The 57671-nt window shown below is 62.0% G+C and carries 52 protein-coding genes and 1 riboswitch (2 of these 53 only partly in view); of the genes, 23 read left to right on the forward strand and 29 right to left on the reverse strand.

The features are described from left to right. Together NE851_RS30370 and NE851_RS30375 are read right to left on the reverse strand one after the other, a co-directional pair. On the reverse strand, positions 1–273 hold the beginning of the coding sequence (locus tag NE851_RS30370; RefSeq protein WP_047616217.1) for a sugar-binding transcriptional regulator. 681 nt of this gene lie to the left of the window's left edge; only the first 273 of its 954 coding nucleotides appear in the window; it begins with the start codon at positions 271–273; the stop codon falls past the left edge of the window. Positions 274–467: 194 nt separating this feature from the next. Next, positions 468–1037 carry an exopolysaccharide biosynthesis protein gene (locus NE851_RS30375; protein WP_244604804.1) on the reverse strand — a complete coding sequence of 190 codons (570 nt, stop codon included), beginning with the start codon at positions 1035–1037 and terminating at the stop codon, positions 468–470. 345 nt (positions 1038–1382) lie between these two features. On the opposite strand from NE851_RS30375, the gene NE851_RS30380 reads away from it, so the two are divergent. Beyond that, complete coding sequence (locus NE851_RS30380; RefSeq protein ID WP_097543065.1) at positions 1383–2294, forward strand: ROK family protein; 912 nt, start codon at positions 1383–1385, stop codon at positions 2292–2294. A gap of 14 nt (positions 2295–2308) precedes the next feature. Here the strand turns inward: NE851_RS30380 and NE851_RS30385 are convergent, their stop codons facing one another. From NE851_RS30385 to NE851_RS30430, 10 genes are all read right to left on the reverse strand, one after another. Then, a complete protein-coding gene (locus tag NE851_RS30385) occupies positions 2309–4219 on the reverse strand; it encodes a beta-N-acetylhexosaminidase (RefSeq protein WP_127430712.1) in 1911 nt (636 codons plus the stop codon). A 234-nt stretch (positions 4220–4453) separates the two neighbouring features. Then, positions 4454–7600 carry an efflux RND transporter permease subunit gene (locus tag NE851_RS30390; RefSeq protein ID WP_047616212.1) on the reverse strand — a complete coding sequence of 1049 codons (3147 nt, stop codon included), beginning with the start codon at positions 7598–7600 and terminating at the stop codon, positions 4454–4456. Positions 7601–7627: 27 nt separating this feature from the next. Beyond that, positions 7628–8767, reverse strand: coding sequence for an efflux RND transporter periplasmic adaptor subunit (locus NE851_RS30395; RefSeq protein WP_097543062.1), 1140 nt, complete (start codon positions 8765–8767; stop codon positions 7628–7630). Between the two features lie 50 nt (positions 8768–8817). After that, on the reverse strand, positions 8818–9426 hold the full coding sequence (locus tag NE851_RS30400) for a TetR/AcrR family transcriptional regulator (protein ID WP_047616208.1): 609 nt from the start codon (positions 9424–9426) through the stop codon (positions 8818–8820). Positions 9427–9647: 221 nt separating this feature from the next. Continuing rightward, positions 9648–10079 carry an OsmC family protein gene (locus tag NE851_RS30405; protein ID WP_047616206.1) on the reverse strand — a complete coding sequence of 144 codons (432 nt, stop codon included), beginning with the start codon at positions 10077–10079 and terminating at the stop codon, positions 9648–9650. Between the two features lie 151 nt (positions 10080–10230). Then, positions 10231–11010: an SDR family oxidoreductase gene (locus NE851_RS30410; RefSeq protein WP_047616204.1), complete on the reverse strand. Its 780-nt coding sequence runs from the start codon at positions 11008–11010 to the stop codon at positions 10231–10233. Next, the gene (locus NE851_RS30415; protein ID WP_097543060.1) at positions 11011–11901 is read right to left on the reverse strand and encodes an aldose 1-epimerase; all 891 of its coding nucleotides are present in this window, start codon (positions 11899–11901) and stop codon (positions 11011–11013) included. After that, complete coding sequence (gene araH / locus NE851_RS30420; RefSeq protein WP_047616201.1) at positions 11898–12848, reverse strand: L-arabinose ABC transporter permease AraH; 951 nt, start codon at positions 12846–12848, stop codon at positions 11898–11900. The genes NE851_RS30415 and araH overlap by 4 nt, the downstream gene beginning before the upstream one ends. 17 nt (positions 12849–12865) lie before the next feature. Continuing rightward, positions 12866–14371, reverse strand: coding sequence for an L-arabinose ABC transporter ATP-binding protein AraG (gene araG / locus NE851_RS30425; RefSeq protein WP_063475267.1), 1506 nt, complete (start codon positions 14369–14371; stop codon positions 12866–12868). A 69-nt stretch (positions 14372–14440) separates the two neighbouring features. After that, on the reverse strand, positions 14441–15424 hold the full coding sequence (locus tag NE851_RS30430; protein ID WP_063475266.1) for an arabinose ABC transporter substrate-binding protein: 984 nt from the start codon (positions 15422–15424) through the stop codon (positions 14441–14443). Between the two features lie 212 nt (positions 15425–15636). On the opposite strand from NE851_RS30430, the gene NE851_RS30435 reads away from it, so the two are divergent. From NE851_RS30435 to NE851_RS30445, 3 genes are all read left to right on the forward strand, one after another. Beyond that, complete coding sequence (locus tag NE851_RS30435; RefSeq protein WP_127430708.1) at positions 15637–16380, forward strand: FadR/GntR family transcriptional regulator; 744 nt, start codon at positions 15637–15639, stop codon at positions 16378–16380. Positions 16381–16438: 58 nt separating this feature from the next. Next, entirely contained in the window at positions 16439–17587 is a 1149-nt protein-coding gene (gene dgoD, locus NE851_RS30440) for a galactonate dehydratase (RefSeq protein ID WP_127430707.1), read from the forward strand. A gap of 95 nt (positions 17588–17682) precedes the next feature. Next, positions 17683–18084, forward strand: a complete 402-nt coding sequence (locus NE851_RS30445) for a DoxX family protein (RefSeq protein WP_127430706.1) — start codon at positions 17683–17685, stop codon at positions 18082–18084. Positions 18085–18119: 35 nt separating this feature from the next. Here the strand turns inward: NE851_RS30445 and NE851_RS30450 are convergent, their stop codons facing one another. Further along, the gene (locus tag NE851_RS30450) at positions 18120–19337 is read right to left on the reverse strand and encodes an adenylate/guanylate cyclase domain-containing protein (protein WP_127430705.1); all 1218 of its coding nucleotides are present in this window, start codon (positions 19335–19337) and stop codon (positions 18120–18122) included. 70 nt (positions 19338–19407) lie between these two features. Next, on the reverse strand, positions 19408–20433 hold the full coding sequence (locus NE851_RS30455; protein WP_127430704.1) for a LacI family DNA-binding transcriptional regulator: 1026 nt from the start codon (positions 20431–20433) through the stop codon (positions 19408–19410). A gap of 95 nt (positions 20434–20528) precedes the next feature. Between NE851_RS30455 and NE851_RS30460 the strand changes: the two genes are divergently transcribed. From NE851_RS30460 to NE851_RS30470, 3 genes are all read left to right on the forward strand, one after another. Further along, entirely contained in the window at positions 20529–21716 is a 1188-nt protein-coding gene (locus NE851_RS30460; RefSeq protein WP_254959558.1) for a phytanoyl-CoA dioxygenase family protein, read from the forward strand. Between the two features lie 90 nt (positions 21717–21806). Beyond that, positions 21807–22628 (forward strand): SDR family oxidoreductase, encoded by an 822-nt coding sequence (locus tag NE851_RS30465; RefSeq protein ID WP_127430702.1) that lies wholly within the window; start codon positions 21807–21809, stop codon positions 22626–22628. Between the two features lie 95 nt (positions 22629–22723). After that, entirely contained in the window at positions 22724–23635 is a 912-nt protein-coding gene (locus NE851_RS30470; protein WP_127430701.1) for an SMP-30/gluconolactonase/LRE family protein, read from the forward strand. Between the two features lie 9 nt (positions 23636–23644). Here NE851_RS30470 and NE851_RS30475 read toward each other — a convergent pair whose 3' ends face one another. The 5 genes from NE851_RS30475 to NE851_RS30495 form a co-directional block, all read right to left on the reverse strand. Continuing rightward, positions 23645–24385 (reverse strand): ThuA domain-containing protein, encoded by a 741-nt coding sequence (locus tag NE851_RS30475; protein WP_127430700.1) that lies wholly within the window; start codon positions 24383–24385, stop codon positions 23645–23647. Between the two features lie 34 nt (positions 24386–24419). Beyond that, positions 24420–25502, reverse strand: coding sequence for an ABC transporter ATP-binding protein (locus NE851_RS30480; RefSeq protein WP_127430699.1), 1083 nt, complete (start codon positions 25500–25502; stop codon positions 24420–24422). A 19-nt stretch (positions 25503–25521) separates the two neighbouring features. After that, complete coding sequence (locus NE851_RS30485) at positions 25522–26433, reverse strand: carbohydrate ABC transporter permease (RefSeq protein ID WP_132575793.1); 912 nt, start codon at positions 26431–26433, stop codon at positions 25522–25524. Position 26434: 1 nt separating this feature from the next. Further along, positions 26435–27322, reverse strand: a complete 888-nt coding sequence (locus NE851_RS30490) for a carbohydrate ABC transporter permease (RefSeq protein WP_127430697.1) — start codon at positions 27320–27322, stop codon at positions 26435–26437. A 103-nt stretch (positions 27323–27425) separates the two neighbouring features. Beyond that, positions 27426–28718: an ABC transporter substrate-binding protein gene (locus tag NE851_RS30495; RefSeq protein WP_047616172.1), complete on the reverse strand. Its 1293-nt coding sequence runs from the start codon at positions 28716–28718 to the stop codon at positions 27426–27428. A gap of 204 nt (positions 28719–28922) precedes the next feature. Between NE851_RS30495 and NE851_RS30500 the strand changes: the two genes are divergently transcribed. The 3 genes from NE851_RS30500 (at position 28923) to NE851_RS30510 (ending at position 33283) form a co-directional block, all read left to right on the forward strand. Next, entirely contained in the window at positions 28923–29927 is a 1005-nt protein-coding gene (locus tag NE851_RS30500) for a Gfo/Idh/MocA family protein (RefSeq protein ID WP_254959559.1), read from the forward strand. Positions 29928–29939: 12 nt separating this feature from the next. After that, positions 29940–30938, forward strand: coding sequence for a LacI family DNA-binding transcriptional regulator (locus NE851_RS30505; protein ID WP_047616168.1), 999 nt, complete (start codon positions 29940–29942; stop codon positions 30936–30938). Positions 30939–31039: 101 nt separating this feature from the next. Then, positions 31040–33283, forward strand: a complete 2244-nt coding sequence (locus tag NE851_RS30510) for a glycoside hydrolase family 2 protein (protein WP_183906222.1) — start codon at positions 31040–31042, stop codon at positions 33281–33283. Positions 33284–33289: 6 nt separating this feature from the next. Here NE851_RS30510 and NE851_RS30515 read toward each other — a convergent pair whose 3' ends face one another. From NE851_RS30515 to NE851_RS30530, 4 genes are all read right to left on the reverse strand, one after another. Further along, a complete protein-coding gene (locus NE851_RS30515) occupies positions 33290–34405 on the reverse strand; it encodes an ABC transporter ATP-binding protein (RefSeq protein WP_028757118.1) in 1116 nt (371 codons plus the stop codon). 3 nt (positions 34406–34408) lie between these two features. Then, positions 34409–35377, reverse strand: a complete 969-nt coding sequence (locus NE851_RS30520) for a carbohydrate ABC transporter permease (protein ID WP_254959560.1) — start codon at positions 35375–35377, stop codon at positions 34409–34411. Next, a complete protein-coding gene (locus NE851_RS30525; protein WP_028755623.1) occupies positions 35374–36327 on the reverse strand; it encodes a carbohydrate ABC transporter permease in 954 nt (317 codons plus the stop codon). Before NE851_RS30525 ends, NE851_RS30520 begins: the two co-directional genes overlap by 4 nt. A gap of 128 nt (positions 36328–36455) precedes the next feature. Then, positions 36456–37715, reverse strand: coding sequence for an ABC transporter substrate-binding protein (locus tag NE851_RS30530; protein ID WP_028757120.1), 1260 nt, complete (start codon positions 37713–37715; stop codon positions 36456–36458). Between the two features lie 309 nt (positions 37716–38024). Between NE851_RS30530 and NE851_RS30535 the strand changes: the two genes are divergently transcribed. The 4 genes from NE851_RS30535 (at position 38025) to queE (ending at position 40983) form a co-directional block, all read left to right on the forward strand. Continuing rightward, positions 38025–39077, forward strand: a complete 1053-nt coding sequence (locus tag NE851_RS30535) for a LacI family DNA-binding transcriptional regulator (protein WP_028757121.1) — start codon at positions 38025–38027, stop codon at positions 39075–39077. 114 nt (positions 39078–39191) lie between these two features. Continuing rightward, positions 39192–39902, forward strand: a complete 711-nt coding sequence (gene queC / locus NE851_RS30540; protein WP_254959561.1) for a 7-cyano-7-deazaguanine synthase QueC — start codon at positions 39192–39194, stop codon at positions 39900–39902. Continuing rightward, positions 39902–40258 carry a 6-carboxytetrahydropterin synthase QueD gene (gene queD / locus NE851_RS30545; protein ID WP_028755619.1) on the forward strand — a complete coding sequence of 119 codons (357 nt, stop codon included), beginning with the start codon at positions 39902–39904 and terminating at the stop codon, positions 40256–40258. Before queC ends, queD begins: the two co-directional genes overlap by 1 nt. Continuing rightward, positions 40255–40983 carry a 7-carboxy-7-deazaguanine synthase QueE gene (gene queE / locus NE851_RS30550; protein WP_254959562.1) on the forward strand — a complete coding sequence of 243 codons (729 nt, stop codon included), beginning with the start codon at positions 40255–40257 and terminating at the stop codon, positions 40981–40983. Before queD ends, queE begins: the two co-directional genes overlap by 4 nt. A 1-nt stretch (position 40984) precedes the next feature. Here queE and NE851_RS30555 read toward each other — a convergent pair whose 3' ends face one another. The 6 genes from NE851_RS30555 to NE851_RS30580 form a co-directional block, all read right to left on the reverse strand. Beyond that, positions 40985–42211 (reverse strand): adenylate/guanylate cyclase domain-containing protein, encoded by a 1227-nt coding sequence (locus tag NE851_RS30555; RefSeq protein ID WP_028755617.1) that lies wholly within the window; start codon positions 42209–42211, stop codon positions 40985–40987. Positions 42212–42312: 101 nt separating this feature from the next. Further along, the gene (gene nrdF, locus NE851_RS30560) at positions 42313–43287 is read right to left on the reverse strand and encodes a class 1b ribonucleoside-diphosphate reductase subunit beta (protein WP_183906226.1); all 975 of its coding nucleotides are present in this window, start codon (positions 43285–43287) and stop codon (positions 42313–42315) included. A gap of 173 nt (positions 43288–43460) precedes the next feature. Beyond that, entirely contained in the window at positions 43461–45665 is a 2205-nt protein-coding gene (gene nrdE / locus NE851_RS30565) for a class 1b ribonucleoside-diphosphate reductase subunit alpha (RefSeq protein WP_254959563.1), read from the reverse strand. Then, positions 45644–46048 (reverse strand): class Ib ribonucleoside-diphosphate reductase assembly flavoprotein NrdI, encoded by a 405-nt coding sequence (nrdI, locus tag NE851_RS30570; protein ID WP_127431908.1) that lies wholly within the window; start codon positions 46046–46048, stop codon positions 45644–45646. The genes nrdE and nrdI overlap by 22 nt, the downstream gene beginning before the upstream one ends. A gap of 13 nt (positions 46049–46061) precedes the next feature. Beyond that, complete coding sequence (gene nrdH / locus NE851_RS30575; RefSeq protein ID WP_018243700.1) at positions 46062–46283, reverse strand: glutaredoxin-like protein NrdH; 222 nt, start codon at positions 46281–46283, stop codon at positions 46062–46064. Positions 46284–46564: 281 nt separating this feature from the next. After that, positions 46565–46791, reverse strand: a riboswitch (cobalamin riboswitch). A 239-nt stretch (positions 46792–47030) separates the two neighbouring features. After that, positions 47031–49292 (reverse strand): heavy metal translocating P-type ATPase, encoded by a 2262-nt coding sequence (locus tag NE851_RS30580; RefSeq protein WP_127431907.1) that lies wholly within the window; start codon positions 49290–49292, stop codon positions 47031–47033. Positions 49293–49363: 71 nt separating this feature from the next. On the opposite strand from NE851_RS30580, the gene NE851_RS30585 reads away from it, so the two are divergent. The 9 genes from NE851_RS30585 to NE851_RS30625 form a co-directional block, all read left to right on the forward strand. After that, positions 49364–49786, forward strand: a complete 423-nt coding sequence (locus NE851_RS30585; protein ID WP_028755612.1) for a MerR family transcriptional regulator — start codon at positions 49364–49366, stop codon at positions 49784–49786. 69 nt (positions 49787–49855) lie between these two features. After that, positions 49856–51091 carry a TIGR03862 family flavoprotein gene (locus tag NE851_RS30590; RefSeq protein ID WP_097545368.1) on the forward strand — a complete coding sequence of 412 codons (1236 nt, stop codon included), beginning with the start codon at positions 49856–49858 and terminating at the stop codon, positions 51089–51091. Positions 51092–51249: 158 nt separating this feature from the next. Next, a complete protein-coding gene (locus NE851_RS30595) occupies positions 51250–52209 on the forward strand; it encodes a helix-turn-helix domain-containing protein (protein WP_028755610.1) in 960 nt (319 codons plus the stop codon). Between the two features lie 167 nt (positions 52210–52376). Next, positions 52377–53885, forward strand: a complete 1509-nt coding sequence (gene adh / locus NE851_RS30600; RefSeq protein ID WP_127431906.1) for an aldehyde dehydrogenase — start codon at positions 52377–52379, stop codon at positions 53883–53885. 55 nt (positions 53886–53940) lie between these two features. Then, positions 53941–54333 carry a DUF779 domain-containing protein gene (locus tag NE851_RS30605; protein WP_028759017.1) on the forward strand — a complete coding sequence of 131 codons (393 nt, stop codon included), beginning with the start codon at positions 53941–53943 and terminating at the stop codon, positions 54331–54333. Between the two features lie 199 nt (positions 54334–54532). Then, a complete protein-coding gene (locus NE851_RS30610) occupies positions 54533–55129 on the forward strand; it encodes a DJ-1/PfpI family protein (protein ID WP_028759016.1) in 597 nt (198 codons plus the stop codon). A 22-nt stretch (positions 55130–55151) separates the two neighbouring features. Further along, positions 55152–55502: a ribbon-helix-helix domain-containing protein gene (locus tag NE851_RS30615; protein ID WP_028755606.1), complete on the forward strand. Its 351-nt coding sequence runs from the start codon at positions 55152–55154 to the stop codon at positions 55500–55502. 174 nt (positions 55503–55676) lie between these two features. Then, complete coding sequence (locus NE851_RS30620; RefSeq protein WP_047620003.1) at positions 55677–56384, forward strand: SDR family NAD(P)-dependent oxidoreductase; 708 nt, start codon at positions 55677–55679, stop codon at positions 56382–56384. A gap of 212 nt (positions 56385–56596) precedes the next feature. Then, a protein-coding gene (locus NE851_RS30625; RefSeq protein ID WP_127431905.1) for a calcium:cation antiporter crosses the window boundary here: on the forward strand, positions 56597–57671 show its 5' portion. It continues 59 nt past the right edge of the window; the window shows 1075 of its 1134 coding nt (coding positions 1–1075); it begins with the start codon at positions 56597–56599; its stop codon lies off the right edge, out of view.

Genomic DNA, 57671 nt, shown 5'->3' on the forward strand with positions numbered 1-57671 from the left:
CGACGCGGGATCACTCGGCACCACCTCAACATGTTTCAGCCCGAATTTCCGGCGCAACTGACTGCCGAGTTCCAGGCAGGCGGCGATCGGATGATCGAGCCGCACCTTGATCAGGCGCTCGGCGACCGCCAGCGACACCAGCCGCTGCGCCGATTGCCGCGAGATGCCCATCGCAGCGGCGATTTCATCCTGCGTGCGCCCGGCGACGTAATAGAGCCAGCCAGCCCGAGCCGCATCGTCGAGCCGTGCAGGGGTCTCTGATCTTTTTGCCATTTAATGCCTACCGCGCAAAGTGAGCCGGCGTGCCGCCGCCGAACATGATTTGAATTTGTATCGCGCCAGATCAAAACAAAATTCCGGCAAATGTCGAGCCTGTTGCAAAGAGCCCCGCCAAATAACCGCTATCCCCGATGCAAACTCCGCTCATGCAACCCCGCTTAGGCAACCCGCACTTAGCCAAACCTCACTCAGGCGAACCATTGCACGACGAGATAGATCGCCGCCTTCACCAGCCCGTAGATCACCCCGCCGGCGATGACGAGCGACACGGCCGTCATCACGAAGCCGATGAGCGCGAAGAGACCGTCACGGCCCAATATGCCGAAAGCGAAGACCGAGATCGTGATCGCCGGCAGGATGTTGCCGAGCGGGACCGGCAGCAGCAGCACGATCGACAGCAGCAGGCATGCGGCCCCGGCGAGATATTCCGCCGGCGGCTCGGCAAAGATCGCAAGCCTCGGCTTCAGCATGCGCTCGGCCCAGGCGAGCCAGCGGTGAATGCGGCCGACGATATTCTCGAAATCCTCCCGCCGCATCGAACGGTCGGCAATCACCCTCGGCAGCCAGGGTTTCAGCCCGAAGGTCAATTGCGCGGCCAGGAAGACCAATGGCGCGCCGAGCACGGCCGAAGTGCCGGGCGGCGTGGGAAAGGCGTTCGGCAGCGCGAAGATCAGCATCAACGCGCTGATCGCCCTGTCGCCCATCGTGTCGAATAGATCACCGATCGAGATCCGCTCACGGCTCTGGTCGGCGGCCATCTGCCGTAAAATGGATGAGAGGCGGCGGCCTTTGGGACGTGGTCTTCGGATGGTACTGTTTTCTCTCGTATCAATGATCGTGGATCCGGCGGTTGATGAAAGTGTAGGGCCGGATTCTGGCGATGCAATATGCCAATTGAATGACTTGCGGGTTAGAAATTGTAGCTGCGATCGGAGCCGATCCCGGCTATCCAATCGCCCCACCCGTGGGCGAGATATCCGACAGAACAGCGGGGTGCCACACGGCACGCCCCTGAAGCAGCCAACACCGCCGCCGAATGAGCGCTTGAAATTCCCCGCCAACAATGCAAGCAGACGCGGAGACCAGAGAAACGGCAGAGTGCAATGATCATTTCATTCGACATCGGCGGCACCGCCATCAAAGGGGGCATCGCCCGCTCCGAGACAGACATCGTTCCCCTCGGCCGCCGCCCGACGCCGAAGGATGATTTCGCCGCTTTCGTCGAGACCCTGCGCGACATTATCGCTGAAACCGGCGAACGGCCGAGCCGCATCGCGCTTTCCATCGCCGGCGTCGTCGATCCCGATACCCAGCGCCTGATCTGCGCCAACATTCCCTGCATTCACGGCCGCACGCTCGCGGCCGACCTCGAAACCGAGCTCGGCCTGCCGGTGCTGATTGCCAACGACGCCGACTGTTTCGCCATGGCCGAAGCCGGCCTCGGCGCCGGCCGCGGCCACCGCATCGTCTTCGGCGCCATCCTCGGCACCGGCGTCGGCGGCGGCCTGGTTGCCGACGGACGCCTCGTCAATGAGGCCGGCGGTTTTGCCGGCGAATGGGGTCACGGGCCGATCATCGCATCCGCAGCCGGCAATCCACCCGTCGCCATTCCCGCCTATGCCTGCGGCTGCGGCCAGAAGGGCTGCGTCGACACCGTCGGCGGCGCTCGCGGCCTGGAGCGGCTGCATCAGACGCTGCACAATCTCGACCTTTCCAGTGAGGAGATCATCGCCCAGTGGCAGCATGGCGAGGAGAAGGCGACACGCACGATCGACGTCTATGTCGATCTCGTCGCCTCGCCCTTGGCGCTGACGATCAACATCACCGGCGCGACCATCGTCCCGGTCGGCGGCGGGCTTTCCAATGTCGAGCCGCTGCTGGCTGAACTCGACCACGCCGTGCGCGCCCGCATCCTGCGCAAGTTCGAGCGCCCGCTGGTGGTGCGCAGCGAATGCCGCATCGAGCCCGGCCTGATCGGCGCAGCCCTGCTGGGGTTGAAGGCCGAGGCGGCCTAAATCCAGAGGACTCCCTAAAGCACCGGCCACATCCGCACGATCGCTGCGAACCGATCCCAGTCCTTGCGCGCCAAAGGCGTCCAGGCAGCCTCGGCAACGGCCGGAAGGCGCGGAAAAGCCAGCCGGTTGAAATAGGCGCGGGACAGGAAGTTCTCGGTCCAGATGCAGGCCTGGATGCCGCGCATCTTCTGCTGCAGCGCCTCCGGCAGCTCGCCCTCGGCCTCATAAGCATAGGTGTGTTCCGGCGGGCTGAACCCCGCCCAGCCCGCGCCGGGTTCGGCCCAGGCTTCGGCCTGCGCCATGTCGAGATAATAGGCCTGGCCCGGCGTCATCACCACGTCGTAGCCTTCCTGTGCCAGCTCGATGCCGACGGCAGGCTTTTCCCAGGCCATCAGCAGCGTGCCGTCGCGCTCGACGCCGCCGCCATGCGAGACCTCGTTCCAGCCGGCGAGCTTCCTGCCACGCTCCGACAGCATGGCTTTGATACGTTTCAGGAAATAGGATTGCAGCTCGGCGGTGCCGGCAAGTTTCTCCCGCTCCATCAATGCCTTGCAGAGCGGCGAGGAAAGCCAGGAACCCTGCGCCACTTCGTCGCCGCCGATATGAAGATATTCGCTGGGAAACAGCGCCACCATCTCGTCGAACACCTTGCCGAGGAATTCATAAGTGAATTCGACAGCCGGATTGAGGGCATTGTTGGGATAACCCTGCACCGAGCGGTAGCTGTCCGGCGCCTCCTGCCCGTCGACAAGCGCAGGTAGCGACAGCAGCGTCGCGCTGCTGTGGCCGGGAATATCGATTTCCGGCACCACCTCGATGTGCAGAGAGGCCGCATGCGCAACGATCCGCCTGACATCGTCCTGGGTGTAATGGCCGGAGCGCGGTTCCGCCCCGTCGCCGAGCTGGGGCATGAGCACTTCATCCGGCCCGCGCCGCGCGCCGATCTCCGTCAGTGTGGGATAGGCCTTGATCTCCAGCCGCCAGGCTTCGTCGTCGGTCAGATGCCAGTGGAAGATGTTGAGCTTGTTCCAGGCGAGAATATCGATCAGCCTCATGATATCGGCCACCGGATAAAACTGCCTGGACACGTCGAGATGACAACCGCGCCAGTCATAACGCGGCTGGTCGGCGATCGTGCCGAAATTGGGGAATTTGAAGCTCTCACGATCGGCGCGGCCGCCATGCAGCAGCTGCGCCAGGCTGATCAGCCCGTATTGCCGCCCAGCGGCATCGGCACTCGACAGAACGATCTCATGCGCGGTGAAACGCAATTCATAGGCAAAGGCGGCGATCGAGGATTCGGTGACGAAACGAATGGCCCGTCCGCCTTTGACGGCACTGAGGGAGAACGGCACGCTGTCGGCCGGATAGAGCCGCTGGTAGAGTTCCAGAACCAGGGAGAGCGCCTTGACCGCATCGGGCCGCGTCCGCTCGGCCGGATAAAGGACGACAGGCAGCTCTCCCGCCTTCAGCCCGAGAGCCAGCGGCCAGGGCAGCAGCGCATAGGGCTCCTCGGCCCGACCCGGCGGCAGAAGCGGCGGCGCCACGCCGCCTTCCCGGCCTTCGAGCATGAGATCGCCGAAACCGACGGGAACATGGCGCCCGTCGCCAAGTGTCAGATAGGCCGATTTGATACCTGATGTCGCATGTTTCGGCTCTCTGGTCAGGCCCTCGACGGTGAACCGCCAGCGCCCCCCGGGCGCCACGCTCAGGCCGTCGCTCGGTAGGAATTCGTGGAAATGCGCGAGCTGCTGTTTGAGGCTGCCGCCATCGCAGACATGTTTGTCGGCAACGCGCGTTTCCGAGGTGTAGGCCAGCGAGAAGCCGGAGAGCGGCTCGGCCGAAAGATTGAACAGCGTGAAGGTCAAGCGCCCAAAGCTGCCCTCGATCGGGCTCCAGCTTGCTTCCAGATGGTAATCGGCCATGGTCGTGCCCTGCCCCGTCGATGAGTGACCGGGATCGCGACTGGACTCCCGGCGTGCTTTCGCAGCTTAGCTTTTTCGAGGCGGCAATGGAATCGGCGCGCAGGTTCAGGGCGGGCTGCAGCATGAAAACCGTTCAAAGCCTTCCAACCAGGCCCTACGGGTTCAACAGCGGTGCATCTTGGTCGGGATCTGCGGGCCTGCAAGGAAAACGGCGCGGCTTTCGCCGCGCCGTCCTCACTCTGCTGCCAACGCCGGCGGATGTCTGTCATCCGCCTCTTCCTGGATGGCGTCGGCATGCTGGCCTGGCTCGTCCTTCGCCTTCGGCTCCCGGCCGAAGAAAAGGGCGTAACCGGCGGGCAGAACCAGAATGGTGAGCACTGTGGCAACCAGGATGCCGCCCATCATCGCGTAGGCGAGCGGACCCCAGAAGACGCCGCGCGAGATCGGGATCAGCGCCAGCACGGCGGTCAGCGCCGTCAGCATGATCGGCCGGAAACGCCGCACGGCCGCGCCGACGATCGCCTCCTGCCGGTGCATGCCGGCCTTGATATCCTGGTCGATCTGGTCGACCAGGATGATCGAGTTGCGCATGATGATGCCGAGCAGCGCGATGACCCCGAGGATCGCCACGAAGCCGAAGGGCGCGCCGCTGATCAGCAGTGCCGCCGCCGCACCGATAATGCCGAGCGGCCCGGTGGCGAGCACCAGCATCGCCTTGCCGAAATGCTGCAGCTGTATCATCAGCAGCACGATGATGACGGCGAGCATGATCGGCGCCTTGGCGGCGATCGACATCTGGCTTTCCGCCGCATCCTCGGCGCCGCCCTGGATCTCGACTTTATAGCCGGCCGGCAGGCTGTCGCGCAGGTCCTTCATGTCGGCATACATCTTCATCACCACATCGTTCGGCTGCACATCGTCGGGCAGCGTCGCACGCACGGTGATCGTCGGCAGGCGGTCGCGCCGCCATTCGATGCCCTGCTCCATGACCGGCACGACCTTGGCGACCTGCGAGACCGGCACGAAGCCGCCGAAGTCCGTCGGCACATAGACAGAGTTGACCGCCGACAGCAGCGAACGGCTGGCATCCGGCTCGCGGGCGACGATCGAGACCGTCTCCTCGCCGTCGCGGAAATCATCGAGCGCCGCACCCGACATGGCAGTCTGCAACATCTGGCGAACGCGCTGCGAAGTGACGCCGAGTGCCCGGGCGCGATCCTGGTCGATCACCAACTTCATCGCCGGCACCTGCTCCAGCCAATCGTCATGGATGGCGCCGAGCATCGGATTGGCCTGGAAACGCGCCTTCACCTGATCGGCGATCGCCCTGACTTCCCCGCGGTCCGGCCCCATGACGCGCATTTGCACGGGCCAGCCAGTCGGTGGGCCGAGGAAGAGGCGGTCGACCTTGCCGCGAATGTCGGGGAAGTCTTCCGCCAGGATCGTCCGCAGCTTGGTGATCAGCCGCTCGCGCGCCGGTTCGTCATTGGCCATGACGAGCAACTGGGCGAAGTTCGGATTGCGCAGCTGCTGGTCGAGCGGCAGGAAGAAACGCGGCGCGCCTTCGCCGATATAGGTGGCGATGAACTTCTTGTCGGGGTCGTCCATCATCTTGGCTTCGAGCGCCTTTGCCTGCACCTCGACTTCCTTGATGCTGGTGCCCTCGGGCAGCCAGAGATCGACGAGGATTTCCGGCCGCGAGGACTGCGGGAAGAAATTCTGCGGGATGAACTGGAAGGCCCAGAGGCTGGTGACGAAGGTGCCGAGCGTCAGAAGCAGCACGATGACCCGGTGGCGCACCGCCCAGCCGACCGTGCCGCGCAGCCGGCGATAGAAGCCGGTGTCGAAGGCATCGTGATGCTCGCCGGCGTGATGGCGCTGCTTGAGGATCATATAGCCGAGCCACGGCGTGAAGTAGACCGCGACGAACCACGAGGTCACCAGCGCGATACCGACCACATAGAACAGCGACCGCACATATTCGCCGGCCGTCGATGCGGCAAAGCCGACGGGGATGAAGCCGGCCGTGGTGATCAGCGTACCCGTCAGCATCGGGAAGGCGGTCGAGGAATAGGCGAAGCTCGCCGCTTCGATCTTGACGAGCCCCTCCTCCAGCTTTCGCTCCATCATCTCGACGACGATCATCGCATCGTCGACGAGCAGGCCGAGCGCGATGATCAGCGCGCCGAGCGAGATGCGCTGCAGGTCGATGCCGAGTTCGTACATCAGCGCGAAGGTGGCTGCGAGCACCAGAGGAATGGCGATGGCGATGACGAGGCCCGAACGCCAGCCGATCGACAGGAACGAGACAACCAGCACGATGACGAGGGCTTCGCCGAGCGCATGCATGAATTCGCTGATCGCGTCCGTCACCACGTCGGGCTGGTTGGCGATCTGATCGACCGAGACGCCATAAGGCAGCGCCTCCTCGAAGCGCTGATAGGTCGCCTCCACATCCTTGCCGACATCGGTGACGTTGAAGCCCTTGGCCATGACGACGCCGACCTGAACGCTCTCGTGGCCGTTGAAACGGTACTTGCGCTGATAGGGATCTTCGAGCCCGGAACTGACGGTGGCGATATCGCCAAGCCGCGTCACCTGGCCGCCGGCGCGAAGGCGCAACTCGCGAATATCGGTCGCCTTCTTCACGTCGCCTTCGACGGATATGCGCACCGAGCGCAAGCCGGTATCGACGGAGCCGGCCGGATCGACATTGTTCTGGCCCTTGATGGCATTCTGCAGATCGAGGATCGTCAGGCCGCGCTCGGCGAGCGCCTTGGACGAGACGTCGATATAGATCTTCTCAGGCTGGTCGCCGATGATCACGGCCTTCTCGACGCCCGGCGTCGTCAGCAGCATGTCGCGCGCCTGGATCGCGAATTTCTTCAGTTCCGGATAGGAATAGCCGTCGCCGCTGATCGAATGCAGTGTGATGAACGTGTCGCCGAACTCGTCGTTGAAATAGGGGCCGAGCAGGCCCTGCGGCAGCTCGCTGGAGATGTCGCCGACCTTCTTGCGCACCTGGTAGAAAGCGTCCGCCACATCCTTCGAATTCGTATCGCCCTTGACCTGCAGGGTGATGATCGCACTGCCCGCCCGCGTATAGGACTTGACCCAGTCGATATGCGGAGTTTCCTGCAGCTTGCGCTCGATCTTGTTGACGACCTGATCTTCCATCTCCTGTATGGAAGCGCCCGGCCAGATCGCCTGAACGACCATGACGCGGAAGGTGAATTCGGGATCCTCGCGCTGGCCCATGCGCATCAGCCCGAGCACGCCGGTGATGATGATCAGCCCGAAGAGGAAGCGGGCGATGCTCGGATGTCCGATTGCCCAGCGCGACAGGTTGAAGGGCCGCTTCTCGGTGGTGGTGGCGTCCATGGTCTTATTCCCTATCCTATGGCCCGATCAGCGGACGGTCTGGTCCGTGGCGGCCAGGGCCGACTGCTGGTCCGGCACCTTCACCTTCAGGTTTTCGCTCATGAACTGCGTGCCGGCCGCAACGACGAGATCGCCGCTGTCGAGGCCCTCGATCACATGCACGCCGTCGCCGGTGAAATCGGCGACCTTGATGTCGCGGCCATGCACAGTCGACGTATCGCGATCGACGGTCCAGACCATCTTCTTGCCGTCCTTCTCGGCGAGCGCGCTGAGCGGGATCGAGACATAGCTGTTGCCATTGCTGACATTGGCCTCGATCGTCGCCGTCATGCCGAGTAGCACCTGCGGATCGTTCGGCAAGCTCACGCGAACCGCAAAGGTGCGCGATTGCTGGTCGGCGCTACCGGAAACCTCCCGCACCTTGCCGTCGAGCACCAGCCTGTCGTCGGCCCAGAAACTGGCCTTGACTGTCTTGCCCGGCTTGAATTCGGCAATGTCGTTTTCCGGAACCGCGATCTGCACTTCCTTCTCGCCGTCGACGGCAACGGTGACGACGGCGGTGCCGGAGCCGACGACCTGGCCGGTATCGGCATTGATCGCGGTGACGATGCCGTTCTGACCGGCCTTGAGCTCGGTGTAGCTCACCTGGTTTTTCGCCTGGTCGAGCGCCGAAAGGGCGGCATCGCGCTGCGAGATCGCCTGGTCATGGCTGAGTGAGGCCTGTTCAACCTGCGACTTCGGGGCGACACTCTTGTCGAAAAGCTGCTCGGCGCGTTTGTTGACGAGATCGGTGGTTTCGACACCCCTTTCGGCCGCGGCGAGATTGGCTTCGGCCGTCCTGACCGCCAGCTGGTAATCCGTGGCGTCGACGCGGGCAAGAACATCGCCCGGTGTCACCCGGTCGCCGATATCGACGAGGCGTTCGGTGATCTTGCCGGCGACGCGGAAACCGAGGTTCATCTCCGTGCGCGCCTTGACCGAGCCGGAATAATCGAGCTTGCGCGTGTCGCCGGCCTTGGCGATCTCGACGACCTTCACCGGCCGGACGACTTGCTTGACCTCAGCCTTCTCTTCCGAGCACGCGGAAACGCCGATGCCGATCGCGCCGACGAGCGCGAGACTGGTGACGGACGGCATGCGGTAGCTGAGGGTCTTGAGCGAAAACATCTTCCGCACTCCTGGATCGTTTCGGGGGTCTCGACGGCGGCTGCCGTCCATTATTTCTTCAGCGCCCTGATCACGTAGTCGATCAGTTCGTCGACGCTTGCGCGGTTGGTTTTGGCAAGGCATTGGGCCACCATTTGCGGATGGCAGAGATTGATCGTCGCCGCGCCGAAGCAGCGCGAGGCAACGACCGGGTCCTGCTCGACGAACTCGCCGGCGGCAATGCCTTCGGCAATGATTTCGGCAATGAGATCATGGACGCGGTCGATATGTTTTTCGATGACGTGCCAGTCGCGCTCAATCGCGACGATGATCATCTCATGCACCTTCATCTCATCGAGCATCAGATCCAGCGTCAATTGATGCTGGGTCTCGACATAGCGGCGCAACCGCTCACTGGCGCTGATCGGCTGATGGCGGATGTCGTAGGCGATCTGATACGCGGTGGCGAGCATGCGCCCGCAGAGCGCCTGGTGGATTTCCACCTTGGAGGCGAAGAAACGATAGATATTGGCGGGCGACATGCCAAGATCGCGGGCAATGTCGGCCACCGTCGTCTTGCTGTAGCCATAATGCCGAAACAGCCGCTCGGCCGCATCAAGAATGCGGGTGACATTCTCCTGCCGAGTGATGTCGAGCGTGTTTTCCGCAATCTCGTCCATGATTTTCGATGCCTCGAATTACGACTGACGAATTTTGAATTTCGTCAGTCGTAAAATATCAGGCGTCACTTGTCAACATCCCTGAGCGCAGTACAGCTCTCGGCAGGACGGCCATTTGGTCGTGTGAGGGATTTTCTGAAGCAGATGGACGATGGCGATCGGGCGCAATTGAAAAGTGCCGCGACGCGAAACGCGCGCGGCACCTCATCGGCGGCCGGAAATCAGGCGAGCTTGACGTCGAGCGTGATCGGAACGGAGGCGAGCGCCTTGGACACAGGGCAACCGGCCTTGGCCTTGTTGGCAAGCTCGGTGAAGGTCGCCTCATCGGCACCGGGAATACGGCCAGAGAGCGAAAGATGGATGGCGGTGATGGCAAAGCCGCCCTCGACGCTTTCCAGCGTTACCTTGGCGGAGGTTTCCATATGCTCGGCGGTAAAGCCGGCTTCGCCGAGGATCAACGACAGCGCCATGGTGAAGCAACCGGCATGGGCTGCGCCGATCAGTTCTTCCGGGTTGGTGCCGGCAATGCCTTCGAAGCGACTTGCGAAGCCGTAGGGATAGTCCTTCAGGGCGCCGCTCTGCGTCGAGATCAGGCCTTTGCCGTCCTTGAGGCCACCGGTCCAATGGGCCGAAGCCGTACGATTGATCTGCATGCCGTCCTCCTGTTTCGATTGTGCTTTCGAGCAAGCGGCAGGGCGCCGCTCCATGCCCGCGGGAGATCAAATAGCCTTCCCGAAGGGCAATATAATGCTCTATCCGGAGAAGACGACAGGCCTGTAAAAATCAGCGAAAATCGAAGCCCTTTCAGCCGGGATGCTGCAAGACGCTGAGACCACCGTCGATCGTCAGGCAAGTGCCATTCATGAACGGGCATTCGTCCGAAATCATGAACACGGCCGCCATGGCGATCTCCTCCGGTGTCGCGATGCGCCCGCCGGGATGCAGCCTCATCGTTTCGGCCTTTGCCGCTTCCGGATCGGGGAAGCTGTTCCAGTAATCGATCACCTTCTGTGTCGAGACATAGCCCGGCGCCAGTGCGTTGACGCGGATATTGCGGGCCGCATATTCGAGACCCAGGGATTTCGTCATCCCGAGCAGGGCGTGTTTTGCCAGCGGATAGGGAAATGTGTGCGGGATGATGGTGAAAGCGTGCGTCGAGGCAATGTTGAGAATGACGCCGCCGCCCTGTTCGATCAGGCCGGGCAGCACCGCCTTGCAGCAGTTCCAGGCGCCCTTGAGATTGATGTCGAAGCAGCGGTTCCATTCCTCGTCCGTCGTCTCGAGTGGTTCGGCAAAGACATTCACCCCGGCATTGTTGACGAGCGCGTTCAGCTCTCCGATCTCTTCCTTCGCCTGGGCCACCAACGTCGTGATCGTTCCGGCATCGGTAATGTCGGCCGGCAGATAACCAAGCCGGCCGCCACTGCTCTGAAGCGCTTTCGCTGCCTTCGCCAGCCGCGCCGCATCGCGATCGACGAGAAAAACGGCGGCATCCTCCCGCATGAAAGCCTTTGCCATCGCAAGACCGATACCCTGCGCGGCACCCGTGATCAGGATGTTCTTGCCATGCAGGCGGCTGCCCATCTATCTCACCTCCGATTGAACCGGCAGTTCCGACATCAGGATCGTCACCGTGCCGGCAAGAGCCTCCCCCGGCGCAAGCCGCCTGAGCCCACCGAAATCGGGCAGGTGGTGGCCGTTCGGCAAGTGGCTCATCGGCTCGAGGCAGAAGAAGTCGCCGCGGGTGACGGGCATATAGAGCATGAAGCGATCGAGCGCACCATCGGCTTCGAGCGCCGCCTGAATTCCAAGTTCCGGCCAGGTGATAGCAGCCCGTCCGTTCCAACCCTCGAAGGCATTGTTCATCCATTTCTGCGGCAACAGCCTGCCGGACCTGAAATCGAAATCATCGGGCACGGAGCCGGGCATATCGGGAAGATGGTCGGGTCGCTCGTTCCAGTAACGATCGGCCGCAATCATCAGCCTCGTCTTTGGCGTCCGCGCGAAGAAGGGATGCTGACCGAGCCCGAAGGGAAGAGCGGTTTCGCCCCGGTTTTCCACGAAAAGTGTCAGCACCAGCGCATTGCCGGCGAGACGGATCTCCTGCCGGGTGAGATAGGCATAAGGTGAAACACTGTCGGCGCCCCGGGAAAAGCAGAACTGCGCGTGCTCCGGGCTCGAGTCTTCAAGCTGCCAGAGGCTGAGCCAGCCATCGCCATGCCGATAGAGCGAATCGGCAGTATTCGGCTGGAAGGTATAGTCGCGACCGGCAAAGGACATGACATTGCCTTCCACGCGGTTGCCGAACGGCACCATCGCGAAATTCGCCATCGTTTCTTCAGGCCCGCCGGCCGCAACGAGAAAGGGCACGTCCCGATATGTTGCGGCGGTGACGGCGGCACCCCGATGGCTGACCCGGACGACGAGGTCGCCGTGCCGCAATTCGATTTCGTCGCCGGCTCTTCCTTGGTTCATCCGCGTCGCCCCGCAGCTGAAGACCTCAAATTGTCGAGCAGCACCGCGATCAGCAGGATCAGCCCACGTACGACATATTGATAGAATGCCTGGATATTCAAGAGGTTCATGACATTTTCGGCAATGCCCATGATCAGCACGCCGACGATCACACCGCTCATCGCCGCCCTGCCGCCGGCCAGCGAAACACCGCCGAGAACGCAGGCCGAAATCACCGAGAGTTCGAGTCCCGTCGCTGCATTCGGCTGGCCGGAGGTGATGCGCGAGGCAAGCAGGATGCCGGCAACGCCGCAGACGAGACCCTGCAGCGCAAAGATCCAGATGCGCATGTTGACGACGTTGACGCCCGCAAGCCGCGAGGCCTCGGGATTGCCGCCGATCGCCAGGGTGTTCTTGCCGAAGACGGTGCGGTTGAGAACGAAACCGAAGAGGATGAAAAGGATCAGCATGATCCAGATCGGCGTCGGCACGGTCAGGAAACGCGACAGGGCAAGCTGGTAGAAGGCAGGATCGTTGATGCCGACGGCGCGACCATCCGAGGCGATCAGCGCCAGCCCGCGCACGATCTGCATGGTCGCCAGCGTGGTGATCAGCGCATTGATGCGAAAGCGGGCGATGACGATGCCGTTGACGAAGCCGACGAGGGCGCCGCACAGCAAGGCGGCGAGCAGCCCGAGGGGAATGGAGCCCGTCGCATTCGAGACCATCACCGCGATCATGCCGGAGAAGGCGACGATCGATCCGACTGAAAGGTCGAAATCGCGAGACGCCAGGCAGAACATCATCGTACAGGCGACGATGCCGATCGTGACGACCGACTGAAGCAGCCCCAGCATGTTTCGCTCGGTCAGAAAGTTCGGCACGAAGAGCGAGACGATCACGAAGGCAGCAGTGAAGATCACCACCAGTCCCTGTTCGCCGAGAAGGATTTTTTTCACCGAATGCATCGTCCGTGTTCCCAGTCTTAAATGGTGCCTGCGGCATTCTTGTCGGGGAGCGCCGCCGTCAGGATGCTGCGCTCGTCGAAATCTTGGCGGGCGACATTGGCCGCCACCCTGCCCTGGCACATCACCATGATGCGATCGGAGATGCCCATGACTTCGGGCAACTCGCTTGAAATCACCACGATCGCCATACCGCCGGCGGCAAGCTCGTAGAGGATTTCGTAGATTTCCGATTTCGCCCCGACGTCGATGCCGCGCGTCGGCTCGTCGATGACGAGAACCTGGATGCCCTGCTCGGACAGCCAGCGGCCGAGAATGACTTTCTGCTGGTTGCCGCCGGAGAGATTGATGATGTCCTGCTTGCGCGACGGCGTTCGCACCCGAAGCTTGGCGATGAACTGGTCGGCGAGCGCCGCCTCTTGTCTCAGGCTCAGAATGCCGAAGGGCGAAAAATGCCGGCGCGACGAGATCGCGATATTCTCTTCGATCGATCGGCCCTGGACGATGCCGTCGAACTTGCGGTCCTCGGGGCACAGCACCATGCCGGCATTGATCGCCGCTTTCGGATTGTTCGGCGAAACGGCGACGCCGTCGATCGTCACTTGGCCCTGATGCCGGGCATCGGCGCCGTAAAGCAGCCGCGCCATCTCGCTGCGGCCGGCGCCGATCAGACCGAAGAAGCCGAGAATCTCGCCCTGGCGGACCGAAAAGCTGATCGGGTGGCGCAGCCTCGGCCCCGACAGGCCCTTGACCTCTAGCCGAACGGCGCCGAGCGGACGTTCGCGCCATCCCCAGACATTGCTGATCTCGCGTCCGACCATTTCCGAGATGATCTGTTCGCGCGTCGTTTCGCCGATTTGAGGATGGTGGGCGGCAAGCTTGCCGTCGCGCAGCACCGTCAGGCTGTCGCAAAGCCTGAAAATTTCGTCGAGACGATGCGAGACATAGAGGATGACAGTTCCCTTCGCCTTCAGTGTCTCGATGAGAGAAAACAGGATCTCGCTTTCGCGCGAGGAAAGCGAGGAGGTCGGCTCGTCGAGCGCGATTACCCGTGCATCGAGCATGACGGCCTTGGCGATCTCGACCATCTGCCGCGCGCCGATCGAAAGTGAGGCAACCTTGGCCGCGGGATCAACTTCGATGCCGATCTCTTCCAGCTTCGTGCGCACCGTCTCGATCAACGTCTTCGAATGGATGACGCCGCCCTTGGCCGGAAAGCGCCCAAGCCAGAGATTTTCGGCGACCGTCAACTCCGGAACGAGCTGTAGTTCCTGATGGATGACGATGACGCCGGCATGGAAGGCGTCGCGGACGGAGCCGTATTTCTGCTCCTCGCCGTCGATGAGGATGGTGCCGCTATCGGCGGCCTGGTCGCCTGACAGCACCCGGATCAGCGTCGATTTACCGGCGCCGTTTTCGCCCATCAGGCCGTGGACGGCGCCCTTCTCGACAGGGAAGGAAACATCCGCCAGCGCCTGCACGCCGGGATAACCCTTGGAAATATTGTTGAATTCGAGGAAAGCCATCGTCGCTCCGTCGAGAAAGACCCGGCGGCGCTGAGCGGCCGCCGGGCATACATCATCCTCAAAGGACGATCACTCGATGCCAAGATCCTTGCGAACCTTGTCGTAATCGCCGCGCAGCGCCAGGGAACCGGCGGTCAGCGTCAGTTTTGCCGGCTCCTTGCCGTTGGCGATCCAGTCATACATGTTGAGCGCCGTCTCATAGCCGTGACGCTTCGGTGAGATGATGACGGTGCCGAAGAAGCCCGTCGCAGCCGGCTTCTTGAATTCGTTGATCGCCGATTCCGCGCCGCCGATGCCGACACCGATGACGTTGGCCGCCGGAATGCCGACCGACTCGGAGGCACGGACGGCGCCGAGAACGGCTTCGTCGTTGAGGCCGAAGGCGACCCAATATTTCACATCAGCATGTTTGTTGAGAACGGTGGTTGCCGCATTGAGCGCCGCTTCCGTGTCGGTCTTTGCCTGCGGCGCGTCATAGATGTTCTCGGCCGGGAAGCCGGCGGACTTCAGCACCGAGATCGCCCCTTCGACGCGGTCGACGGCAGTCGGTAGCTGGTCGTAGGAGACCCGCACCGCACCGACATTTTTCATATCCCAGCCGCGCTTCTTGATTTCGTCGACGATGGCCTGGCCGACGGTCTCGCCGATCTTGGTGGCAGAAATGCCCATATGCGGTACGTCTTCCAACGGCTTGCCATCGGCGCTGACGAGGCGGTCGTCGACCGTCATCAGCTTCAGTTGGTTGGCTTCAGCCTTGGCGACAATGCCGGGGCCGAGTTTGACGTCGGGCGTGCAGATGATGAAGCCCTGCGCACCCTGGGCGCCGAGATTGTCGATTGCCGACTGCACCTTCTCGCCGTCTTCGGCGCCGATCTTGACGACGGTGAAGCCTTTTTCCTTGGCGGCCTGGTCGGCGAATTTCCATTCGTCCTGGAACCACGGCTCCTCGGGCTGCTTGACGATGAACCCAATCTTGACGTCTGCGGAAAATGCCGAGCCGGCCGCCAGAATGGCGAAGGTGCCAGCCAGGATGGCTGCTTTGAACAAGCGCATGTCTCTCTCCCTGAACTCTAAAAACCGAGCAGCTGCCTCCCCGGCAGCGCCCTATGAATTATGATAAATCATCATACCAGTCAATTGCCAATGTATGATGATTGGAATAATAGGATTATTGACGAGAGGCCGGGAGGAAGCGTCGCAAAGCGGATCGAATTCGGATAATGAGGTTCGATTGCTTCGCGCCGGAGATAGAGCGGAGAGGTGAGTTGGAAACAATCGAGCGACAGGACGCGGCCGAAAAGCGCCGACCGCGCGTAGGCCGCAACGTCACGGCGGCGATCGCTCAGGATATCTGCGCGGACCGCTATCCCTCAGGCACGCCGCTGCCGCGCGAGAACGACCTGTGCGAGCTCTACGGCGTCAGCCGCACCGTCATTCGCGAATCGCTGAAGGTGCTGGAATCAAAGGGCCTCGTCCGCGGCAAACCGCGGGTCGGAACCACCGTCTGCGACCGGGACGACTGGAATATACTCGATGCCGACGTGCTCGAGTGGATCGGCCCTTACATCAAGGATTTCGACCTGCTCGGCTGCATTCTCGAAGCCCGCCGCACCATCGAGCCGGCAGCTGCGGAATATGCCGCCGAGCGGGCCAGCGCCCAGGAGATCGCCGATCTCGACAAGGCCTGGCGGCAGATGCGCGACAGTGCCCGCGACCCGGAAAGCTTCACCGAGGCCGATGTCATGTTCCATACGGTGCTGCTCACCGCCAGCCACAACCAGGTCTTCCGCCGCCTGTCGAGCGCCATCCATGCGGCGCTGAAATATGCGCTGCATGCCTCCAACATCGCCGTCGAGAATCGCGAGGATGCGGTGCTCGTTCACGGCCAGTTGGTCGAGGCCCTGCGCATGCGCGACAAGGCGGGCGCCCGCGAATGCGCCAACCGCATGCTCGATCTTGCGGTGCGCGACCTTGCCGCCGCCGAAAAGGCGATCGGCAGAACGAAATGATGGATCACCACCTGCGGACATGCCGATCGCAAACCCGGGAAGAGACTGAAAGACAGCGATGAAGATCACCAAACTCACCACTTATATCGTGCCGCCGCGCTGGCTGTTTTTGAAGGTCGAGACCGACGAGGGCATCGTCGGCTGGGGCGAACCGGTCGTCGAGGGCCGGGCGCTGACTGTTCAGGCGGCCGTCCACGAACTGGAAGACTATCTGATCGGCAAGGATCCCTTCCTGATCGAGGACCACTGGACCGTGATGTATCGCGGCGGCTTCTATCGCGGCGGCGCCGTTCATATGAGCGCGATGTCGGGCATCGACCAGGCGCTCTGGGACATCAAGGGCAAGGCGCTCGGCCAGCCGATCCATTCGCTCCTCGGCGGCCAGCTCCGTGATCGTATCAAGGTCTATTCCTGGATCGGCGGCGACCGTCCCTCGGATGTCGCCAACAATGCCAGGGAGGTGGTTGCCCGCGGTTTCAAGGCGATCAAACTCAATGGCTGCGAGGAGATGCAGATCGTCGACACCAACGAGAAGGTGGAGAAGGCAGTCGAAACCATCGCCGCCATCCGCGAAGCGATCGGCCCGCATATCGGCATCGGCGTCGATTTCCACGGCCGTGTGCACAAACCGATGGCGAAGGTTCTCGCTAAGGAGCTCGATCCCTACAAGCTGATGTTTATCGAGGAGCCGGTGCTTTCGGAAAACAAGGAAGCGCTGCGCGATATCGTCAACCATACCTCGACGCCGATCGCGCTCGGCGAACGGCTGTTTTCGCGCTGGGACTTCAAGCAGGTTCTGTCCGACGGCTATGTCGACATCATCCAGCCGGATCTCTCCCATGCCGGCGGCATTACCGAATGCCGCAAGATCGCGGCGATGGCCGAAGCCTATGACGTGGCGCTGGCGCCGCATTGCCCGCTCGGCCCGATCGCGCTCGCCGCCTGCCTGCAGGTCGATGCCGTCAGCTACAACGCCTTCATCCAGGAACAGAGCCTCGGCATCCACTACAACAAGGGCAACGACATCCTCGACTACATCTCCAACAAGGAGGTGTTCCACTATGCCGATGGTTTCGTTTCGATCCCGCAGGGTCCCGGCCTCGGCATCGAGGTCGACGAGGCTTATGTCATCGAACGCGCCAAGGAGGGCCATCGCTGGCGCAACCCGATCTGGCGGCACGCCGACGGCAGCTTCGCCGAGTGGTAAGAGATAAGGGTCGCGCAAGCGGCCCTTTTTCATTCATGGTGTCGGACATCGAGCCTCTCATCCGTCATAGTAGAAGCTCAAGAGGAGGTTTCCATATGGCCAGAGCGATCGCAATCATCGTCGCCCGCATCATCTTCAGTTTTATCTTCTTCATGGCGGCCGGCTTCAAGTTCGCCGATATCGGTGCGACGGCGGACTACGTCGCCGCCGCCGGTTTTCCGATCGCGACATTCCTGGCCTGGATCGCCGCCTTCTTCGAGATCGCGCTGGCGCTCGCCTTCATAACAGGTGCCTTCTTCACGGAGGCCAGCCTGCTCGCCGGCATCTATGTGATCTTCCTCGCCTTCGCCTTCCACGGCCCATCGCATTGGCAGCAGAACCAGGCCGAGTTCGGCTTCTTCGTCGATCACTTCACCTTCCTCGCCGGCCTGCTCTTTGCCGCCGTCCACGGGCCGGAGAAGTGGGCATTGAGGCAGAGCCTCCTCGGAAAGCTCTGACGACCCGCTCTACCTCCTTGCCGATGCTGCTGCGATCAGCCGTTCAGCCGGGCGCTATCGAGCGTATAGAGCTCCTGCGCACGCTGTACGCCGCGCAATGCGTAGCGGCCGATGCAGGCGAGTGTCGCGCGCTCCTCCTCCGGGATCGCCGAGGCGAAATCGGAGGACATCAAGAGGTTGAGATCGACCGAGCGGCAGATCGAGGCGATGCGGCTGACCTCGTTGACGGCAGGCCCGATGACGGTAAAGTCCAGCCGGTCCTGGCTGCCGATATTGCCGTAGAAGACGTCGCCGATATGCAGGCCGATATAGACGTCGGTCGCGGCCCGGCCGGCCCTTCGGCGTTCATCATTCAACGTGCCGAGCTTTTCGCGCAGAAGGGATTCGGCGCGTAGGGCCGCGGAACAAGCCTCCGCCGGAACCTCGCCCTTGAAGATCGCCAGCACGCCGTCGCCGATCAGCTTCAGCACGTTGCCGCCGGATGCGTGGATCGCCGTGATCACAGCCTCGCTGTAGTCGTTGAGCAGCGGGATGATCTCCTCCGGCGGTACGCTGTCGGAGATCTTGGTGTAGTTCAGCAGATCGGAAAACCAGAGTGCTGCGGAAATCCGCTCCGATTTGCCGCGGCTGATCTTGCCTTCCATGACCTGGCGCGCGGCGTCCTCGCCGAGATAGACCTCCGCGATGGTGCGGGCGATGCGCCCAAGCGCGATGCATTTGATCGCCAGCCCCAACACCGGCACCAGCTTGCGCAGGATGGCAAGGTCGTGATCGGAAAAGCCCTCAGGATGTTTCGTCGCGAAATGCGAGAAGAAGCAATCCATCTCGCCGATCGTGCCAGCCTCGGAAAAACGATGCATCATCGCCACGAAATCCGTGTGGCCGGCTTCAGCGATCGTATCGAGCAGGCTGAAATCGATCGGATCGCCGAAACCGAGACGCCGGCGGATCTCCCGCTCGTTGCGAGACCAAAGATGATAGAAAGCCGAACGCTGCCAGTTCGACGCCGCTTCCCCCGAGCTCGTCGGACCATATTCGAACTCTGTCTGGATCTCCTCGACGCTGTCCCAGCGGAAAGCACGGCCCTCATGCACCGGATGCAACGTATCCATCAGCGCCAGACCGCGGTCGAGCGGCAGGCCGGCATTACGACAGGCCGCGCAGAAACCGGTCATGAGCTCGGCTTCGGAAACACCCTTCAGTCCCTGCTCGGTCACCCAGGCTGCAATCGTGCTGACGTCGCTGTAATCCATGGCGCTCACCTTCACTCGTGCTTGGTCTGAGCTGTAGCCCGAATTCGGCACGGAAGGAAAGTCAATTGGCTCAATCGCCCGCAGGCATATTGTAGGGCGTGATGATTTCGACCGTTGAAAGCGAGGGCGAAACCGCCCGCCCCGACGCTTGTGCCCGGCTCATGATCGCCCTAAAGGCCGAGCGCGCATCGGTTCTGAGATCGTGATGCAGCACGAAGCCGATCCGACGCGCGGCAAGCAGGGCGCGATTATCGGCATCGAGATCATGGGCGACGAAGACGCGGACGGGACGTTGGGCCGCATCGAAGGCCGAAAGCACCGCCCGGTTGCCACCGCCGATCGAATAGACGGCGTTGATGGCGGGATCGGCGGCAAGCGCTGCCGCCGCAAGCGTTCCCGTGGCGGCATCGGTGCCGTGCCCCTCGCTGATTTCGGTAATGCCGATGTCGGGATAATGGGCGCGGATGCTGCGGCGAAAGCCGATTTCGCGCTCCTCCTCGCCGCGGAACCGCCCGCTCGACAGAGTCACCAGCACCTTGCCGCCATGGTCTCCAAGGAATTCGCCGATCAGATAGGCGGCGGTCTCTCCCGCCGCCCGGTTGTCGGCGCCGGCATAGGCGATGCGGGCCGAATTCGGCAGGTCGGTCACCAGCGTCACCACGGGAATGCCGGCCACATCCGCCCGGGCAACCGCGGCAGCCACCTCGGCAACGTCAGGCGCCTTGAGCACGATCCCGTGCGTGCCACGCAGCCGGATGCGATCGAGAAGCTGCACCAGTTCGGCCGGCTTCATCACCTCGGCGAAATGGAACCGGCAGCGGAAGACGCCCGGCAGGAAGGCCGCCATCTCCGCTTCGAAGGCAGTGCGCACCGCATCGCTGAAACGCTGGGGCGTCTCCATGACGATATCGATCGCCAGCACACGCCCGCTGCCCATCGCCCCCGCCTGCTGCTTCTCCAGCTCGGCGATCGCCGCCTTCACCCGCATCTCCGTCTGCCGGCGCACGCCCGGCCTGCCGTTCAGCACCCGGTCGACAGTTGCGGTGCTGAGCCCCGCCTGGAAGGCGATGTCCTTGACGAGAAAGAGATGCGCCATCGGTCCGGCCTGATGGTTTTTTGATGGATTTCTGATCTATATCACCTGGCATCGCGGCGTATAGTGCCTCCATCGGAAAGAGGGAGGAGCCCGCCATGAAAACCGACAACCCGCAGACACTGCGCGCCGACCGCGTTTGGCTGAGCGAAGAAGCCTGCGATCTCGACGATTTCCGCAGCCTTGCGGAAAAAACGACGGTGCTTGCCGATTATCCCTTGGCGTCCGCGGTCGAAAAAAACGTGCTGATCTATGACAGCCGAAAGGTGATGGCCGAAGTCGCAGCGCCGGGAGGCCGGCGCGCCGTGTTGGCCGAAATCTGCGAAGCCTTCGGCGAAGGCCCTGGGGTCGTCGTGTTCAAGCGCGCTTACGAAGACACCGGCATCATCGACCGCGCCAGCACGATCTTCGACGCGATCATCGAGGAACAGCACCGCACTGCGACCGGCGGCGGCGATCATTTCGCCAAGCCCGGCGCCAACGACCGCATCTGGAATTCGCTGGAAATACATTGCCTCGCCGATCCGGCAAATTTCGCCGAATATTACGGCAATCCCATCATCGCGCTGGCAAGCGAAGCCTGGCTCGGCCCGAGCTACCAGATGACGGCGCAGGTCAATCGCGTCAATCCGGGCGGCGCGGCGCAGTCGGCGCATCGCGATTACCATCTCGGGTTTCAGTCGTCTGCGGTGATCGAGCAGTTTCCGGCGCATGTGCACCGGCTCTCGCCGGTACTGACACTGCAGGGCGCGGTCGCCCATTGCGACATGCCGCTCGAAAGCGGCCCGACGCTCTTTCTGCCGCACAGCCAAACCTATGTGCCCGGTTATCTCGCGCTGAAACGGCAGGAGTTCCGCGATTATTTCGAAACCCATCATGTCCAGATGCCGCTCGAAAAAGGCGACGTCGTCTTCTTCAATCCCGCCCTTTTCCATGCCGCCGGCACCAACCGCTCGGCCGACATCAAGCGTGTCGCCAACCTCCTGCAAGTCTCCTCCGCCTTCGGCCGGGCGATGGAAACCGTCAACCGCGAGAAGATGAGCGCCAGGCTGTTTCCCGCCTTGAAGAGCTTGCAGGAAAAGCTCTCGCCTGATGAAATCGCCAACGCCGTCGCCGCCTGCGCCGAAGGTTATTCCTTCCCGACCAATCTCGACCGCGACCCGCCGCTCGGCGGACTGGCGCCGAAGACACAGGCGCAACTGATGCACGAGGCGCTGAAGGAAGGCTGGAGCGACGAGGCCTTTACCGCAGCACTTGCGGCGCAGGCGCAGAAGAAGCTGAGCTGATTGGAAGCGTAAGTCTCTTGTATCCGTACTGACACAAGCCTCCCGCATCCGCGGGAGGCCATTCGCACATCATCACAACGGAGGAACCACATGAGCACAGACCACGGCCGTCTCGACGGCAAGATCGCCATCATTACGGGCGGCACGCAAGGCTTGGGCGCCACCATCGCCCGCCTCTTCGCCGAGCGCGGCGCAAAGGGCATCGTCATCTGCGGCCGCAACGAAGCCAAAGGTAATGCGAAGGCCGCGGAGATTTCGGACGTGACCGGCGCCAGGGTCGTTTATATGAAGGCCGACCTCGGCAAGGTCGAGGAGGCGCAGAATGTCGTGCGCGCCTGCGATGAGGCCTTCGGCCGTGTCGACGCGCTGGTCAATGCCGCCGCCATTACCGATCGCGGCACCATTCTCGATACCAGCCCGGAGCTCTTCGACGCCATGTTCGCCGTCAATGTGCGCGCGCCGTTTTTCCTGATGCAGGAAGCGATAAAGGTCATGCGCCGCGAAAAGATCGAAGGCACCATCGTCAACATCGGCTCGATGTCGGCCAAAGCCGGCCAGCCCTTCATCGCCGCCTATTGCGCCTCCAAGGGCGCGCTGGAAACGCTGACGAAGAACACCGCCTACGCGCTGCTGCGCAACCGCATCCGCGTCAATGGTCTGAACATCGGTTGGATGGCCTCCGAAGGCGAGGACCGGATCCAGCGCGAATATCACGAGGCACCGGCCGACTGGTTGGAGAAGGCGGAGGCAAGCCAGCCCTTCGGCCGTCTCGTCGATCCGCACGAGGTGGCGCGCGCCTGCGCTTACCTGTCGTCTTCCGAATCCGGCCTGATGACCGGCTCGGTCATCTGCTTCGATCAGTCGATCTGGGGCGCCTACGACGGCTCGCCGCATCCGGTCGCAGCCCTCTGAGAAAGGCAGAGCCCGGCAATTCCGTCGCCGGGCTCTGGCACCTCCAGGTTTTTGCCGCTAGGAAAAGAACGGCAGCATTCAGGGAGGAAACCGGCATGGGCGACAATCCGATTTATGAGATCCGCGACGAACGCTTCGGTGCAATGATCATCGGCAGCGCCACCCTCGAGGAGCTTTATTCCGGCTGCCGCTGGACGGAAGGCCCGGTCTGGTTTTCCGACCTGAACTGCCTTCTCTGGAGCGATATCCCGAATGAACGGATGATGCGATGGACACCGGATGGAACGGTCTCCGTCTTCCGTTCACCATCCAACTACGTCAACGGCAATACCCGCGACCGGCAGGGCCGGCTCATCTCCTGTGAACATGGCGGCCGCCGCGTCACCCGTACCGAGACGGACGGCACCATCACCGTTCTCGCCGACAGCTATGAGGGCAAGCGGCTGAATTCGCCGAACGACGTCGTCGTGCACTCCGACGGCGGGGTCTGGTTCACCGATCCGACTTACGGCATCCTGTCCGATTACGAGGGCCACAAGGCCGAGCCCGAGCAGCCGACCCGCAACGTCTACCGGATCGACCCCGTAAGCGGCGAGATCGATGCCGTCGTCGAGGATTTCATCCAACCGAACGGCCTTGCCTTCTCGCCCGATGAGACGAAGCTTTATATTGCCGATTCCGGCTCGGCAAAACATGACGTGCCGCGCCATATCCGCGTTTTCGACGTCATCGACGGCAGGAGGCTTGCGAATAGCCGTTACTTCTGCAGCCTCGACGTCGGCAATCCCGACGGCTTCCGCTTCGATGTCCAAGGCAATCTCTGGACGAGCGCCTCCGACGGCGTCCACTGCTTTTCGCCCGAGGGAACGCTGCTCGGCAAGATCAGGGTGCCGCAGACGGTGTCCAACCTCACCTTCGGCGGCCCCAAGAAAAACCGGCTCTTCATCACCGCGACGCGTTCGGTCTATTCGATTTATATCAAGACGACCGGCGCACAATATCCATAGATCAGGCCTTCAGCTGTCGGGACGCCCATGCAGCGGCTCGGCCCGATGCCAGTTTTCCAGGATGCGGCCATCTGTGTGTTTCTGCTGCGCCCAGCGGATGCCGTTCGAGATCACCTTATGCACGATCTTGTCGTGATAGATCGGGTAGGTCTCGTGGCCGGGGCTGAAGAAGAAAATGCGCCCGCGCCCGCGCTGGAAGGTGCAGCCGCTGCGGAACACCTCGCCACCGGAATACCAGGAGATGAACACAAGCTCGTCCGGCTGCGGAATATCGAAGGGCTCGCCGTACATTTCCGAGGCATTGACCTCGAAATAGGGCGGCAGTCCCTCGGCGATCGGATGCGAGGGATTGACCACCCAGACGCGTTCGAGGTCGCCATCCGGCGTCTCGCGCCAGGAAAGGTTGGCGTTGGTGCCCATCAGCCGGCGGAAGAGCTTGGAATGATGGCCGGAATGCAGGACCAGCAGGCCCATGCCCTTCAGCACACGCTGCTGCACGCGGTCGATCAGCCCGTCGCTGACCTCGTCATGCGCCATATGCCCCCACCAGAGCAGCACGTCGGTATCATCGAGCACGCTGTCCGGCAGGCCTTCATCGGGATCATCCAACGTGCCGCGGCGGATTTCGAAATCCGGATGGGCAATACCGGCGGCGATCGCGCCGTCGATACGGTCGGGGTAGATCTCCTGGACCTCCCTGTGGAGCTGTTCGTGGCGTCCTTCGTTCCAGATGGTGATCTTGATTGTCATGGCATTCCTCGATGTTTGGGCGATGGTTCAGGTGTCAGGCAGTTGCCGGACGGATCACTCGGCCGGCGGAATCGAACAGATGGCAGGCAGCCGGATCGGCCATCAGCGGCACGCGGTCGCCCGGCCGCACCGCGATATCGCCTTCGGCGCGCACCACGATCGGTTGCTGCGGCGAGCCGACGGTCATGTAGGTCTCGACGCCGAGGCGCTCGACGATGACCACCTCGGCGGTGAAATTTCCCCGCCCCTCCGGCGCGATCTTCAAATGCTCCGGCCGGATGCCGAGCTTGGCCTCGCCCTGCGGCACGACCCCGTTCGCATCGGCAAGATCGAGCGAAAGCCCGATCGGGCTGTCGAGATGCAGCCTGCCCGCTGAGGCCTGCGTCGCGGTGACCGGGATGACATTCATCTTCGGCGAGCCGATGAAGGTCGCGACAAATTCATTCTCCGGCTGATGGTAGAGCGCCATCGGCGCCCCCGCCTGTGCCACCAGGCCCTTGTTCAGCACGACGATGCGGTCGGCCATCGTCATCGCCTCCACCTGGTCGTGGGTGACGTAGACGACAGTTGCCTTCAGCTCGCGGTGCAGACGCTGCAGCTCGGCGCGCATCTGCACGCGTAGCGCCGAATCGAGGTTCGACAGCGGCTCGTCGAACAGGATCAGCGCCGGTTTCTTGATGATGGCCCGGCCGATCGCCACACGCTGGCGCTGGCCGCCGGAAAGGGCGGCAGGGCGGCGGTCGAGATAGTCGGTCAGCTGCAGGATCTCGGCGACGGCTTCGACCTGCCGGCGGATTTCCGCCTCCGGCACCTTCTTCAGGCTGAGGGAGAAGCCGATATTTTCGGCAACACTCATATGCGGATAGAGCGCATAGGACTGGAACACCATGGCGATGCCGCGCTTGTCGGGCGGCACGTCGTTGATACGCTTGCCGTTGAGGATGAGGTCTCCGTCGTCGATGCCTTCGAGGCCGGCGATCATCCGCAGCAGCGTCGACTTGCCGCAGCCGGACGGGCCGACGAAGACGGCGAATTCGCCGTCTTCCACTGTGATGTCGACGCCTTTGATGACCTCGAGCGCGCCGTAGAATTTGCGAACGTTTCTGAGATTGATCATCTGTTTCTCTTTCTTGATCTCAGCCCTTCACGCCGCCCGAGAATGTCTGGACGAGGAAGCGCCGCGCAAAACCGAAGGCGACGACGGCAGGCAGCAGGTAGATGAAGGCCAAAGCCGTCAGAAGGCCGTAATCGATCTCGTTGATGCGCAGGAAGGCCCGGAAGAGACCGAGCGGCAGCGTCTGCAGTTCCGGTGACGACAGGAAGATCAGCGGCAGAAGGAAGTCACCCCAGGCCGACATGAAGGCGAACAGCCCGGCGGCCGCAAGCCCCGGCAGCGCCAGCGGGATCAGCACCCGGCGGATGCGCTGGATCAGTGTCGCTCCATCCATCAGCGCCGCCTCTTCGTAATCCCTCGGCAGCCCGTCGAAGAAGGTCTTCATGATCCAGAGCGCCAGCGGCAATTGCATGGTCGCCAGCACCAGGATCAGCCCGAGATAACCGTCGATAAAGCCGGTCCAGCGCATGATGTCGCGGGCATAGCTGCCGAAGATCGGCCTGAGCACTGCCGCTTCCGCATTGTTCAGCGTCAGCAGGAACTTGTAGAGCGGCACGACCAGCGCCGTCGGCGGCAGCACCCGGATGAGCAGGATCGCGTAGAGGAAGGGCAGCTTCCACCAGGCCCTGGTGCGTGACAGCGCATAACCGCCGAGCCCGGCAAGCACCATGACCAGCAGCGTCGCACCGCCGACCACGAAGAGCGAGTTGAACAGCCACTTCGCCCCGTCCTCCTTGGTGAAGACCTTGATATAGTTGGCGAAGGTCCACTGCTCCGGCCAGTGCAGGAAAAGCTGCGCATTGCCGTCGAGAGAGGCGAGCAGCACCCAGAAGAAGGGAACCGCGCAGAAGATCGAGATCAGCGACAGCGTCGCATAGGCGATGAGGTCGGAGCGGCCTTTGTTTGCGGTCTCGCTCGGGGAAACGACGGCCATGTCAGACCTCCACCTTCATGGCCCGGACATAGGCGATGCCCAATATCAGCGAGATGACGAGCGCGACGACCGCGACCGCCGCCCCATATCCCAGCTGGAAGGCCGTGAAGGACTGGTTATAGATATAGATGCTGACGACCTCGGTCGCCCCGCCCGGCCCGCCGCGCGTCAGCGCATAGACGAGGCCGAAGACGGCAATGGTGGAGACGGCCGAGATCAGCATGTAGAGCAGGATCGTCGGCATCATCAGCGGCAGGGTGATGCGGCGAAACATCTGCGACGGTGTGGCGCCATCCATGCGGGCCGCCTCGTAAATCTCCCCCGGTATGGTGCTGAGGCCCGCGGTCAGGAGGATCATCGCCGTGGCGATGCCGCGCCAAGTGTTGACGACGATAATCATCGACAGCGGGAAGACCTGCAGCCAGTCGGCCGGCGCGACACCGAAAAAGCTGACGATGCGGCTGAGCGTGGCATTGTCGCCGCCGGCCAGCATCGAGATCCACATGAAGCCGGCGACGACCTCAGGGGCGGCATTCGGCAACAGGATGATCGACGAGAACAGCCGCCGGAAGCGGATCGGCCGGCGCAGCGCCATTGCCGAGATCAGCCCAAGCACGAACTGGCCGATCACTGCCGAACCGATGACGAAGACGAAGGTGACGAACAGCGCGTTCCAGAACTTCGCGTCGTTGAGGAGCCGCGTATAATTCCTGAGACCGACGAAGCGGGGCCGCAGCGCCGCCGCCCCGGTCAGCGCCTCATTGGTAAAACTCAGATAGATGGAATAGAGGGCCGGATAGATGACGAAGGCCAGAAGCAGCACCAGCGAGGGCAGCAGGATCAGCAGCCACTGCCGCTCGGCGCGCTTTTCATGAGAGTTTCGGGCCATGGAAGCTCACAACCTTGTCGAATGAAGCCGGCTTATCGAATGAAAAGGGGAAGACGCGGGCGATGTCGCCGCGTCCCCGTTCGCTGGGAAAGAAAGCGGAGGCTTACTTGACCATGTCGTCGCCGAGCGTTTCCTTGACGTAGTCGACAAGGATCTTCTGGGCGCCGGCGGCGTCGGTTTCCTTGCGCAGCAGCGCTTCGGTGGCCCGCGCCACACCTTCGGAGACCGTGCCGAAGCCGGAGGCCTGCTTCAGGAACACGCCGTTCCCGGCCGCCGCATGGATCGGAACCAGTTCCGTCAGCTTCTGGAACTCGGCATTGTCGGCCGCGTCCTTGCTGGCGGGAATATTGCCGATGCGGGCGGCGTAGGAAACCTGTGTCTCGATCGAGCCGATCTCCATCAGCGCCTTGATCGCCAATTCGGTGTTGGCCGACTTGGAATTGACCGCCCACGGCGCGGCGAGATTGGCAAGCACATACTGGCCGCTGCTCTGGCCCGGTACTGTCCAGGTGCCGACCACCTTCGTCACGTCGGGAATCGGATTTTTGCTCTCGCGGCCCCAGTCGAAAATATAGCACCAGGAGCCGCAGGTGGTGGCGGCAAGCTTGCCTTCCGGGAACATCTGGTACTTCGGCACGACCCAGGGCTCGGGTCCGAGCAGCGGCTGCGTCGGCATCAGATCCTTGTCGATCAGTTCCTTGTAGACGTTGAAGACATCCTTGATGCCTTCGCCATTCAGATCGAGCTTGCCGTCGGCATCGACGAGCTGCGGCGTCTTCGAACCGACGAGCAGGTGCTGGAAGCCTTCGTCGAAGGCACCGCTTCCCCAGGAAACGCCGGCCGGGAACAGCAGGCCATAGGCGCCGGTTTTCTGCTTGATTTCGGCGGCACGATCGAGAAGCTCCTGCCAGGTCTTCGGCTGTTCGGTCGAGATGCCGGCCTTTTCGAGTACGTCCTTGCGATAATAGATTTCCTGGATGCCGAGCATGAACGGCATCACATAAGTCTCTCCATCCGGGCTGACGGCAAGCTCCTTGGCGACATCATAGAGTTTGGCGTAGCCATCCCAGGCCTTGAACTCCTTGGTCACCGGCGCGAGGTAGCCGGCTTCCACCATGTCGGCGACGGCGGCCGTCGTCGGGATGGAGAACAGGTCGGGGGCGTTGCCGGCGCCAAGCTCCGTCAGGAGTTTCGTCAGGTAATCCTTGTCCGGCGCCGGATATTCGATCACCTCGACGGTGACGCCATATTTCTTTTCGATCCGCTCGACCGTCGACTTCATCGCGTCGATGCCGGCCTGACCGTGATTTGCAATTCGGATTGTTTCAGCCTGCGCCAGCGTCGAAACCGCGCTCAGCAGAACGGCGCACAGGCCGCCAAGAACCATCTTCTTCAACGGAAGTCCTCCCTTTTTTAGAGACACGGCGCCCTCCAGCACCGACCGCGAAAATGTACACGCATTCCCAATGCTGACAAGACGGTTTTTAAAAAGATTCGTTATTGGGTATTAATACACTGATATTACTTATTTAATTAGATATTGCCATCACCGTAACGTTTGTGTAATCGTGTGCACAAATGCAATCAGGGAGGAAATTTCATGACTGAGAAATTGCGCCTCGGCGTCATCGGTGCCGGCCTGAAGGCGGCGGAATATGCCACGAGCTGGGTCAAGATGCCGGAGATCGAATTTGCTGCACTCGCCGACACCACGGCGGCTTCGCGCCAGCGCCTGCTCGACGTCTGCCTCGCCGCTGGCGCCCCCGAACCGAAGAGCTTCGAGGACTATCGTCAGATGCTCGGCCAGTGCCGGGACGAACTCGACATCGTCTACATCTCCACCCCGCATGCCTTCCATGCCGAGCAGGCAACTGCCGTTGCCGAGGCCGGCCTCGACCTCTTCCTCGAAAAGCCGATGGTGACGACAGTCACCGAGGCCGAGAGGCTGATCGCCGCGCAGAAGAAGAGCGGCGTCACCATCGTCACTGCCTTCCAGGGCGGCCTCTCGCCGCTGGTGCTCGACACGCGCCGGCGGGCGCTCGCCGGCGAATTCGGCGAACTGATCGCCATATCGGGCATGATCTGGGAAAGCTGGTCGTCGAACTATCATGGTCATTGGAAGCAGCAGCCTGAAATTTCAGGCGGCGGCTTCATGTTCGATACCGGCGCCCATATGATGAACACCGTCTGCCTGCTCGCCAATTCCGATTTCGACAGCGTTTCGGCCTACATGAACAACCACGGCAGGCAGGTCGACATCGCCACCGCCGTCTCCGCCCGGCTGAAAAACGGCGCGCTGACGACATTGACAGCCGCCGGCGAAGGCCCTCCGGGCTGCGCTTCCTACATCACCTTCTTCTATTCGAAGGCGATCGTGCGCATCGATGCCTGGGGCGGCTGGCGCGAGATCAGCGTCGGGCGGAGCGCCGAGCCGCGCGAGGAGGCCGAGATTCTCGGCAATCCGATGAAAAATTTCCTCGCCATTCGCGCGGGAAAGATGGAAAACTCCGGCTCCGTTGAAATGGGCCTCAGATTCGCTAGGCTATGGGATGCAATCAAGGAATCGGCAGCGGCCGACGGCGCTTCCGTCAGGATCGTCGCCTGATAGGCGCTGAAGATGAGCGGAATGAACAGACGGCGGATCACTTCGAAGGAACTGGCGAAACTCGCCGGCGTCTCCTCCGCCACCATTTCCCGCGCCTTCTCCCCGGATTCACGCATCGGCAGCGCCACCCGCGATCGCATCCTCGCCGTCGCCCGTGAACATGGCTACCAGCCGAATGCGATCGCCCGCTCGCTGAACAACCAGCGCTCGCGCCTCGTCGCATTGGTCGTCAATGCGATCGGCAACCCCTGCGAAGCCGAGGAACAGCAGCTTCTCGTCCACCGCCTGCAGGCAAGACAATTGCTGCCGATCATCCTCTGCTGCGCCGATCATTCCGACCGGCTGCAGCTGATGCGCCTCGCCTCCACCTATCAGGTCGATCACGTCGTCGTCTTTTCCGACATGGTGTCGATGCAGGATGCCGTCGACATCTTTCACACGACGAAGCCGATCATCGTCTCCTTCGAGCCGCTCGACAACGAAAACGTCTCCAGCATCCGCATCGACGGCTCTGGGGCCGCCGACGAGATCATCGACAAGATCGTCCGCGACGGCAAGAAGCGTTTCGCCTACCTCTCCGGCACCAATTCAAGCTGGATCGACAAGCTCAGGCGCAAATGGTTCGCCGATGCGCTCGCCAAGCGCGGCCTCTCTTTCGAGGCGCAGGCCTTCGGCGACTATTCCTATGATTCCGGCTTCAAGGAAGCCGTGCTGCTGCTGCACCGCGACAAGGTCGATGCCATCATCTGCGGCAACGACGTCATGGCGATCGGCGCACGCGATGCCGCCCGCCGGGTGATCGGCAAGAACACGCCTGACGATATCGCCATCGTCGGCCAGGACGGCATCGCCATGGCCGCCTGGGATTGCAACGACCTCACCACGCTGAGCCTCGACCACGTCGCCTTCATCGATGCCGTCGTCGAACTGATCGAACGCCATGACGCCGAGATCGAAGGCCCGCACAGCATCACACTCACCTGCACCGCCCGCTGGGGCTCGACCGCATAGCGGCACACATCCATTGCATCGAGGAGGAATACCGATGACCAGATTTTCACGCGCCGAAAGGCGCCGCAATGTCCCTGATGCCGTAAGCTGGAGAGCCTGAAATGCGTTCCGTCGTCTCCTTCAATGAAGGCTGGAGTTTCCATGAGGGCTTCGGCCAGCGTTTGCTCGAAACTTTCGATGCCGCCAAATCGGTCAGCCTGCCGCACACCGCCGTCGAACTGCCCTTCAACTATTTCGATGAGACCAGCTACCAGCGCGCCTTCACCTATCAGAAGGTGCTGCGCTGGCTGCCGGAGTTCGAGGGGCGCGAGGTCTCGCTCGTCTTCGATGCCGCCATGGCCGACAGCGTCGTCTATCTGAACGGCGAGGAAATCGTCGCCCATAAGGACGGCTACACGCCCTTCGAGGCCCGCCTCACCGGCAGGCTCGCCAGGGGAGAGAACCTCGTCACCGTCAAGATCGACGGCAGCGAGAACCCGGCCATTCCGCCTTTCGGCGGCCGCATCGATTATCTCACCTATGCCGGCATCTACCGCGACGTCTGGCTGAAGGTCACCGACCCGGTTTCGATCCGCAATCTCAAGATCGAAACCACGGACGTTCTTCGCCCGGAGAAATCGGCAACCGTGCGCGTCGATATCGCCAATCCCGAGAGCCGCAGCTTCTCGGCGACCGTCACCGCCACGCTGAAGCAGGCCGACGGCACGGTGGTCGCCACCGCCGCCACCGAAACGATCGGCAGCCGCACCACGCTCTCCTTCGGCGGCCTCACCGGCATCACCCTCTGGGACATCACCGATCCCACACTCTATGACGTCACCGTCGAACTCAGGACCGAGCACGGCTCCGACCGTGTCTCGACGCGGTTCGGCTTCCGCACCGCCGAATTCACGCCGGAAGGTTTTCTCCTGAACGGCAAGCCGCTGAAGCTGCGCGGCCTCAACCGTCACCAGGCCTTCCCCTATGTCGGTTATGCCGCCGGCCGCTCCGCCCAGGAGCGCGACGCCGACATCATGAAGACGGTGCTGAAGTGCAATATCGTCCGCACCTCGCATTATCCGCAGTCGAAATGGTTCCTCGACCGCTGCGACACGATCGGCCTGCTGGTTTTCGAGGAAATCCCCGGCTGGCAGCATATCGGCGATGCCGATTGGCAGCAGGAATCGATCGAGAACGTCCGCCGCATGATCGAGCGCGACTGGAATCACCCCTCGATCATCATCTGGGGCGTGCGCATCAATGAATCGCAGGACAATCACGATTTCTACGCCGAGACCAACCGGCTCGCCCGCGAGCTCGACAGCACCCGCCAGACCGGCGGCGTGCGTTATATCACCGAGAGCGAACTGCTCGAGGACGTCTACACGATGAACGACTTCATCCTCGGCAACGAGGAACTGCCGGGCGCCAACCGCCCTCGCACGACGCTGCGCGGCCAGCAGGAAAATACCGGACTGTCCCACAAGGTGCCGTACCTCATCACCGAGTTCAACGGCCACATGCACCCGACGAAGATTTACGATCAGGAGCAGCGCCAGGCCGAGCATGTACGCCGGCACCTGGACGTGCTGAACGCCGCCTACGGCGATGCCGATATATCCGGCGCCATCGGCTGGTGCATGTTCGACTACAACACGCACAAGGATTTCGGCTCCGGCGACCGCATCTGCTATCACGGCGTCATGGACATGTTCCGCGAGCCGAAATTCGCGGCCTATGCCTATATCAGCCAGTGCGATCCATCAGACGAGATCGTCATGAAGCCGGCAACCTTCTGGGCGCGTGGCGAACGCAATATCGGCGGCGTGCTGCCGCTGATCATCCTGACCAACTGCGACGAGGTGGAGCTGCAATATGGCGCGCTTTCCAAACGCATCGGCCCGGACCGCGAAAACTACCCGCATCTGCCGCATCCGCCCGTCGTGCTCGACCATCGCCACTTCACCGCCGATGAGCTCGGCACCTGGGGTCTCGAATGGATCGACGGCACCTTCACCGGCTATATCGACGGCAAACCGGTGGCCAGCCTGACGCTGGCGGCCGATCCGTTGCCGACGACACTTGAGGTCGTTGCCGACAGTTCGACGCTCAGAGCCCGCGAACGCGACAGCACACGCGTCATCATCCGCGCCCTCGACCAGAGCGGCCAGCGCCTGCCCTTCATGAATGACAGCATTTCGCTGAAGGTGCACGGCCCGGCAAGGATCGTCGGCCCGGCCACTGTGCCATTGCAGGGCGGCACATCAGGCTTCTGGCTGGAGGCGACGGGCTTCACCGGCGAGATCACCGTCGAAGTCGTTTCTACGCGTTTCGCACCGGTGACAACAAGCGTGACGGCCGCCTGACGGCCATCACCCGATCCTCGCCTGGCTTTCTGGATCGAAGAAGACGGCCTTATCGAGATTGAAGGCCAGTCGGGTTGTCTGGCCAGGTGCAATGCCGGCATCGGCGCGCAGGCGGGCGACGACGGACTTGCCGCCGAGCTTGGTGACGGCGAAGGTGTCGGAGCCGGCCGGTTCGACGACTTCGATCAGGCAGTCGCCCTCGCTCAGCATGCGCGCCTTGCGGTCGGCGCCATCCGGATCGGTCAAGGCCTCGGGGCGGATGCCGAAGATCACCTGTCTGCCGGTATAGGTGGTCAGGCCATTGTTGCCAGCCATGACCGGCAGCTTGAGCGGGGCGGCATTCGGCCGCTCCAGCGAGACTTCGAGCCCGCCGGCGCCGTTTTCGACGGTGGCGGTCAAGAGGTTCATCGCCGGCGATCCCATGAAGTCGGCGACGAAGATGTTGGAGGGGCTGTTATAGATCTCGGCCGGCGTGCCGAACTGCTGCAGCACGCCGTCCTTCAGCACGGCGATCTTGGTCGCCAGCGTCATCGCCTCGATCTGGTCATGGGTGACATAGACGAAGGTGGTGCCCATGCGCTGATGTAGCCGCTTGATCTCGGTGCGCATGTCGACGCGCAGCTTGGCATCGAGATTGGAGAGCGGCTCATCGAACAGGAAGACCTGCGGGTTGCGCACCAAGGCTCTCCCCATGGCGACGCGCTGGCGCTGGCCGCCCGACAGCTGGCTCGGCTTGCGGTCGAGCAGATGGCCGATCTGCAGCATGTCGGAGACCTGTTTGATCGCCTTGGCACGTTCGTCCTTCGGCACGCCGCGGATCTCCATGCCGAAGGCGATGTTGCCCGCCACCGTCATGTTCGGATAGAGCGCATAGGACTGGAACACCATGGCGATGTCGCGCTTGGAGGGATGCAGGCCGCTGATGTCGCGCCCGTCGATCCTGATATCGCCCGAGGTGATCGTCTCCAGCCCGGCAATGGTGTTGAGCAGGGTGGACTTGCCGCAGCCGGACGGGCCGACCAGCACGAGAAAGCCGCCCTTGTCGAGTTCGAGGTCGATGCCCTTGAGAATGTCGACGGCGCCGAAGCGCTTTTTAAGACCGGAGATTTCGAGGAAGGCCATGGATTACCCTTTGACAGCGCCCGCCATCAGACCGCGCACGAAGTAGCGGCCGGCGAGGATATAGACGATGAGCGTCGGCACGGCGGCGATCATCGCCGCCGCCATGTTGACATTGTATTCGACCACCCCGGTCGAGGTGTTGACGACATTGTTCAGCGCCACCGTCATCGGCATGGAATCGCCGGTGCCGGCATAGGCCGAGGCAAACAGGAAGTCGTTCCAGATATTGGTGAACTGGTAGATGACGGTGACGACGATGATCGGCAGCGAGTTGGGCAGCATGATGCGCCGGAAGATCTGGAAGAAGCTGGCGCCATCGACCTGGGCGGCCCGCACCAGCTCGGTCGGAAAGGCCTCGTAGAAATTGCGGAAGAACAGCGTCGTGAAGCCGAGGCCATAGACGACATGGACGAAGACCAGATTGACGGTCGGATTGCCGAAGCCGAAGGCAAAGCCGGTGGCGTTCTGCAGCGTCATGCCGAAGCGGCCGAGCGAACCGAGGATCGTTGCCATCGGCAACAGCACCGATTGGAACGGAATGAAGCAGGCAAACAGCATCAGCCCGAACACCAGCGTATGGCCGGGAAAGCGCCATTTTGTCAGCACATAACCGTTCAGCGCCCCCATGATGGTGGAGATGGCGACGGCCGGCACCACCATCTTGATCGAGTTCCAGAAGTAGCCCTTGATGCCGGCGCAGGTCAGACCCACACAGGTCTCGCCCCAGGCCTTGATCCAGGGATCGAAGGTCGGGGATTGCGGCAGCGCCAGCATGTTGCCGTTCTGGATCTCGTCCATGGTCTTGAACGAGGTGGTCAGCATGACGAAGAGCGGCATCAGGTAGAGGATGGCGAAGATCACGAGCAGGCCGTAGATGACGGTGCGGCCGATCCAGCGGCTGTTGCTGCTGTTGTTGTTGCTGTTGTCGCTGGCCTGCGGGGTTGCGATTGCCGGAGAGGTCACGCTGCTCATCGCGCCTTCTCCTTCAGTTCGGAATAGAGATAGGGCACGATGATCGCCGAGATGGTCATCAGCATGATGATGGCGCTGGCCGAGCCGACGGCCATCTCGTTGCGCTTGAAGGTGTATTCATACATGAAGTTGGACGGCAGCCAGGCCGAGCCGCCCGGCCCGCCCGAGGTCAGCGCCACCACCAGGTCATAAGACTTGATCGCCATATGGGCGAGCACGATGAAGGCCGACAGAAAGATCGGCCGCAGCAATGGAATGACGATGCGGCGGTAGAGCTGGAAGGGCGAGGCGCCGTCGATCTGGGCCGCCTTCATGATCTCGCCGTCGATGCCGCGCAGGCCCGCCAGGAACATCGCCATGACGAAGCCCGACGCCTGCCACACACCGGCGATGACGACGGTGTAGATGACGAAGTCCTTGTTCTTGATCCAGTCGAAGTGGAAGCTCGTCCAGCCGAAGTGGTGCAGCGTCTGTTCCAGGCCGAGGCCGGGGTCGAGGAACCATTTCCAGGCAACGCCGGTGACGATGAAGGAGAGCGCCATCGGATAGAGGAAGATCGGCCGGAGCAGCCCCTCGCCGCGGATCTTCTGGTCGAGCAGGATGGCGAGGAAGAGACCGAGCGCCAGGCAGATGCCGACATAGAGGAAGCCGAAGATCGCCATGTTGGTGATCGAGGTATACCAGGAGGACGGCGGATCGCTCTCGAAGGTCCAGCGCCACAGCCGCTGATAGGCGCGTGCGCCGGTCAGCGCATAGGAGGGAAAGGTCTTGGAATTGGTGAAGGACAGATAGGCCGTCCAGATGATGAAGCCGTAGACGAAGATGATGGTGATGACGAAGCTCGGCGCCAGCACGATCTTCGGCAGCGCATCCTGCAGCCGGCCGCGCAACGAGATACCCGTCGATTGCCGCGGCGTCAGAACCGGATCGGTAGTCGCAACTGTGCTCATGGAATGTCATCTCCTCCCCGCATGATGGCTCCTCGATATCGTCCGGGCATGATCATCCTGCATGATCGGCGCGGAGCCTGAAGCTTCCCCGCGGGTCACGCGGGGAAGCATTGTCATCACAAGTGATCTCAGCGGGCGTCGTCGATCGCCTGGACCAGCTGGGTCACGGCCTCGTCGGAGGTCTTGATCTGGCCGTGGACGAACTTCGAGACGACGTCCTTGTAGGCATTGGCAATCGCCGGCGGTGCGCCATAGCCTTGCGCCAGCGAGCCGAACAGCGTGCCGCCTTCATTGGCAGCCTTCAGGTCGGCGATACCCTTCTTGCCGCAGGCGTCGAAGTCGGTATCGGGAACGTCGGTACGAGCCGGCACCGAACCCTTGACGACGTTGAAGGCCGACTGGAAGCTCTTCGACAGCGTTGCGGTTGCCAGCGCCACCTGCGCCGCCTTGCGGTCGTCGGGGACGTTGAACATGCCGAACATGTCGGAGTTGTAGATCACGCTGCCGTCGGTGCCGGGGAAGCGGTAGCACAGGAAGTCGGTATCCGGCGTCTTCTTGGCGGCGACGAATTCGCCCTTGGCCCAGTCGCCCATCACCTGCACCAGCGCGTCACCCTTGATGACCATGGCGGTGGCGAGGTTCCAGTCGCGGCCGGAGAAGTTCGGATCGACATATTTGACGATCGTCGCCAGATTGTCGAAGGACTTCTTCATCGTGTCGGACTTCAGCGACTCTTCATCGAGGTCGTTGAAGGCCTTCTTGTAGAACTCCGGACCGCCGGTCGACAGCACGATGGAATCGAACATCGTCGCTTCCTGCCAGTTCTGGCCGCCAAGGGCGAGCGGGATGACGCCGGCGGCCTTGGCCTTGTCAAGCAGGGCGATCAGATCGTCAAAGGTCTTCGGCTGGGTGCCGCCGATCTTGTCCATCACCGCCTTGTTGATCCACAGCCAGTTGACCGAGTGGACGTTAACAGGGGCTGCGACCCACTTGCCGTCATAGACCGAGAACTTCTGCAGCGCCGCCGGCACCGACTTGTCCCAGCCTTCCTTCTTCGCCGTCTCCGTCAGGTCGCCCATGACACCGGCCTGGGCATAATCGAGCACGGTATACCCCAGCATCTGCGAGGCTGTCGGATAGGTGCCGGCCGCCACCATCGCCTTCAGCGCCGTCATCGCCGCGTCACCGCCACCGCCGGCCACCGGAACATCCTTCCAGGCAAAACCTTCCTTCGACAGGTCCTGCTTCAGAACGTTCAGCGCCGCTGCCTCACCGCCCGACGTCCACCAGTGCAGCATCTGCACTTCCTTCACGTCGGCAGCCTGCGCTGCGCTCAGGCCGGCCATCATCACGACAGCAATCGCTGCCGAGCTCAAAAACTTGCGCATGAATTTCCTCCCATTTGCAAATCGGCGGCGGGACCCTCCCTGCCGCCCGATGTTTTCCACCCATTGTGGCGGTCGACATACGACCGCGCTCCTCCGCGCGGTTGCTAATTTAAAACGTTATAACTCTTTGATCGTCAAGTCCTTTCTCGACTGTCGAGAAAAATATGGTTATTTCGCCATGGCATTGAAACTAATAGATATTTTCTGTAAGATTAACAAAACGTAGAAATTTAAAACGTTTTCATTCGTTGATTGCGTGCCGGATTCATCGTGTTATTGTGTCGGCAAATCCACCATGGAAAGCTCAGGGTGACCGAACCGTCCCGGCCGCAACGCGGCGAAAATTTCGATATCGCACACAGGCGCGGCAAGCCGACCTTGCGAACGATCGCCACGATCGCCGGTCTTGCCGTGACGACGGTGTCACGGGCGCTTTCCGACGCGCCGCAGATTTCGCTGGAGACCCGTCAACGCGTGCACCGTATCGCCCGCGAGATCGGCTATCTCCCCGACCGGGCCGCGCAGCGTCTGAAGACCGGCCGCACCAACGTCATCGCCATTCTGCTCGATTCGCACGAGGAGGTGGTCGGCTTCAGCACCTCGATCATGTACGGCATCGCCAAGGCGCTGAAAGAGACCGCCTACCATCTAGTCGTCGCACCGAACTTCCTGTCGACGACCGACGTCGAGGCCGCCGAATACATTATCCGCAACCACCTCGCCGACGGGCTGATCTTCACACGCACCGAACCGCTCGATGCCCGTGTCCGCCTGCTGCTCGAAACCGGCTTTCCCTTCATCTGTCACGGCCGCACCGAATTTTCGACGCCGCACCCCTATGTCGACTATGACAATTTCACCTTTGCCTATGAGGCGACGCGCCGGCTGATCGCCAAGGGCCGCAGAAAGGTGGCGGTGATCCTGCCGCCGAAACGGCTGACCTTCTGCCAGCATATTCTGCATGGTTTCATGACGGCGGTGCGCGAAGCAGGCATCGCCTATGAGATCCCCGAAGCCATCGATCTCGATACACCGGCGGGTGTGCTGCGCGACTTCATTCGCAGCCGCGCTGATGCCCCGGATGCTCCTGACGGTTTCATCTGTCCCGGCGAAGTTTCGGCGCTCGCCGTCATCAGCGGCATGAGCGATGCCGGCCGTTTACTGGCCATCGATTACGATATCGTCGCCAAGGAGACATCCCGCCTTCTCAGCCAGTTGCAGCCGAAGGTCGACACGATCCACGAGGACCTGACGGCCGCCGGCGAGGATCTCGGCCGCATGCTGCTGCAGCGCATCAACAATCCGGACGCCGAAGATCTGCAGCTTCTGCTGCCGCCGCAGATCAACTTTCCGGTCGGTTAACCGCTCGGCTGTGACGGCCGACCTCTTAAAACTGTTTGCATGACGCGTGATTTGTCCTAGAAGCACCGCGTAATCCGGTCGCAGCCCACCCGGTCAAAACAAGGGATCCAAAATATGAAAACCATCGTCGTCTGCTCCGGCGGACTGGACTCCGTTTCGCTTGCCCACAGGATAGCCGCGGAAAAACAGCTTATCGGCCTAATTTCCTTCGACTACGGCCAACGGCATCGCAAGGAACTCGAATTCGCCGCGAAGTGTGCCGCACGTCTTTCCGTTCGCCATCATATTATCGACATTGCCAGCATCGGCGGCCATCTCAGCGGATCGGCCCTGACCGACAATGTCGAGGTTCCCGACGGCCACTATGCCGAGGAGACCATGAAAGCCACGGTCGTCCCGAACCGCAACGCCATCATGCTGGCCATCGCCTTCGGTCTGGCGGCAGCGCAAAAGGCAGATGCCGTTGCCGTCGCCGTGCATGGTGGCGACCACTTCATTTACCCCGACTGTCGGCCGGGCTTCATCGACGCCTTCCAGCGCATGCAGAACGAAGCGCTGGAGGGTTATGCCAGCGTGAAATTGCTTGCACCCTATGTCGATGTTCCCAAAGCGGCGATCGTGGTTGACGGCGCAAAACACGGCACGCCGTTTTCGGAAACATGGTCCTGCTACAAGGGCGGCAGGCTCCACTGCGGGCGCTGCGGAACCTGCGTCGAACGCCGCGAGGCCTTCCATCTGGCCGGCGTTCCCGATCCGACGGAGTACGAAGACCGGGACTTCTGGAAAGCGGCCGTGTCGCAATATTCGGCGACGAAGGTGCATTGATGTACCGCATCACCAAGGAGTTTCACCTCTCCGCCTCCCATCAACTGGATCACCTGCCCGCCGACCATCAATGCGCGCGGCTCCACGGCCACAACTACATTGTGGTCATCGAGCTCTCCGCCGAAAGCCTGAATGATGACGGCTTCGTTCGTGACTACCACGACCTCTCGTCGCTCAAGCGCTATATCGACGAAACCTTCGATCATCGGCACCTGAACGACGTCTTCGGCCATTCGAAAGTCACCTCCGAGTTCCTGGCAAGGCACTTTTACGACTGGTGCAAGCAGCGCTTCCCGGAGACATCGTCCGTTCGCGTCAGCGAGACGCCGAAAACCTGGGCGGAGTACAGGCCGTGAGTGGCGGAACCATTCGCGTCAGCGAGATCTTTGGCCCGACCATCCAGGGTGAAGGCGCCTTGATCGGGCTGCCGACGGTGTTCGTCAGAACAGGCGGCTGTGATTATCGATGTTCCTGGTGCGACAGCCTGCACGCGGTCGACAGCGCGTTCCGCGATCAATGGATTCCGATGTCCCCCGAGGCGATCTGGCATAAGGTCACCGAACTCTCCGGGGCAAAGCCACTGACGGTTTCCCTTTCCGGAGGCAATCCGGCGATACAACCCTTAAGGCCGCTGATCGAACTTGGCCATTCCCAAGGATACCGCTTTGCACTGGAAACGCAGGGAAGCATAGCCCAGGCCTGGTTTCGCGATCTCGACGTCCTGGTCATCAGCCCCAAACCGCCATCCAGCGGAATGCTGACGGATTGGGACCAGGTGGACAACTGTCTTCGACTGGCCACCGGTGGTCCTGAGATCGCCTTGAAGATCGTCGTCTTCGACGATGCCGACTACGAATTTGCCCGACGGGCAGGTGAGCGCTATCCGCAAATTTCCCTGTTCCTCCAACCCGGCAACCACACCCCGCCGCCGCCCGACGATGACGACGCCCGCATTGATATCGACGGTGTGATGGATCGGATGCACTGGCTTGTCGACAAGGTGACGGCGGACCAATGGTTTGCAGCCCGCGTGCTGCCTCAACTGCACGTGCTGCTTTGGGGAAACAAGCGAGGGGTCTGAGCTACCTGCCCTCTGGAAAGGCGAAGACATCGACCGGTTCGCCGAGCCCGCGCAGCGGGAAGGTGCCGAGACTGTCCATCTCCTCCGCGCAGCCCGCCATTTCGACGAAGGCCCGCGATAGCAGCACCGGACGCTTGACCTCCTTGGTCAGGCTTTCCAGCCGCGAGGCGACATTGACCGCCGGCCCGATGACGGTGAAATCCAGCCGCCGGCGCGAGCCGATATTGCCGTACATGACATCGCCGACATGCACGCCGACGCCGTAGCGCAGCGGTTCGCGCCCATTGCTCGCATGCTGCTGGTTCAATTGCGCCATCAACTCCTGGCCCTCACGGATCGCCTGCAGCAGATCATGACAGGCCGTTTCCTTACTCAGCGGGAAGATCGCCAGCAAGCCGTCGCCCATGAACTTCAGGATCTCTCCGCCATAGCGCTCGATCGGGTCGGACATAGCGTCGAAATAATCGTTGAGCAGATGGATGACGTCGTCGCGCGGCCAGAGATCCGAAATCGCCGTAAAGTCGCGCAGATCGCAGATCATGATCGCCGCGCCGACGGTCGCGCCGCTGCCACGCGTCGTAACACCCGACAGGATCTGCTCGCTCGCATGCGGTCCCACATAGGTCTGCAGCAGCGTGCGCGCCATGATGTTCTTCAGCCGGATTTCGCTGACGAGGGTCAGGGCCGGCAGCAGGTCGCGCAGGGAATCGATATGATCATTCGTAAAACCGCCCGGCCGGCTGGTGGAAAATGTCGCGACGTGCCGTTTGCCGAACGTATGCTCGACCGGCCAGGCGATATACTCCGTGAGACCGTCGTCGCGCAGTTCCTGGTAGAATGAATCCTCGTCGCCGTCGGCTGTGTCTTCCAGCTGTTTGCGCACCTCCTCCGCACCCTGATGGATCGCATTGACGGGACTTTTCAGGAACTCCGGGGTATTTTCGACACCATAGGCGAAAGTGTTGATCTTCGCCTCCGTCAGACCCTCCTTCCAGAGGATGCGGGCGCCAATCCATTGCGGATGGTTCGTCCTGAAATGCAATGTCGCGCGCGCCACCGGCACCCCTGATGCCAATAGCTTCTCGCACATCTCCACCAGGATGTTGTCGATGAACCGCTCGCCGCGCGTCTCGTTCACCAGCCAGTCGAGGATCCGTCTCCTGCGGATCGGCCAGACGCCATCATCCGCTTCGACGGTAGTCCCGGCCTTGTCCAAAAGAGACGACATCAAAAACTCCTGCTGCGCCATATCGGCGAGTACTGAATTTAGTTTCAGCTGAATGTGGGCGATAGGGAAGCAAATGATAAGGGGGAGACGGCGATCAAACCTCAGAAATCCCAGTCCTCGTCCTCGGTCGCCACTGCCTTGCCGATGACATAGGAGGAGCCGGAGCCGGAGAAGAAGTCGTGGTTCTCGTCGGCATTCGGCGAAAGTGCCGACAGGATCGCCGCGTTGACCTTGCAGGCATCAGCCGGGAAAAGCGCCTCATAGCCGAGGTTCATCAGCGCCTTGTTGGCATTGTAGTGCAGGAACTTCTTGACGTCCTCGGTCAGCCCGACGCCGTCATAGAGCGCTTCGGTATATCTGGCCTCGTTATCGTAGAGTTCGAGCAGCAGCTCGAAGGCGAAATCCTTGATCTCCTGCCTTCTCTCATCACCGAGCCGCTCCAGCCCGCGCTGGAACTTGTAGCCGATATAATAGCCGTGCACCGCCTCGTCGCGGATGATCAGGCGGATCATGTCGGCCGTGTTGGTGAGCTTGGCGCGGCTCGACCAGTACATCGGCAGGTAGAAGCCGGAATAGAACAGGAAGCTTTCGAGGAAGACGCTCGCGACCTTCTTCTTCAGCGGATCGCCGGAGCCGTACTGCTCCATGATCAGCGCCGATTTCCGCTGCAGGAATTCATTCTCCTCCGACCAGCGATAGGCATCGTCGACATCGGGCGTCGAGCACAGCGTCGAGAAGATCGAGGAATAGGAGCGCGCATGCACAGCCTCCATGAAGGAGACGTTGGAAAGCACCGCCTCCTCATGCGGCGTTGCCGCATCTTCCATCAGCCTTATGGAACCGACGCCATTCTGGATCGTGTCGAGCAGCGTCAACCCGGTGAAGACGCGGATGGTCAGTTGTTGCTCGACCGGCGTCAGCGTCGCCCAGGAAGGAATGTCGTTCGAAAGCGGCACCTTTTCCGGCAGCCAGAAATTGCCGGTGAGCCGGTTCCAGACTTCGAGATCCTTATCGTCCTCGATACGGTTCCAGTTGACGGCGCGCACGCGGCTGATCGGCTTTACGGCGATGTTCATGGTGATTATGTCCTCAATAGATCTGATGGCGCTCGGAGCCCCCTCACCCTGCCCTCTCCCCCAGGGGAGAGGGGATGTCGCGCCTGCCGCAAATGTCTTCTCCCCATCGGGGAGAAGGTGCCGGCAGGCGGATGAGGGGGCCATTTGCTTAAAGGCTCGCGGCCGAAATCAACTCACAGCGTACAAGACACACAGCCCTGCACCTCAGTGCCGGACAGCGCCATTTGGCGAAGGCGGATGTAGTAGATCGTCTTGATGCCCTTCTTCCAGGCATGGATCTGCGCCCTGTTGATATCGCGCGTCGTCGCCGTGTCGCGAAAGAACAAGGTCAGCGACAGCCCCTGGTCGACATGCTGGGTCGCCGCCGCATAGGTGTCGATGATCTTCTCCGGTCCGATCTCGTAGGCATCCTGATAATAATCGAGATTGTCGTTGGTCATGAACGGTGCCGGATAATAGACGCGGCCGATCTTGCCTTCCTTGCGAATTTCGATCTTCGAGACGATCGGGTGGATCGAGGAGGTCGAGTGGTTGATGTAGGAGATCGAGCCTGTCGGCGGCACCGCCTGCAGGTTCTGGTTATAGAGGCCGGAGGCCATGACCGCCTTCTTCAGCGCGGCCCAGTCTTCCCTTGTCGGAATATGGATGCCCGCCGTCTCGAACAGCGCCATGACCTTCTCCGTCGCCGGCTCCCAGAGCTGGTCGGTATATTTGTCGAAATAGTCGCCGGAAGCATATTTCGAATTCTCGAAGCCCTTGAAGCTCGTGCCGCGTTCGACCGCCAAGAGGTTCGAGGCGCGGATCGCGTGATAGGTGACCGTATAGAAATAGATGTTGGTGAAATCGACGCCTTCCTCCGAGCCATAGAAGATGCGTTCGCGGGCGAGATAGCCGTGCAGGTTCATCTGGCCAAGGCCGATCGCATGGCTCTCGTCATTGCCCTTCTCGATCGAGGGAACCGAGGAAATGTGGCTCATGTCGGAAACGGCCGTCAGCGCCCGGATCGACGTCTCGATCGTCTTGCCGAAATCGGCCGAATCCATGGCCGCGGCGATGTTCAGCGAGCCGAGATTGCAGGAAATATCCTTGCCAAGATATTTGTAGGAGAGGTCGTCATTATAGTCGCTCGCCTCGCTCACCTGCAGGATCTCCGAGCAGAGATTGCTCATCGAGATGCGCCCGGCGATCGGGTTCGCCCGATTCACCGTGTCCTCGAACATGATATAGGGGTAGCCGCTCTCGAACTGGATTTCGGCAAGCACCTGGAAGAATTCGCGCGCCTTGATCTTCTTCTTTGAAATGCGGGCATCCGCCACCATCTCGCGGTACTTTTCCGTCACCGAAATCTCGGTGAAAGGCGCGCCATAGACGCGTTCCACGTCATAGGGCGAGAACAGGTACATGTCCTCGTTGTTCTTGGCGAGCTCGAAGGTGATGTCGGGCACGACGACGCCGAGCGACAGCGTCTTGATGCGGATTTTCTCGTCGGCATTTTCACGCTTGGTATCGAGGAAGCGCATGATATCGGGGTGATGGGCGTTGAGATAGACCGCACCCGCGCCCTGCCGCGCCCCGAGCTGGTTGGCATAGGAGAAGCTGTCTTCGAGCAGCTTCATCACCGGGATGATGCCCGACGACTGGTTCTCGATCTGCTTGATCGGCGCGCCGGCCTCGCGGATATTGGTCAGCGACAGCGCCACGCCGCCGCCGCGCTTCGACAATTGCAGCGCCGAATTGATCGACCGGCCGATCGATTCCATATTGTCCTCGACGCGCAGCAGGAAGCAGGAAACCAGCTCGCCGCGCTGCTTCTTGCCGGCATTGAGGAAGGTCGGCGTCGCCGGCTGGAAACGGCCGGAAATGATCTCGTCCACCATGTCGCGGGCAAGGCCCTCATCGCCGCGTGCCAAGGCCAGCGCCACCATGCAGATGCGGTCCTCGTAGCGCTCGAGATAGCGCTTTCCGTCGAAGGTCTTCAGCGTATAGCTGGTGTAATATTTGAAGGCGCCGAGGAAGGTCGGGAAACGGAATTTCCTGGCATAGGCCTGGTCAAACAGGTCGCGCACGAAATTGAAGGAATACTGGTCGAGAACCTCCTGCTCGTAATAGCCCTCGGTCACGAGGTAATCGAGCTTTTCCCGCAGATTGTGAAAGAACACCGTGTTCTGGTTCACATGCTGCAGGAAATACTGCTTCGCCGCCAAACGATCCTTGTCGAGCTGGATCCGCCCATCCTCGTCATAGAGGTTCAGCATGGCGTTCAGCGCGTGATAGTCGAGCGTTTCGGCCGCTTTCAAAGGGCGTTCGCCAGCGGGATGAGCAAAAGTGTTATGCGGTTTTGCGCCCGCATCCCGCGTCAGAGTTGTTCCCGTGTCCAAAATCGTTCCATCCCGTGTTTGACCTTGGCGACGTCGTCTTCCGTACCCATGAGCTCGAACCTGTAAAGGTAAGGCACCTGGCATTTCCGCGAGACCACGTCGCCGGCGAGCCCGTATGTCTCGCCGAAATTGCTGTTGCCCGCGGCAATCACGCCGCGGATGTGTCCTCGGTTTTCCGCATCGTTCAAGAAACGGATCACCTGCTTGGGAACGGCGCCCTTGCCGCCGTCGCCGCTATAGGTCGGCACAACAAGCACGAAGGGTTCGCGGATATGGAACGCGTCAACGCCACCGGTCGGAATGCGCGCCGCGCGCAGTCCGAGCTTGGCGACGAACCGATGGGTATTTTCGGATCGGCTGGAATAATAGACGATCAACCCCACCGCTTGTCCTCACTCAGGAGAGCGCGCTGATCATGTCGGGGCGGAAGCCCGCCCAGTGCTGCTCGCCGGCGATGACGACAGGCGCCTGCATGTAGCCGAGGCTGCGGACCCGATCGAGCGCTTCGGCATCCTGCGAGATATCGACGATGTCATAATCGACACCCAGACGGTCGAGGGCGCGGTAGGTGGCAGTGCACTGGACGCAGGCAGGCTTGCTGTAGACGGTAATGGTCATAGTATTCCTCGTGACGACGCGATTGGGACGCAGGACATCGATCGGAAATCTCTCGATATCCGTCGAAAAGGCTCTGTATTTTGCAGCGATGCGGCTCGTTCAGCCGCCGGGCGCGACGTGCCCTTTATATTGCGCGGGTGGCGGCCTGAATTGAGATACTGACATGACTTCACCCCGAAGTGGCTCAATGCGAAGGTTTCAGGGGCGGAGGTTCGGGCCTGCGAAACGCGATGCGGAGATCCCCGCAGCCATGCAAACGCGACCTTCCGGACACCCCGCCCGTGGACGTTTTGTTCGAGGCAGGTCTCCTGGCTCACGGGTCAAAGCACCCTGCCCCAGCCTTCCCAAGGCCTCATGCCTCAGTGACCTGAAATCGGACAGTTGCTCTCCGCTCACAGTTGCGGGGGCAGCTCCGGCGTTGTTGCGCCGTCATGGCGAAACGCACCGTATTCCCGTCTTAGCCCGCGATTCCTGACGAATCGAAGGAACCTCGAACACTAGATATAGTACGCCAATCCAAATTCGCGTCAACGGATGGTTTGTGCATTGCGTTACGACAGGTTTGAAATCGCTACATTCCTGTGAAGAACATGGATAACCAAAGCTTAAAGACAGCAGGCTGTGGAGAAGCCCCACGAGGGGAGCCGACCTATGACCGGTCCAAAGATTTCGGTTCGAGATCAGGCCCGAATCGTCGATGGGACATCCCGCCGGTGACGGGCGCCGGAGGATGAAGTCGGGGAATGCTTATATCTTTATCCGAAGCAGCCGCAGCGCGTTGATCGTCACCAGCACGGTGGCGCCGGTATCGGCGAGGATCGCCGGCCAGAGCCCGGTAATGCCCATGATCGTCGTCACCAGGAACACCGCCTTCAGCCCCAGCGCGATGCTGATGTTCTGCAGGATGTTGCCCATCGTGCGTTTGGAAAGTTCGATCATCCGCGCCACGTCGCCGACGCGTCCGTGCAGCACGGCGGCATCCGCGGTCTCCAGTGCCACATCGGTGCCGCCGCCCATGGCGATGCCGATATCGGCAGCCGCCAGCGCCGGAGCATCGTTGATGCCGTCGCCGACCTTGGCGACGATCAAGCCCTGGCGCTTCAATTCGCCGACGACACGCTGCTTGTCCTCAGGCATCATCTCCCCGAGCCAGTCGATGCCGAGCATGCCGGCCACGGCTGCCGCCGTCCGCTTGTTGTCGCCCGTCAGCATCATCGCCTTGACGCCTGCCGATTTGAGGCTAGCGAGCCCGGCCTCGGCATCCTCGCGCGGCTCGTCGCGCATGGCGATCAGGCCGGCCGCGATACCGTTGACAAGCAGCACCGATACGCTCTTGCCCTCGTCGTTGAGCGCCGTGATGCATGCATCCTGCTCCGCGCTGAGCGCCCCGAGCGCACGGGCAGCCGGCGGCGACAACAGGTCCAGCGTCTCGCCGCCGACCTTGCCGCTGACACCCTTGCCCGGCAGCGCTTCCAGCTCAAAGGCTGGCGGCACGGGAACGCCGTCCGCCTTGGCGCGGTTGAGGATAGCCAGGGCCAAGGGATGGCTGGATCCCTGCTCCAGCACCGCCGCGCGCGACAACACCTGCGCCTCCTTCAATCCGAAGGAAATGATGTCGGTCACCTGTGGCCTGCCCTCGGTCAGCGTGCCTGTCTTGTCGAAGGCGACCATCGTCACCTTGCCGAGCGTTTCCAGCACCGCGCCGCCCTTCATCAGCAGCCCGCGCCGCGCCCCCGCCGAAAGCGCAGCGGCGATTGCCGCCGGCGTCGAGATGACAAGCGCGCAGGGGCAGCCGATCAGCAGGATGGCGAGACCCTTATAGATCCATTCGCCCCACGACCCGCCGAACAGCAGCGGCGGAACGATGGCAACCAATGCTGCGACCACGACCACGCCGGGCGTGTAATAGCGCGAGAAGCGGTCGATGAAACGCTCGGTCGGCGCCTTCGATTCCTGCGCCTCCTCCACCAGCTTGACGACTCGGGCGATGGTATTGTCGGCCGCCGCCGCCGTGACGCGAACCCGGAGCAGCACATCGCCATTCACCGTGCCGGCAAAAACAACGGCATCGACACCCTTGCGCACCGGCGTGCTCTCACCCGTCACCGGCGCCTCGTCGATCGCACTCTCGCCGGAAACAATGATGCCGTCCGCCGAGATCCGGTCCCCCGGACGCACCATGATGATGGCGCCGACGGCAAGGCTTTCCGCCGGCACTTCCCGCGTCTGGCCATTGTCTTCGAGCAGCGCATTCTTCGGCACCAGGGCCGCCAGCGACTGGATGCTTTGGCGCGCCTTGCCCGCCGCCACCCCTTCCAGCAGCTCGCCGACGAGGAACAGCAACACGACGGTTGCCGCCTCCTCGCCGGCATTGATGATGACGGCGCCAACGGCGGCGATCGTCATCAGCATCTCGATCGAAAACGGTGTTCCCGAGAAAGCGGCCATGACGGCGCGCCGCGCAATCGGCACCAGGCCGACCAGCACGGCGACGATGAAGGCGTAAGAACCAATCGCCGGCACCAGATGGCCGACGGCATAGGCGGCAACGAGTGCGACACCCGAAAGGATGGTCAGCCGGCCCTTCCGGCTCTGCCACCAGGGACCGGCCATCGGCGCATGGTCGTGCCCGTGCAGGCCCTCGATTTCCTTCGCGCCATGATCGTGCGAGTGGTCATGACTTACATGATCATGGCCGTCATGGTCATGGTCATGGCCCGCGTGATCACCATGGTCATGCTGATGGTCGTGACGATGCTGCGCACCGTTTTCCTGCGCGGGTGCCGCGCTTCCGGCAAGCGGCGCGACGGAATAGCCGAGCCCTGTCACCTTCTTCTCGATCGCCTTGAGATCGCTGCTGCCGTCATGCCGGACGGTCATCGTGCCCGCCATCACCGAAACGGAAACATCGGCGACACCCGCCACGCGTCTGACCGCGGTATCGATCTTGGTTGCGCAGGCGGCGCAATCCATGCCGCCGACCCGGTATCGTGTCTCGCTCTCAGCCATGATCCGCTTCCTTGTCAAATAGAAGCATCTCTCCTACATCCTCTAGCGACTAGAGGTGCAAGAGGAAAATCATGAAAAAGATCACGATCGGCGAAGCCGCGCGCCAAAGCGGCGTCAAGGTGCCGACAGTGCGCTATTATGAAAGCATTGGCCTGCTCGCCGCCCCGAGCCGCAGCGAGGGCAACCAGCGCTCCTTCGAACCGGCCGATGTCAGCCGCCTCGCCTTCATCCGCCACGCCCGCGAACTCGGCTTCGAGATCGAGGCGATCCGCACGCTGCTCACCCTGCAAGATGATCCGCACCAGTCCTGCGCCTCGGCCGACGCCATCGCCAAGGCCCGCCTCATCGAGGTCGAGCAGCGCATCCGCAGCCTGAAGGCGCTGAAGGCCGAGCTGGAAACCATGGTGGAAGGCTGCGGCCACGGCCGCGTCGATCAATGCCGCGTCATCGAGGTTCTCGCCGACCACGGCCAGTGCACGCATCCGCACCACTGATCTCAGCCCTTGCAGGCGATCCGCGCCCGCGCCAAAACTCAATGCAGACAGAATCGGGCGAAGACCTCTATGAACCAGAAGCGGATTGCCATCATCGGCGGCGGCCCGGCGGGTCTCGCGGCTGCCGAACTGCTTTCCCGTTCCGGTCATGCGGTGACGGTCTACGACGCCATGCCGACCTTCGCCCGCAAGTTCCTGCTGGCCGGCAAATCCGGTCTCAACATCACCCATTCCGAGGATTATGCCCGTTTCGCCACGCGTTTCGGTCCCGCCTCCGTCCATCTACGCGCCGCCCTTGATGCCTTTACCCCAGATGATATCAGGGATTGGGCCGCAGGCCTCGGGACCGAGACCTTCGTCGGCTCATCCGGCCGGGTTTTCCCGAAGGTGATGAAGGCCTCGCCTTTGCTGCGCGCCTGGCTCAGGCGGCTGGAAGCACAGGGCGTCACGCTGCGCACGCGCCATCGCTGGATCGGTTTTGCTGAAGACGGCTATGTCTTCGAAACGCCCGAAGGGCGCAGCATCATCCGTTGTGACGCAGCCCTGCTGGCGCTCGGTGGCGCAAGCTGGCCGCGCCTCGGCTCCGATGCAAGCTGGCTACCCTTGTTATCGGCAAGGGGCGTTGAGATCGAGGCTTTCAAACCCGCCAATTGCGGCTTCGTCGTCGACTGGAGCAAAAACTTCGGCGAGCGTTTCGCCGGCGAGCCGGTGAAATCGGTCACCGCAACCTCCGAGGCCGGCACCTTTCCCGGCGAATTCGTCATCACCGGAAGCGGCATCGAGGGCAGCCTGATCTATGCCCATACCGCCAGCCTCCGCGACCAACTGCTGAACCATGGCAGCGCCGTCCTGACGCTCGACCTCGCACCCGGCCGCACCATCGAAAGGCTGCGCCGCGACCTTGCGCGGCAGGACGCCAAATCCAGCTTTTCAAACCGCCTGCGCAAGAGCGCCGGCCTCGACGGCGTCAAGGCCGCGCTCCTGCGCGAACTCGCGCCCGAACGCGACCGGACCGATCCCGAACGCCTGGCCGGCCTGATCAAGGCCCTGCCGGTGCCGGTGATCGAAACCCGCCCGATCGCCGAAGCGATCTCCTCGGCCGGCGGCATCTGTTGGAGCGGCATCGACGAAGGCTACATGTTGAAGGCGCTGCCGGGCACCTTCGTCGCCGGCGAAATGCTCGACTGGGAAGCGCCGACAGGCGGTTATCTTCTCACCGCCTGCCTGGCGACCGGCCGGGCGGCAGCGCGCGGCATCGAGGCCTGGCTGTTGCGGTCGATGCCGATGATCTCGAACCGGATCTAGATCAATGAAATGACGGATGATGCCGTGCAAAGATCGCTGACGCTTTCCAGCATTGTGCCCTGATTGCCGGGGCGAAGGGGAGGATGGCCGTCGACACTTGCAATTGCAAACCGGCCGCTTTTCCATCAGACTATGCTGAACTTCGGTGGGAGGAGCCGATGCACGAACACTCAGCGCACGCCGAGCACGTCTACACGTCTGCCCAGCGCGATTCCGCCGCAGCCAGTTCTCCGGTCGTCGCCTCATGGCGTCGATGCATGACCATGCACCAGCTCGCGCCCGAGGACGAACGGGCACCGCTGCGCCTTACCGATCAGGAATTCCGCAATGCACGCGAGCAATCCGAACAGCTGATCGCCAGCGCGACGGGAGAGCTCGATCGTCTCTTTACCACCGTCGGCAAAGCCGGCTGCTGCCTGCTTCTGACCGACAAGAACGGCATCGCGCTGGAGCGCCGGGGAGCTGCCGGCGACGACAAGGAATTCCGCGAACTCGGCCTCTGGACCGGCTCGATCTGGACAGAGGCGAGCATCGGCACCAACGGCATCGGCACCGCACTTGCCGACGAGCGTGCCGTCGCCATATTCCGCGATCAGCATTTTTTCTGCTCGAACACCAGCCTCAGCTGCACGACGGCGCCGATCCGCGATCATCGTGGCCGGCTAGCCGCGGCGCTTGATATCTCCACCTGCCGCGAAGACGTCAACGAGATGACGCTGGCGATCCTGACGCAAACCGTGCGCGATGCGGCGATGCGCATCGAGCTCAACCTCTTCCGTTCGGCCTTTACAGGCGCCCGTTTCCTCATGGTCCCGGCCGGCGCCAATTCCGCCGCCGCTCTGCTTGCCGTCGACAGGCACGATCTGGTGCTCGGCGCGACACGCGCCGCCCGCATCGCGTTGCAGCTGGACGACAGACGCATCGCCGCCGGCATTCCGGCCGCCGATGCCCTGCATGAGGCTGGCGTCTCGCAGCAGGATGAGATCATCGAGGCGGAGAAGGCAGCGCTGCTTCGGGCGCTGTCGCGCGCCGGCGGCAACGTCTCACGGGCGGCGACCGCGCTCGGCATCAGCCGCGCTACGCTGCACAGGAAGATGAAGAAGCTCGATCTCCACTGATCAGCCTCAAGGGTTCCGCCGCTGCGGCACTCGCGACCCGATGCTGTCGCAGCTCTGCGACACTGTGCACTGCGGTATGGAAGACCCACCCTAGTCCCTGCGCCAAAACATATTCATTTTCCTCCCACTGGTTCGCTTGGGAACCTGGATCATCAAGGGAGGATGACATGCTTCATCAGAAAATCGTCGAGTCGCCGTTCAAACTGAAATACGGCAATTATATCGGCGGCGAATGGCGCGAGCCGGTCGAAGGCAAATACTTCGAAAACGTCACGCCCGTCACCGGCGGCAAGCTCTGCGACATTCCCCGCTCAAATGAAAAAGACATCAATCTTGCGCTCGACGCTGCCCATGCGGCCAAGGAAAAATGGGCCCGCACCTCCGCCGCCGAGCGCTCCAATATCCTCATGAAGATTGCCCAACGCATGGAAGACAAGCTGGAACTGCTTGCCCAAGCCGAGACCTGGGACAATGGCAAGCCGATCCGCGAAACCATGGCGGCCGACATTCCGCTGGCGATCGACCACTTCCGCTATTTCGCTTCCTGCATCCGCGCCCAGGAAGGTTCGATCGGCGAGATCGACCATGATACGATCGCCTATCACTTCCACGAACCGCTCGGCGTCGTCGGCCAGATCATTCCCTGGAATTTCCCGATCCTGATGGCCACATGGAAACTTGCTCCGGCGCTTGCCGCCGGCAACTGCGTCGTCCTGAAGCCCGCCGAGCAGACGCCCGCCTCGATCCTGCTCTGGGCCGAACTCGTCGGCGATCTCCTGCCGCCCGGCGTGCTCAACATCGTCAATGGCTTCGGCCTCGAAGCCGGCAAGCCGCTGGCGACCAGCCCTCGCATCGCCAAGATCGCCTTCACCGGCGAGACGACGACTGGCCGGCTGATCATGCAATATGCCAGCCAGAACCTCATTCCGGTGACGCTGGAGCTCGGCGGCAAATCGCCGAACATCTTTTTCGCCGATGTGATGGCTGATGACGACGACTTCCTCGACAAGGCGCTCGAAGGCTTTGCGATGTTTGCCCTCAACCAGGGCGAAGTCTGCACTTGCCCGAGCCGCGCCCTCGTCCAGGAATCGATCTACGACCGCTTCATGGAAAAGGCCGTCAAACGCGTCGAGGCGATCAAGCAGGGCAACCCGCTCGACAGCGCCACGATGATCGGCGCCCAGGCTTCGTCGGAGCAACTGGAAAAGATCCTCGCCTATCTCGATATCGGCAAGCAGGAAGGTGCGGAGCTTTTGACCGGCGGCTCGCGCAACGATCTCGGCGGCGAACTGGCGAACGGCTATTACGTCAAGCCGACGATCTTCAAAGGCAACAACAAGATGCGCGTGTTCCAAGAGGAGATCTTCGGACCGGTGGTTTCGGTCACGACCTTCAAAAACGAGAAGGAGGCGCTCGAAATCGCCAACGACACGCTCTACGGCCTCGGCGCCGGTGTCTGGAGCCGCGACGCCAATCGCTGCTACCGTTTCGGTCGCGAGATCCAGGCCGGCCGCGTCTGGACCAATTGCTACCACGCTTACCCGGCCCATGCCGCCTTCGGCGGCTACAAGCAATCGGGGATCGGCCGCGAAACCCACAAGATGATGCTCGACCACTACCAGCAGACCAAGAACATGCTGGTGAGCTACAGCCCGAAGGCCCTTGGCTTCTTCTGAGATGCAACATGGCGGGAGGGTCTCAAACCCCTCCCGAAACTTCGGAGGAAGAACAATGGAAACGACCGTCAACGGCGAACCGCGTGTTCTTGCAACCGACGCGGCACTCGCTCTGATCGGCGAGATCAGGCGGGATCATCCCGATATCCTCTTCCACCAGTCCGGCGGCTGCTGTGACGGTTCCTCGCCGATGTGTTATCCCGCCGATGACTTCATGATCGGTGACAGCGACGTCAAGCTTGGCGAGATCGGCGGCGTGCCGGTCTATATCAGCGCCAGCCAGTTCGAGGCTTGGAAGCATACGCAGCTGATCATCGACGTCGTGCCCGGCCGCGGCGGCATGTTCTCGCTCGACAACGGCCGCGAGAAGCGCTTCCTCACCCGCTCCCGCCTCCTCGGCGGCGGCGAGGCCTGCGCCATCCCGGATGTGACGGTAAGGTCCGTCTAGAGCATGATGCCGAAAAGTGTAAGCGGCTTTCGGGCGACATCATCCTCTAACTAGCTAATTTAGAACGGGATTCAGATTGTGGGCCAACCGGACCTAAAATCATCCTGTTCCAGGGAATTTCGCCTGTAGTATTCCCATAGTACCCTCTGCCTCTCGCGCTTTGCTACTCTCCGCCTGTTGGTTTCAAAGGGAGGAAACGATGCCAGCCTCAAAGATCCTGATGATTACGGGTGATTTCACCGAAGATTACGAAACGATGGTGCCGTTCCAGACGCTGCTTGCCTGCGGCTATACGGTCGACGCCGTCTGCCCCGGCAAAAAGGCCGGTGAGACCGTCGCTACCGCCATCCACGATTTCGAGGGCGACCAGACCTATTCCGAAAAACGCGGCCACAATTTTGCGCTGAACGCCACTTTCGACAGCGTGCGGGCCGAAGATTACGATGCGCTGGTCATCCCCGGCGGCCGCGCACCTGAATATCTGCGCCTCAATGCCGACGTCATCAAATCCGTCCGCCATTTCTTCGACGCCGGAAAACCCGTCGCCGCCATCTGCCATGGCGCGCAGCTGCTTGCCGCTGCCGGCGTGCTGAAGGGCCGCACCTGCTCAGCCTATCCCGCCTGCCGGCCGGAAGTCGAACTTGCCGGCGGCATCTATGCCGACATCGCCATCAGCGATGCGGTCTCGGACGGCAATCTGGTTACGGCGCCGGCCTGGCCGGCGCATCCCTCATGGCTACGCCAGTTCATGGCTGTGCTGGATGCCGCAGCCCTGTTGGAAACCAACGCCGCCTAAAAAGGCGGCACGGGAGGACGACATGTGTGAACTCTTCATCAAGGCGGATGCACGGCTCTGGGAAAGCACCACCCGGTCGCTGCGCATCGACGGCATGGTCACCAGCGTCAGGCTGGAAAACTTCTTCTGGTCGAAGCTGGAGGAAATCGCGCGGCGCGACGGCATGAATGTCGTTCAGTTGATCACCCGGCTGCACCATGAATCGATCGATGCCGGACATGATCTCGGAAACTTCACGTCCTTCCTGCGAGTATGCTGCGCCCGCTATCTCGATCTCCAGCTCACCGGCGACATCCCGGGCGATGTCACCCGTCCCATCTCAAGCCTCGACGCGCCTGTCATCCTCGGCCGCGAACGGGCGAAATATCACTGACAGCCGGCCGGCACGACCATCGGGCGATGATAGACGAAGCTGCCCGCGGCAACTCGCCGGCAGTTCCGCAAGACTTCTCGACATAACCCTTGCGGCGGGCTTGCACTGGCGCGCAGCCTGGATCAACAATGCGCGGCATCGTCCAGCAGCTGCACCGTCAGGAGATCGACTATCATGAACGACCAGAAAGCCGTGATCGTCACCGGCGCCGGCGGCAACCTCGGCAGCGCCGTTGTCCGTGAGCTTGCCGGCGCCGGCGCAAAACTCGTTTGCATGAACCGTTCGAGCGACGAGCTGGAAGCCTTGGCCGCCACTCTCCCCGCCTCCACCGAGTTTCTATCGATCGCCGGAACGGATCTCACCGACTATGCCTCCTGCGCCGCCGCTGTTGCGCGGGCCGTCAAGCGTTTCGGCGGCGTTAGCGCATTGGTCAACACCGTCGGCGGCTTCCAGATGGGGCCGGTCGGGCCGGATGCTCCCGCCCAATGGGAGACAATGATGACTGCAAACGCCCGCACTGCGCTGACGATCAGCGCCGCGGTTCTCCCGACCATGAAGGCATCCGGCTACGGCCGCATCGTTCATGTTGCCGCCGCACCCGGCCTGAAGGCCGGCGCCAGGCAGGCCGCGTACGCCGCCTCGAAAGCCGCCGTCATCCGGCTCACCGAAGCGATCGCTGCCGAATGCCGCGACGACCGCGTCACCGCCAATTGCATCCTGCCAGGGACGATCGACACGCCTGAGAACCGCGCGGCCATGCCCGATGCGAAGACGGACGGCTGGGTCTCGCCGCAATCGATCGCCCGCCTCATCGCCTTCCTGATTTCGCCGGCCGCAGCCGTCGTCACCGGCGCGGCAATCCCGGCGACCGGCCGCGAATAACGGAAGACGCGGCGTGAGCCACCGGCAGTGGGTGATCAGACGAGAGAGATCTGCAAGTTTTAGTCAATGACACACGATCTGGCTTGAGGTTCGGTTCGCCTTGAGGCAGCCTCGTCTCCGCCTGCCCATGTGATGGGCACGAGACAGCGGACGGACACAATGGTCTTAGGGATCGCATTGCGGCGACATTTGCCAGAAGACGGGTGGCTTCAATGACGCACGGTCCGGCATTGCGCGCCGTCGGCGCAAACAGCCTGCTACGCAAGGAATGGTTCCTGGGCGTCAGCGTCGCGACCAGCCTGGCGTTTCTTGTTTTCCAGGAGCAGCTCTTCGGACAGCTTTCCGATCCGCTTTGGTTCACTGTCGTTTTTGTCTGGCTGTTTGCTGCCGTCCTCGGTTCCGCTCTGTCGGTGGTGCGGCACGCGGATCACTTGGCGGAGCGGCTGAAGGAGCCTTACGGCACGCTCATTCTGACGCTTGCCATCACCTCGATCGAGGTGATGGCAATTTCGGCCGTCATGCTTCACGGCGAAAACAATCCCACGCTTGCGCGCGATACTCTGTTTGCAGTCGTTATGATCATCCTCAACGGCATGGTCGGCCTGTCCTTGCTGCTGGGTGCATGGCGGCGACCGGAACAGCAGCATAACCTGCAGGGCGCCAATGCCTATCTCGGAGTCATCGTACCGCTGGCGACCCTGAGCCTGGTGATGCCGACATTTCTTGCGGGCCCGGACGGACAACATCCATCGGCGGCGCGGCAATTGATACTTGGCATCATATCGGTCGGCCTTTACGCCACGTTTCTGTTTCTTCAGGCCGGCCGCCATCGGGACTATTTCAGCGACGACAGCAACCGTCACGAACCTCCCCGCGAACGTGCTCCTCACCATGGGCCGGTATGGCCTCATGCCATCCTGCTTTTCGCCTACATGGGTCCTGTCGTCTTTCTGGTCGAACAGCTTGCCCGGCCGATCGATTACATTATCGAAACCTTGCACGCTCCAACCGCATTTGGCGGTGTTGTCATGGCCGTCCTCGTCGCCACGCCCGAGGCCATCAGCGCCGTGCGTGCGTCCATCGCCAATAATCTGCAGCGCTCCGTCAACATCTTCCTTGGTTCAGTGCTGTCGACGATCGGGCTGACGGTGCCGGCGATGCTTGTTGTCAGTCAGCTTTACGGACACCCCGTGACACTCGGCCTCGAGCATGGAGATCTTGTGATGCTCCTGCTCACTCTTGCCGTCAGCATCATCACCTTTGCCAGCGGCCGCACCCATCTCATGC

This window comes from Rhizobium anhuiense bv. trifolii, assembly GCF_024346605.1.
In the GTDB taxonomy this organism is placed as follows: Bacteria; Pseudomonadota; Alphaproteobacteria; order Rhizobiales; family Rhizobiaceae; genus Rhizobium; species Rhizobium anhuiense.

Bases quoted from the DNA above. Each gene is read 5' to 3' on its own strand.
- NE851_RS30375 (WP_244604804.1), bottom strand. From the start codon at position 1,037: ATGGCCGCCGACCAGAGCCGTGAGCGGATCTCGATCGGTGATCTATTC.
- NE851_RS30380 (WP_097543065.1), top strand. From the start codon at position 1,383: ATGATCATTTCATTCGACATCGGCGGCACCGCCATCAAAGGGGGCATC.
- NE851_RS30385 (WP_127430712.1), bottom strand. From the start codon at position 4,219: ATGGCCGATTACCATCTGGAAGCAAGCTGGAGCCCGATCGAGGGCAGC.
- NE851_RS30390 (WP_047616212.1), bottom strand. From the start codon at position 7,600: ATGGACGCCACCACCACCGAGAAGCGGCCCTTCAACCTGTCGCGCTGG.
- NE851_RS30395 (WP_097543062.1), bottom strand. From the start codon at position 8,767: ATGTTTTCGCTCAAGACCCTCAGCTACCGCATGCCGTCCGTCACCAGT.
- NE851_RS30400 (WP_047616208.1), bottom strand. From the start codon at position 9,426: ATGGACGAGATTGCGGAAAACACGCTCGACATCACTCGGCAGGAGAAT.
- NE851_RS30405 (WP_047616206.1), bottom strand. From the start codon at position 10,079: ATGCAGATCAATCGTACGGCTTCGGCCCATTGGACCGGTGGCCTCAAG.
- NE851_RS30410 (WP_047616204.1), bottom strand. From the start codon at position 11,010: ATGGGCAGCCGCCTGCATGGCAAGAACATCCTGATCACGGGTGCCGCG.
- NE851_RS30415 (WP_097543060.1), bottom strand. From the start codon at position 11,901: ATGAACCAAGGAAGAGCCGGCGACGAAATCGAATTGCGGCACGGCGAC.
- araH (WP_047616201.1), bottom strand. From the start codon at position 12,848: ATGCATTCGGTGAAAAAAATCCTTCTCGGCGAACAGGGACTGGTGGTG.
- araG (WP_063475267.1), bottom strand. From the start codon at position 14,371: ATGGCTTTCCTCGAATTCAACAATATTTCCAAGGGTTATCCCGGCGTG.
- NE851_RS30430 (WP_063475266.1), bottom strand. From the start codon at position 15,424: ATGCGCTTGTTCAAAGCAGCCATCCTGGCTGGCACCTTCGCCATTCTG.
- dgoD (WP_127430707.1), top strand. From the start codon at position 16,439: ATGAAGATCACCAAACTCACCACTTATATCGTGCCGCCGCGCTGGCTG.
- NE851_RS30445 (WP_127430706.1), top strand. From the start codon at position 17,683: ATGGCCAGAGCGATCGCAATCATCGTCGCCCGCATCATCTTCAGTTTT.
- NE851_RS30450 (WP_127430705.1), bottom strand. From the start codon at position 19,337: ATGGATTACAGCGACGTCAGCACGATTGCAGCCTGGGTGACCGAGCAG.
- NE851_RS30455 (WP_127430704.1), bottom strand. From the start codon at position 20,433: ATGGCGCATCTCTTTCTCGTCAAGGACATCGCCTTCCAGGCGGGGCTC.
- NE851_RS30460 (WP_254959558.1), top strand. From the start codon at position 20,529: ATGAAAACCGACAACCCGCAGACACTGCGCGCCGACCGCGTTTGGCTG.
- NE851_RS30465 (WP_127430702.1), top strand. From the start codon at position 21,807: ATGAGCACAGACCACGGCCGTCTCGACGGCAAGATCGCCATCATTACG.
- NE851_RS30470 (WP_127430701.1), top strand. From the start codon at position 22,724: ATGGGCGACAATCCGATTTATGAGATCCGCGACGAACGCTTCGGTGCA.
- NE851_RS30475 (WP_127430700.1), bottom strand. From the start codon at position 24,385: ATGACAATCAAGATCACCATCTGGAACGAAGGACGCCACGAACAGCTC.
- NE851_RS30480 (WP_127430699.1), bottom strand. From the start codon at position 25,502: ATGATCAATCTCAGAAACGTTCGCAAATTCTACGGCGCGCTCGAGGTC.
- NE851_RS30485 (WP_132575793.1), bottom strand. From the start codon at position 26,433: ATGGCCGTCGTTTCCCCGAGCGAGACCGCAAACAAAGGCCGCTCCGAC.
- NE851_RS30490 (WP_127430697.1), bottom strand. From the start codon at position 27,322: ATGGCCCGAAACTCTCATGAAAAGCGCGCCGAGCGGCAGTGGCTGCTG.
- NE851_RS30500 (WP_254959559.1), top strand. From the start codon at position 28,923: ATGACTGAGAAATTGCGCCTCGGCGTCATCGGTGCCGGCCTGAAGGCG.
- NE851_RS30505 (WP_047616168.1), top strand. From the start codon at position 29,940: ATGAGCGGAATGAACAGACGGCGGATCACTTCGAAGGAACTGGCGAAA.
- NE851_RS30510 (WP_183906222.1), top strand. From the start codon at position 31,040: ATGCGTTCCGTCGTCTCCTTCAATGAAGGCTGGAGTTTCCATGAGGGC.
- NE851_RS30515 (WP_028757118.1), bottom strand. From the start codon at position 34,405: ATGGCCTTCCTCGAAATCTCCGGTCTTAAAAAGCGCTTCGGCGCCGTC.
- NE851_RS30520 (WP_254959560.1), bottom strand. From the start codon at position 35,377: ATGAGCAGCGTGACCTCTCCGGCAATCGCAACCCCGCAGGCCAGCGAC.
- NE851_RS30525 (WP_028755623.1), bottom strand. From the start codon at position 36,327: ATGAGCACAGTTGCGACTACCGATCCGGTTCTGACGCCGCGGCAATCG.
- NE851_RS30530 (WP_028757120.1), bottom strand. From the start codon at position 37,715: ATGCGCAAGTTTTTGAGCTCGGCAGCGATTGCTGTCGTGATGATGGCC.
- queC (WP_254959561.1), top strand. From the start codon at position 39,192: ATGAAAACCATCGTCGTCTGCTCCGGCGGACTGGACTCCGTTTCGCTT.
- queD (WP_028755619.1), top strand. From the start codon at position 39,902: ATGTACCGCATCACCAAGGAGTTTCACCTCTCCGCCTCCCATCAACTG.
- NE851_RS30555 (WP_028755617.1), bottom strand. From the start codon at position 42,211: ATGTCGTCTCTTTTGGACAAGGCCGGGACTACCGTCGAAGCGGATGAT.
- nrdF (WP_183906226.1), bottom strand. From the start codon at position 43,287: ATGAACATCGCCGTAAAGCCGATCAGCCGCGTGCGCGCCGTCAACTGG.
- nrdH (WP_018243700.1), bottom strand. From the start codon at position 46,283: ATGACCATTACCGTCTACAGCAAGCCTGCCTGCGTCCAGTGCACTGCC.
- NE851_RS30580 (WP_127431907.1), bottom strand. From the start codon at position 49,292: ATGGCTGAGAGCGAGACACGATACCGGGTCGGCGGCATGGATTGCGCC.
- NE851_RS30585 (WP_028755612.1), top strand. From the start codon at position 49,364: ATGAAAAAGATCACGATCGGCGAAGCCGCGCGCCAAAGCGGCGTCAAG.
- NE851_RS30590 (WP_097545368.1), top strand. From the start codon at position 49,856: ATGAACCAGAAGCGGATTGCCATCATCGGCGGCGGCCCGGCGGGTCTC.
- NE851_RS30595 (WP_028755610.1), top strand. From the start codon at position 51,250: ATGCACGAACACTCAGCGCACGCCGAGCACGTCTACACGTCTGCCCAG.
- adh (WP_127431906.1), top strand. From the start codon at position 52,377: ATGCTTCATCAGAAAATCGTCGAGTCGCCGTTCAAACTGAAATACGGC.
- NE851_RS30605 (WP_028759017.1), top strand. From the start codon at position 53,941: ATGGAAACGACCGTCAACGGCGAACCGCGTGTTCTTGCAACCGACGCG.
- NE851_RS30610 (WP_028759016.1), top strand. From the start codon at position 54,533: ATGCCAGCCTCAAAGATCCTGATGATTACGGGTGATTTCACCGAAGAT.
- NE851_RS30615 (WP_028755606.1), top strand. From the start codon at position 55,152: ATGTGTGAACTCTTCATCAAGGCGGATGCACGGCTCTGGGAAAGCACC.
- NE851_RS30620 (WP_047620003.1), top strand. From the start codon at position 55,677: ATGAACGACCAGAAAGCCGTGATCGTCACCGGCGCCGGCGGCAACCTC.